The organism is Bradyrhizobium sp. (genome assembly GCF_052389815.1).
Taxonomy (GTDB): domain Bacteria; phylum Pseudomonadota; class Alphaproteobacteria; order Rhizobiales; family Xanthobacteraceae; genus Bradyrhizobium.
Map to the genome: position 1 here is coordinate 1 of NZ_JBQTHN010000160.1, position 45,520 is coordinate 45,520.

The 45,520-nt window shown below is 64.8% G+C and carries 40 protein-coding genes; 23 read left to right on the plus strand and 17 right to left on the minus strand.

Going from position 1 to position 45,520, the window contains the following annotated elements:
* Nucleotides 1-522 precede the first annotated feature (522 nt).
* Both ACT4OC_RS24480 and ACT4OC_RS24485 read right to left on the minus strand, forming a co-directional pair.
* On the minus strand, nucleotides 523-1,692 hold the full coding sequence (locus tag ACT4OC_RS24480) for an IS110 family transposase (RefSeq protein ID WP_444841620.1): 1,170 nt from the start codon (nucleotides 1,690-1,692) through the stop codon (nucleotides 523-525).
* A 143-nt stretch (nucleotides 1,693-1,835) separates the two neighbouring features.
* Nucleotides 1,836-2,870 (minus strand): AraC family transcriptional regulator, encoded by a 1,035-nt coding sequence (locus ACT4OC_RS24485; RefSeq protein WP_444841621.1) that lies wholly within the window; start codon nucleotides 2,868-2,870, stop codon nucleotides 1,836-1,838.
* A gap of 184 nt (nucleotides 2,871-3,054) precedes the next feature.
* On the opposite strand from ACT4OC_RS24485, the gene ACT4OC_RS24490 reads away from it, so the two are divergent.
* Nucleotides 3,055-3,504, plus strand: coding sequence for a cupin domain-containing protein (locus tag ACT4OC_RS24490; RefSeq protein WP_444841622.1), 450 nt, complete (start codon nucleotides 3,055-3,057; stop codon nucleotides 3,502-3,504).
* 86 nt (nucleotides 3,505-3,590) lie between these two features.
* On the plus strand, nucleotides 3,591-5,132 hold the full coding sequence (locus ACT4OC_RS24495; protein WP_444841623.1) for a flavin-containing monooxygenase: 1,542 nt from the start codon (nucleotides 3,591-3,593) through the stop codon (nucleotides 5,130-5,132).
* Between the two features lie 56 nt (nucleotides 5,133-5,188).
* Here the strand turns inward: ACT4OC_RS24495 and ACT4OC_RS24500 are convergent, their stop codons facing one another.
* From ACT4OC_RS24500 to ACT4OC_RS24515, 4 genes are all read right to left on the minus strand, one after another.
* Nucleotides 5,189-6,925, minus strand: coding sequence for a protein kinase domain-containing protein (locus ACT4OC_RS24500; protein WP_444841624.1), 1,737 nt, complete (start codon nucleotides 6,923-6,925; stop codon nucleotides 5,189-5,191).
* 61 nt (nucleotides 6,926-6,986) lie between these two features.
* Nucleotides 6,987-7,838, minus strand: coding sequence for a formate/nitrite transporter family protein (locus ACT4OC_RS24505; protein WP_444841625.1), 852 nt, complete (start codon nucleotides 7,836-7,838; stop codon nucleotides 6,987-6,989).
* Nucleotides 7,839-8,369: 531 nt separating this feature from the next.
* Nucleotides 8,370-8,891 carry a hypothetical protein gene (locus ACT4OC_RS24510; protein ID WP_444841626.1) on the minus strand — a complete coding sequence of 174 codons (522 nt, stop codon included), beginning with the start codon at nucleotides 8,889-8,891 and terminating at the stop codon, nucleotides 8,370-8,372.
* A 16-nt stretch (nucleotides 8,892-8,907) separates the two neighbouring features.
* On the minus strand, nucleotides 8,908-10,080 hold the full coding sequence (locus ACT4OC_RS24515) for an MFS transporter (protein ID WP_444841627.1): 1,173 nt from the start codon (nucleotides 10,078-10,080) through the stop codon (nucleotides 8,908-8,910).
* Between the two features lie 83 nt (nucleotides 10,081-10,163).
* Between ACT4OC_RS24515 and ACT4OC_RS24520 the strand changes: the two genes are divergently transcribed.
* Both ACT4OC_RS24520 and ACT4OC_RS24525 read left to right on the plus strand, forming a co-directional pair.
* Nucleotides 10,164-10,964: an AraC family transcriptional regulator gene (locus ACT4OC_RS24520; protein ID WP_444841628.1), complete on the plus strand. Its 801-nt coding sequence runs from the start codon at nucleotides 10,164-10,166 to the stop codon at nucleotides 10,962-10,964.
* A gap of 290 nt (nucleotides 10,965-11,254) precedes the next feature.
* Nucleotides 11,255-12,604, plus strand: a complete 1,350-nt coding sequence (locus ACT4OC_RS24525; protein ID WP_444841629.1) for a malonyl-CoA decarboxylase — start codon at nucleotides 11,255-11,257, stop codon at nucleotides 12,602-12,604.
* 108 nt (nucleotides 12,605-12,712) lie between these two features.
* Here ACT4OC_RS24525 and ACT4OC_RS24530 read toward each other — a convergent pair whose 3' ends face one another.
* The 5 genes from ACT4OC_RS24530 to ACT4OC_RS24550 all read right to left on the minus strand — a co-directional run bounded on the left by ACT4OC_RS24530 (nucleotide 12,713) and on the right by ACT4OC_RS24550 (nucleotide 16,392).
* Nucleotides 12,713-13,879: a mandelate racemase/muconate lactonizing enzyme family protein gene (locus tag ACT4OC_RS24530; protein ID WP_444841630.1), complete on the minus strand. Its 1,167-nt coding sequence runs from the start codon at nucleotides 13,877-13,879 to the stop codon at nucleotides 12,713-12,715.
* A 3-nt stretch (nucleotides 13,880-13,882) separates the two neighbouring features.
* Nucleotides 13,883-14,146 carry a DUF3297 family protein gene (locus tag ACT4OC_RS24535; protein WP_444841631.1) on the minus strand — a complete coding sequence of 88 codons (264 nt, stop codon included), beginning with the start codon at nucleotides 14,144-14,146 and terminating at the stop codon, nucleotides 13,883-13,885.
* Nucleotides 14,143-14,619 (minus strand): glutathione peroxidase, encoded by a 477-nt coding sequence (locus ACT4OC_RS24540; protein WP_444841632.1) that lies wholly within the window; start codon nucleotides 14,617-14,619, stop codon nucleotides 14,143-14,145. The genes ACT4OC_RS24535 and ACT4OC_RS24540 overlap by 4 nt, the downstream gene beginning before the upstream one ends.
* Nucleotides 14,620-14,628: 9 nt before the next feature.
* Nucleotides 14,629-16,029 (minus strand): amidase family protein, encoded by a 1,401-nt coding sequence (locus ACT4OC_RS24545; RefSeq protein ID WP_444841633.1) that lies wholly within the window; start codon nucleotides 16,027-16,029, stop codon nucleotides 14,629-14,631.
* 105 nt (nucleotides 16,030-16,134) lie between these two features.
* Nucleotides 16,135-16,392 carry a DUF6894 family protein gene (locus ACT4OC_RS24550; protein ID WP_444841656.1) on the minus strand — a complete coding sequence of 86 codons (258 nt, stop codon included), beginning with the start codon at nucleotides 16,390-16,392 and terminating at the stop codon, nucleotides 16,135-16,137.
* 330 nt (nucleotides 16,393-16,722) lie between these two features.
* Between ACT4OC_RS24550 and pqqA the strand changes: the two genes are divergently transcribed.
* From pqqA to ACT4OC_RS24585, 7 genes are all read left to right on the plus strand, one after another.
* Nucleotides 16,723-16,803, plus strand: a complete 81-nt coding sequence (gene pqqA, locus ACT4OC_RS24555) for a pyrroloquinoline quinone precursor peptide PqqA (protein WP_012029362.1) — start codon at nucleotides 16,723-16,725, stop codon at nucleotides 16,801-16,803.
* A gap of 150 nt (nucleotides 16,804-16,953) precedes the next feature.
* Complete coding sequence (gene pqqB, locus ACT4OC_RS24560) at nucleotides 16,954-17,883, plus strand: pyrroloquinoline quinone biosynthesis protein PqqB (RefSeq protein WP_444841634.1); 930 nt, start codon at nucleotides 16,954-16,956, stop codon at nucleotides 17,881-17,883.
* 20 nt (nucleotides 17,884-17,903) lie between these two features.
* Nucleotides 17,904-18,656: a pyrroloquinoline-quinone synthase PqqC gene (gene pqqC, locus ACT4OC_RS24565; protein WP_444841657.1), complete on the plus strand. Its 753-nt coding sequence runs from the start codon at nucleotides 17,904-17,906 to the stop codon at nucleotides 18,654-18,656.
* Between the two features lie 4 nt (nucleotides 18,657-18,660).
* Entirely contained in the window at nucleotides 18,661-18,969 is a 309-nt protein-coding gene (pqqD, locus tag ACT4OC_RS24570; RefSeq protein ID WP_444841635.1) for a pyrroloquinoline quinone biosynthesis peptide chaperone PqqD, read from the plus strand.
* Nucleotides 18,966-20,165, plus strand: coding sequence for a pyrroloquinoline quinone biosynthesis protein PqqE (gene pqqE, locus ACT4OC_RS24575; protein WP_444841636.1), 1,200 nt, complete (start codon nucleotides 18,966-18,968; stop codon nucleotides 20,163-20,165). The genes pqqD and pqqE overlap by 4 nt, the downstream gene beginning before the upstream one ends.
* Nucleotides 20,155-21,132, plus strand: a complete 978-nt coding sequence (gene pip / locus ACT4OC_RS24580) for a prolyl aminopeptidase (RefSeq protein WP_444841637.1) — start codon at nucleotides 20,155-20,157, stop codon at nucleotides 21,130-21,132. Before pqqE ends, pip begins: the two co-directional genes overlap by 11 nt.
* Nucleotides 21,133-21,144: 12 nt before the next feature.
* A complete protein-coding gene (locus ACT4OC_RS24585) occupies nucleotides 21,145-21,810 on the plus strand; it encodes a hypothetical protein (protein WP_444841638.1) in 666 nt (221 codons plus the stop codon).
* A gap of 5 nt (nucleotides 21,811-21,815) precedes the next feature.
* On the opposite strand, the gene ACT4OC_RS24590 is transcribed toward ACT4OC_RS24585, so the two are convergent.
* The gene (locus ACT4OC_RS24590; RefSeq protein ID WP_444841639.1) at nucleotides 21,816-22,529 is read right to left on the minus strand and encodes a nitroreductase; all 714 of its coding nucleotides are present in this window, start codon (nucleotides 22,527-22,529) and stop codon (nucleotides 21,816-21,818) included.
* 97 nt (nucleotides 22,530-22,626) lie between these two features.
* Here ACT4OC_RS24590 and ACT4OC_RS24595 point away from each other — a divergent pair, with 97 nt between their 5' ends.
* From ACT4OC_RS24595 to ACT4OC_RS24610, 4 genes are all read left to right on the plus strand, one after another.
* Nucleotides 22,627-23,526 (plus strand): LysR family transcriptional regulator, encoded by a 900-nt coding sequence (locus ACT4OC_RS24595; RefSeq protein WP_444841640.1) that lies wholly within the window; start codon nucleotides 22,627-22,629, stop codon nucleotides 23,524-23,526.
* A gap of 229 nt (nucleotides 23,527-23,755) precedes the next feature.
* Complete coding sequence (locus ACT4OC_RS24600; protein WP_444841641.1) at nucleotides 23,756-25,555, plus strand: FAD-dependent oxidoreductase; 1,800 nt, start codon at nucleotides 23,756-23,758, stop codon at nucleotides 25,553-25,555.
* Nucleotides 25,525-27,372 carry a 2-oxoacid:acceptor oxidoreductase subunit alpha gene (locus ACT4OC_RS24605; protein ID WP_444841642.1) on the plus strand — a complete coding sequence of 616 codons (1,848 nt, stop codon included), beginning with the start codon at nucleotides 25,525-25,527 and terminating at the stop codon, nucleotides 27,370-27,372. Before ACT4OC_RS24600 ends, ACT4OC_RS24605 begins: the two co-directional genes overlap by 31 nt.
* Entirely contained in the window at nucleotides 27,369-28,424 is a 1,056-nt protein-coding gene (locus ACT4OC_RS24610; RefSeq protein WP_444841643.1) for a 2-oxoacid:ferredoxin oxidoreductase subunit beta, read from the plus strand. Before ACT4OC_RS24605 ends, ACT4OC_RS24610 begins: the two co-directional genes overlap by 4 nt.
* A gap of 48 nt (nucleotides 28,425-28,472) precedes the next feature.
* On the opposite strand, the gene ACT4OC_RS24615 is transcribed toward ACT4OC_RS24610, so the two are convergent.
* Together ACT4OC_RS24615 and ACT4OC_RS24620 are read right to left on the minus strand one after the other, a co-directional pair.
* Complete coding sequence (locus tag ACT4OC_RS24615) at nucleotides 28,473-29,774, minus strand: DUF3754 domain-containing protein (protein ID WP_444841644.1); 1,302 nt, start codon at nucleotides 29,772-29,774, stop codon at nucleotides 28,473-28,475.
* 210 nt (nucleotides 29,775-29,984) lie between these two features.
* The gene (locus ACT4OC_RS24620; protein ID WP_444841645.1) at nucleotides 29,985-30,566 is read right to left on the minus strand and encodes an HdeD family acid-resistance protein; all 582 of its coding nucleotides are present in this window, start codon (nucleotides 30,564-30,566) and stop codon (nucleotides 29,985-29,987) included.
* Nucleotides 30,567-30,772: 206 nt separating this feature from the next.
* Here ACT4OC_RS24620 and ACT4OC_RS24625 point away from each other — a divergent pair, with 206 nt between their 5' ends.
* The 7 genes from ACT4OC_RS24625 (at nucleotide 30,773) to ACT4OC_RS24655 (ending at nucleotide 38,867) form a co-directional block, all read left to right on the plus strand.
* Nucleotides 30,773-31,390, plus strand: coding sequence for a hypothetical protein (locus ACT4OC_RS24625; protein WP_444841646.1), 618 nt, complete (start codon nucleotides 30,773-30,775; stop codon nucleotides 31,388-31,390).
* 31 nt (nucleotides 31,391-31,421) lie between these two features.
* On the plus strand, nucleotides 31,422-31,871 hold the full coding sequence (locus ACT4OC_RS24630; protein WP_444841647.1) for a DsrE family protein: 450 nt from the start codon (nucleotides 31,422-31,424) through the stop codon (nucleotides 31,869-31,871).
* A gap of 291 nt (nucleotides 31,872-32,162) precedes the next feature.
* On the plus strand, nucleotides 32,163-35,009 hold the full coding sequence (locus tag ACT4OC_RS24635; protein ID WP_444841648.1) for a bifunctional transaldolase/phosoglucose isomerase: 2,847 nt from the start codon (nucleotides 32,163-32,165) through the stop codon (nucleotides 35,007-35,009).
* A gap of 11 nt (nucleotides 35,010-35,020) precedes the next feature.
* Nucleotides 35,021-36,013, plus strand: coding sequence for a phosphogluconate dehydrogenase (NAD(+)-dependent, decarboxylating) (gnd, locus tag ACT4OC_RS24640; RefSeq protein ID WP_444841649.1), 993 nt, complete (start codon nucleotides 35,021-35,023; stop codon nucleotides 36,011-36,013).
* 6 nt (nucleotides 36,014-36,019) lie between these two features.
* Nucleotides 36,020-37,531, plus strand: coding sequence for a glucose-6-phosphate dehydrogenase (zwf, locus tag ACT4OC_RS24645; RefSeq protein WP_444841650.1), 1,512 nt, complete (start codon nucleotides 36,020-36,022; stop codon nucleotides 37,529-37,531).
* Entirely contained in the window at nucleotides 37,531-38,055 is a 525-nt protein-coding gene (locus ACT4OC_RS24650) for a gluconokinase (protein ID WP_444841651.1), read from the plus strand. The genes zwf and ACT4OC_RS24650 overlap by 1 nt, the downstream gene beginning before the upstream one ends.
* Complete coding sequence (locus ACT4OC_RS24655; RefSeq protein ID WP_444841652.1) at nucleotides 38,052-38,867, plus strand: Cof-type HAD-IIB family hydrolase; 816 nt, start codon at nucleotides 38,052-38,054, stop codon at nucleotides 38,865-38,867. The genes ACT4OC_RS24650 and ACT4OC_RS24655 overlap by 4 nt, the downstream gene beginning before the upstream one ends.
* A 23-nt stretch (nucleotides 38,868-38,890) precedes the next feature.
* Here the strand turns inward: ACT4OC_RS24655 and ACT4OC_RS24660 are convergent, their stop codons facing one another.
* From ACT4OC_RS24660 to malQ, 3 genes are all read right to left on the minus strand, one after another.
* The gene (locus tag ACT4OC_RS24660; RefSeq protein WP_444841653.1) at nucleotides 38,891-40,294 is read right to left on the minus strand and encodes a methyl-accepting chemotaxis protein; all 1,404 of its coding nucleotides are present in this window, start codon (nucleotides 40,292-40,294) and stop codon (nucleotides 38,891-38,893) included.
* 152 nt (nucleotides 40,295-40,446) lie between these two features.
* Nucleotides 40,447-42,252: a glycoside hydrolase family 15 protein gene (locus ACT4OC_RS24665; protein ID WP_444841654.1), complete on the minus strand. Its 1,806-nt coding sequence runs from the start codon at nucleotides 42,250-42,252 to the stop codon at nucleotides 40,447-40,449.
* 34 nt (nucleotides 42,253-42,286) lie between these two features.
* Complete coding sequence (malQ, locus tag ACT4OC_RS24670; protein WP_444841655.1) at nucleotides 42,287-44,236, minus strand: 4-alpha-glucanotransferase; 1,950 nt, start codon at nucleotides 44,234-44,236, stop codon at nucleotides 42,287-42,289.
* 341 nt (nucleotides 44,237-44,577) lie between these two features.
* Between malQ and ACT4OC_RS24675 the strand changes: the two genes are divergently transcribed.
* A partial coding sequence (locus ACT4OC_RS24675; protein ID WP_444841658.1) for an alpha-amylase family glycosyl hydrolase occupies nucleotides 44,578-45,520 on the plus strand: 943 nt, incomplete at its 3' end.

The following is a 45,520-nucleotide window of genomic DNA, read 5'->3' on the forward strand; positions in this document are numbered from 1 at the left end:
TGGATTGCTCACATGGGGGAGGTTTGTGTCAAGGACGAGGGGCCACCTTTTAGTTCGACTGCAGCCACCTCTTCGTCCCGACCGCGGATTGTGCAGGATGGCGCGCGCAGATCAAGTCAAGGCCGGCCCTTTAGGGCCGCCGCAAAGCGGCTTGGCCTTGAGTTGAGCGAGCACGCCATCATGCTTGATGGGTCGGGTACGACAGGCGTTCCTCGTGTTGGCGGTTCGGTCAGGGCATCTGTCGTCCTCGCATTTGCGATCCAGGGTTCGAGCCGGTTGTGCGATCTGGGTTGCATGCCAGATCAAACTCACATTCGGTCGTCGCGCGAGGCGACTGCACCAATATTCCGCTTGCGGCGGGCAGGCTCGAGAGGACGAGGCCATTCTTCGTTGCGGCGTTTGAAGCCATGCAATCCATCGGTTCGTCCACCCGGATCTTCCAAGGCTGATCGGGCCTTGGCAGATGGGTTATGGTTCTTACGTTGTGCGCGGGCGGTGCTTGCTGCGGAGTCCGGTCCCGGATCAGGCGACCGGCTTCATCACGGCCCCCTCGATGACGACGCCCTGGGTGACATACTTCCACAAGGCCACGAGAAGCTTGCGCGCCAGTGCCACGATCGCGCGCTTGCGGCCTTGCGGACTTTGCTCCTTGAACCAGCGCGTCAGGATCGATTGCGGCTGATGACGTATCCACAGCCAGGCGATCTGGATCATGGTGGTCCGCAGCCTGGGATTGCCGGCCTTCGACACCCCTTGCTCGTGCCGAATGCCCCCGCTTTGCCAGGGCGTTGCCGCAAGGCCCGCATAGGCGGCGACCTGGCGGCGGTTGGCGAAGCTCCGGTAGAACGCCTCCGACCAGAGCACGGCCGCGAAGTTGGCGCCCATTCCCTTCAAGGCCAGCAGCAGCGTTACCGGGTCCGGCGCGGCCTCTTCGCTTGCAGGCTTTCTCGCCGCAGCCAACAGAGCATCCTGCTCGGCTTCCACAGCCTTGATCTGGACCAGAAGCAATTCGATCCGGTCGAGTTCGCGGCCGATCTGCGCCTTCAAATGTGGCGGCAGCGCCCGCCCGTCTCCCGTGCACAATGCCTCGAGCCGCGCCCGCCGGTCGCGCCGCAATGGCCTGTAATCGGATATGCCTTGCGCGAACAAAAGGCCCTTGATCCGGTTCACATGCTCGACCCGCTCGGCAATCAGCGTCCGCCGCTCGCGGCAAAGCCTCCGGCGATCTTCCTCCTCGGGCGAGGGCGCAACCACCATCGCGCAGACCCGCGGCTCACCGCGCTTGTAGGCCAGAAGTGCCCGCAGCAGCGTCTCGCCGTCGAGCCGGTCCGTCTTGGCCCGACGGTGCCGCCGCGACGTCGCGATCGAAGCGGGATCAACCACATGGCTCTCAATGCTTTCCCGTTGCAGAACACGATGCAGCCAGAACCCGTCAAGCCCCGCCTCCTGGATCGTGATGATCGGATAGCGTTGGCCGGTCCTGGCCTCCGCCTTGCGCACGAGCTCCGCAAACAACGCCAAAAGTCCGGCCACATCGCCGGCCGCGACGCTGTGCCTGGACATCTTCTCGCCCTTACCGGGCGACAACGACGTCACCAGCCAACTCGAACGGCTCAGTTCCAGCGAAACAAAAATTGCGGCAATATGCGTGCGGATAGCGGTCGGTCCGTCGGAAGGATGATCGAGCAACATCGTTGTCTCCAGGTTGAGTGGTTTCAGCAACCTCAGTCTGGCTTCAGACTCGGTCGCTATCCACTCCCCCATGGAATCTTCGTCGCTGGCGCTCCTCGCAATGACAGATAGTCCGTTTCCTGCGCACACCAGCAGACCGCCGCTCAATGCAGCCGGCGTAGCGTGGCCGACGGCGGCTCGCCGAACTTGGCGCGATAGGCGCCGGACATCCGGCCGAGATGGGTGAAGCCGAGATCGAAGGCGATCTCGATGATGCGGGCATCCGGCGGCGCCGACCGCAGGCGCGCGTTGAGGTGAGCGAGCCTCATATCCAGCAGCATCTGCGAAATCGTCACGCCGAAATGGCGCTGGAAGCCGAGTTGCAGCGCGCGCACGCCGATGCCGGCGGCTTCCGCGAGTTGCACGAGGTCGAGCGGCTCGGTGGCGCTGGCGTGCAGGCAATCCCGCGCCCGGCGGAGCGCACGCGGCAACGTCTCGATTTGGCCGGAGAAGGTCGCGATGGCCGCGGAGAGGCTGTGGCGTTGCCCGGCAAGCAGTGCATCGAGCAGCGCTTCGCGGTGATCGGCTGCCGCCACGGCAGACAACCGGCGATCCGGTCCGTTGCGCTCGGCCAGATCGACCAGCGTCGCGATCTGCTCCTGCAACGCGCGCGCCGCTGTCGTGGCGAGATCGACGGCGGGCTCGAACTCGACGGCCTGCACGGCGCGGCCCGCGAGCGCCGCCGCGCGCTGCTCGACGAGCTTCCGCTCGACCAGCAGGATGAGCTGGGCACAGCCGTCCTGCCACGTCATCTGCGTCGGGATCGTCGGCGACAAAAGCGAGGCGGCCACGCCGGGCGCGCTTTCGATGTCGCGCGAGGCGGTCCTGATCCTCGCCGCACCGGCGAGCGGAATCTGCAGCAGAAAGAAGCGTTCGAGGCAACCGGGATCGATCGACACCGACCCGCCATAGGAGACGTAATTCACGGAGAAGCCGTCGAAATCGGCGCAGTTGTGCAGGGCGTGAAAGTCCGGCGCGGAAGCCGTCACCGGCGCCAGGCGGTGCGGGCAGAAGATGCGCCCGACCTGCTCGGCCGCCTCCTCGATGTCGCAGGTGGCGACGCGGCGGAACGCCGCCAGCCGTACGGCTTGCGGAATGGCCTGCCCTGGAGCTGTTCGGGGAATGACGGCGTTCGCCATCTCGAGCCTCCGAAATTGTTTTAAGCTTACAATAATTTCGGGAGTTGAAAAGCCCCAAGGCGGCCCGAAGTTTGGGCAGCCGTGCTGCCGCAGCGCAGCGGCCGCATCGGACGGATTCGTTTAGCGGATAGACAACCTTTTCCGCCGGGCGGATGCTCGCGGCCGCTCAACGGGAGGACAAGACATGGCGGCACTCGAAAAAGGCATCACGGCCAACGGCACCGGCTATCGCGGCAAGACCTGGAACATCCTCGGCCAAGTCTACTTCCCGAAGGCCGTGACCGATTCCACCTTCGCCTTCGAGACCAACAGCGATCCCGGCCAGTTCGTGCCGGTGCACGTTCATCCGACCCAGGACGAATTCATCCTGGTGCAGGAAGGCGTGCTCGACCTCAAGCTCGACGGCGTCTGGGTGCAGGCCAAGGCCGGCGATCTCGTGCGCATGCCGCGCGGCATCCCGCACGGCTACTTCAACAAGTCCGACAAGCCGGCCCGCGCGCTGTTCTGGGTCTCGCCGATGCAGAAGCTGGAGGCGTTGTTCGACAAGCTGCACAACCTCACCGATCCCGCCGAGGTCGTGCGCATCTCGGCCCAGCACGAGGTGGATTTTCTGCCGCCCGAGGCGAACGACTAGGACTCCACTGCCGCGTTTTTGACGACGACCCGCCGCCAAAGGCGGCGGGCGAAGGATATCGGCTGTCCTCAATCAGGAGCTTTGCAATGGTCAGACAGAAGCAGGTATGCGTGATCGGCGCCGGCGTGTCCGGCCTTGCCGCGGCAAAGGCGTTTGCCGAGCGCGGCCACAACGTGGCGATCGTCGAGAAGAGCGCCGATCTCGGCGGCGTCTGGGAGCCGGCGCGCTCCTATCCGCAGGTGCAGACGCAGAGCCCGAAGGATCTCTACCGCTACACCGACAAGGCGATGCCCGATTCCTATCCGGAATGGCCGAAGGGCCCGCAGGTCCACGCCTACCTCGCCGACTACGCGCGCGGCCACGGGTTCGACCGCATGATGCGGTTCAACACGTCGGTCGCCTCGATGGACCGCCGGGCCGACGGCAAGCCGGGCTGGACGCTCGAGTTGAAGACATCAGACGGAACCAGCCGCGAGGATTTCGATTTCGTCGCCATCTGCACCGGGCAGTTCAACGAGCCGCAGACGCTGAGCCTGCCGGGCGAGACCGAATTCAAGGCAAGAGGCGGCCGCATCCTGCACTCCTCCGCCTACAACGACGCTTCGATCGCCAAGGGCCGCAAGGTGGTGGTGCTCGGCGGCTCGAAGTCCGCCACCGACATCGCGGTCAATGCCGTCGAGTCCGGCGCCAGCGAAGTGACCATCGTCTACCGCGAGCCGGTATGGCGCATTCCCTACTTCATCGGCGGCCTCGTCAATTTCAAGCGAATCCTCTACATCCGCGCGCAGGAGAGTATGTTCCCCGGCTGGGGCATCGGCCCGCTCTCGCGCCTCGCGCACGCCGTCGCGAGGCCCATGGTGTGGGCAAACTGGCGCGGACTGGAGAGCCTGTTGAAGGCGCAGCTCAAGCTCGCCAAGTGCGACATGGTGCCGAAGGAGCGGATCGAGGACGGCGTCAACTGCTCGGTGCCGATCGCCACTCCCAATTTCTACCCGATGGTGGCGGACGGCCGCATCAAGGCCATCCGCGGCACCTTCGACCGCTGCGAAGGCCACACGATCGTCATGAGCAACGGCGCACGCGTGAATGCCGACGTCGCCGTGCTCGCCATCGGCTACAAGCTCGGGGTGCCGTTCCTGCCGGAAAAATATCGCGCCAGGCTGGTCGACCCGGACGGGCAGTATCGCCTCTATCGCCTGATCGCCAGCCCCGACCTGCCCGAGCTCGGCTTCGTCGGCTTCAACTCCAGCTTCTGCACCGTGCTGTGCGCCGACATGGCCGCGCACTGGCTGGTGCGCTATGCCGACGGAAAGCTCGAACGCCAGCCGACCGAGCAACAGATGCGCGACAACATCGAGACGATGCTGCATTTCAGGCGCGTCGAGCGGCCCGCAGCCGGGGTCTATGGCGGGCTGTGCGTCGCACCCTATCACTTCAGGCACTTCGACGAGCTGCTGGCGGATATCGGCGCCAGGCAGCGCCGCCGCAATCCGCTGGCGGAAACCTTCCAGCCGCCGAATGCCGATGCCTACGCGGGTTACCTCGCATCGGCGCCGCGGTACATGGCAGTCCCGGATTCTGCATCGAGGATGGCGACGCAACCGGTTAAGATCGCCGCGACGAACTAGAACGCACGCGCTTCGGTTCACCTCTCCCCGCCCTTTCGCGGGGAGAGGTGAACTTCCTAACGGTGCACCCCGTGCAGCAGCGCCAGCAGTACGATGACCGCAATCGCCAGCACGATTGTCGTGCTCTTCCAGAACAACAGCGGGTTGCGCTCGATCAGCGGCGATGATGCCGTCTTGATATAATTGGCATTGGGCGTGCGCAGGTCGAACAGGAATTCCGACAGGCTGTTATAGCGCTTGGCCGGATTGGGATGCACGGCGCGTTCCAGCGTGCCGTCGACCCAGACCGGGATCTCGCGGGCGCCATGCGCCGCGGGACGGTAGCGCAGCTTGCCGAACTGCGCGCGGGTGCGCGCCTGGGCCGCCTGCGCGCCGTAGGGCAGCTTTCCCGTCAGCATCTGGTAGGTGATGACGCCGAGCGAGAACAGGTCGGAGCGCGTGGTGGCGCCCTCCCCCAGGAAATATTCCGGCGCGGTGTATTGCAGCGTGCCGAGGATGTCGTCGTTGAGTCCGGACGGCTCGGCCTCCGCCACGCCATTGATCCGGGTCGATCCGAAATCGATGATCTTCACCGTGCCGGTCTTGTCGACCATGATGTTGTCGGGGCGCAGGTCCTGATGCAGCATCTCCTTGCGGTGGAAGGCGAGCAGACCCTTGGCGATCTGCTCGACGATGTCGCGCACGGTCTCGAGGCCGGGCGCGGGGTTGTCGATCATCCACTGCGTCAGCGTCTGGCCGTCGATATATTCGGTCACGAGGTAGAGGAAGTTGCGCCGCCGCGACGGGGCCGAGGGTTTCAGAACGTGCGGGCTGTCGATGCGCCGCGCCACCCATTCCTCCATCAGGAAGCGCTTCAGGTAGACGGGGTCGTCGCGCAGATCGATGGAGGGGATTTTCAGCGTTACCACGGCGTCGGTCTCGATATCGACGGCGAGATAGATGTGGCTGCGGCTGGAGCCGTGCAGCTCGCGAACGATGCGGTAGCCGTCGAACACCATGCGCGCTTCCAGCAGCGGCGGCAGCGGCAATTCGCTTGGTTGCCCGAAAACTTCGCTCGCCGAACTTTCCGGCAGGGCGTCGACACGGACGATCTGGACGGTGAGATTGTCGTCGCTGCCGGCCTCGAAGGCTTCGTCGACGATCGCTTTGGCGGCCGCGTCGAGGTCGCCGGCGCCTTCGTTCACCGCTTTGGCGATGCGGCGGGCGCTGAGATGCTCGTAGATGCCGTCGGTCGAGAGCACGAAGACGTCGCCCTCCTCGAGCCGGACCATCTGGTAATCGATCTCGACTTGCGCATTTACCCCGAGCGCGCGGCCGAGATAGCTCTGCTGCGAGTTGAGGACGATGCGATGGTCGTTGGTGAGCTGCTCCAGCGTGCTGCCGGACAGGCGATAGATGCGGGAATCGCCGACGTGGAAGAGATGGGCGGTGGTCGACTTGATGACCATGGCGCTGAGCGTGCAGACGTAGCCGCGGTCCTTGTCGTAGGCATACTGGCTGCGGGTCTGCGAATGCAGCCAGGAATTGGTCGCCTCCAGCACGCGCTGCGCCGAGGTGCGCACCGACCAGGATTCCGAGGTGCAGTAATAGTCGGTCAGAAACCCCTTCACCGCGGATTCCGCGGCGACGCGGGAAACCTTGCTCGTGCTGATGCCGTCAGCCAGCACGATGGAAATGCCCTTGAGGCTGAGCAGCGGTTCGTCCGGGATCAGGACGCCGTGGAAATCCTGGTTGGTTTCCTTGGCTCCCTTGTCGGAAAATTGCCCGACCGATATTTTCAGCGCGCGCGGCATTCTACCTTTCGCGGCAACGGGCCTCTCCCCTTGCGAAGAGAGACCCGTTCGCATCGCAAGATCAAGCGGCAATGCGCGAGGACCGCGGAGACGACGTCGCGGCCGAGGCTTTGCGCGACGGGCCGGTCTTGACGTGGGTGGCGTACAGCGTCAGGCCGGTGAAGGCCAGACCGCCGACGAGGTTACCGATCACGGTCGGGATCTCGTTCCAGAAGATGTAGTCCCACCAGGTGAACTTGCCGCCGAGCAGCAGGCCGGACGGGAACAGGAACATGTTCACGATGGAGTGCTCGAAGGTCATGAAGAAGAACAGCATGATAGGCATCCACATCGCGATCACCTTGCCGCTAACCTGGGTGGAGATCATCGCGCCGACCACGCCGGCCGAGACCATCCAGTTGCACAGCATGCCGCGGACGAACAGCGTCAGCATGCCTGCGGCGCCGTGGTTGGCATAGCCGACGGTGCGGCTTTCGCCGATGGTGCCGATCACCTGGCCGACCTTGTCCGGCGGCGAGGAGAAGCCGAAGGTGAAGACGATCGCCATCATCACCGCCACCGTGAAGGCGCCGGCGAAATTGCCGACGAAGACGAGGCCCCAGTTGCGCAGCACGCCGCCGAGCGTCACACCCGGCCGCTTGTCGATCAGCGCCAGCGGGCACAGCACGAAGACGCCGGTGAGCAGGTCGAAGCCGAACAGGTAAAGGATGCAGAAGCCGACCGGGAAGAACGAGGCACCGACGATCGGCATGCCGGTCTGCACGTTGATGGTTACCGCCATCGCGGCTGCGAGCGCGAGGATCGCTCCTGCCATGTAGGCGCGGATGACCGTATCGCGCGTCGACATGAAGATCTTGGATTCTCCGGCGTCGACCATCTTGGTCACGAATTCCGAGGGCGCGAGATAGGCCATTCCAGTTCCCCTTTTGAGAGACAGCATTGAAGCGCGCCGGATGCTGCGCAGCCGTGCACCGATGTTTTGAAAAATCTTGCCGTCCTCGCGCGACGAACGCGGGTCACGCCCGATCAGGGACAGGGATGCGCGAGCAAATGCGGGATTAAGTCCAGATGACTGCTCGAAGCGCCTCACGCGAGGCTGCTTGATCCCTGCGCCATGGCCAACTCTGGCCCGGGCAACCCGAAAAGGACGGCAGTCGTCATTGACTGAGAGCAATCCAAGCAATCGATGTGCCAAGCCCGCGCCGCGAAAATCCACCATTATTCCCGTGGCTTAGATATCCGGCCGTTAAACAACGGGAGTTTGTGCGGTGCCCTGAATTTGTGCAGTTGCACAGATGCCGCGCAGGGTAGGTGGCGCGCTCTTTCTTCCCGAACTTGCAACGACGACCGTTGCCCCTTCAACACGGACGGGCAAATCAGTTCTGTTGCCGGAATCGCGTCGAGCCAGGAGCGAGCAACGAATTTGGAACGCAATACTGCGGCCTCACATCCCGCCATCGACGGTGAAGATGCTGCTACGCGGGCAGCGCAGGCCTTCGGGCGCCCTGACGAACCTTGCGCTCTTCTGATCGATCTTCCAGGCGGACAGCACCGGCAACATGTCGCCGCCAGACGCGCCATCCAGCACGCCGATGAAGACATCGGGCAGATCGCGGCCGCCTGCCCGGCAGGTGCCGGAGAAAGCGGGCGACTGCCTGGAATGTGCAGGAAACGCGATCACATCGCGGACGATGTCCTTGCGATCCAGCAGCAGGACGAACTCCGCCCCGCAGATGAGGTAGTTGATGGACGAAAGGGAAGCGGAAATTTCATCCGCGCCGAGATGCTTCAGGCCCAAGGCGCGATATTTCGCCTCGATCTTGACGACCTTGTCGGTGGACGAACGCTGCCCGACCATCGCCTTCGGAATGTCGGAGCCACATTTCACGTTCCTGAATTCGTCCGCGACCGCGGCCGGTCCGCACGCGAACCAGACCGCCGCCGGCAGCCACGCCATCGTCTTCATGTCGCTCCCGCCTGCCTCACACAGCCGGCTTTGGCGCCATCTCCCGCGGCAGGATGATGGCCGCCGCGATCACGAACAGGCAAAGTCCGGCAAAGGCCTGCAGCATAGTGACGAAGCCGCCGCGTTCATAGAGCCACGCGACGAGGCCGACGGAGGCGCCGGCCGCCGTGAAGCCGACGAAATAGCGCACGGCGTAGGCGCGCGAGCGCCATTCTTCCGGCGTGTACTTGCCGACGAGGGCGTCGTTTACCGTCACCTGGCCGAAGGCGCCCATGATGATGCCGATGGTGGCAACGATCAGCGGCAGGTTCGAAAGCGTCGCGGCGAGGTACATCAATGGTGCCAGCAGGAACGACAGCGGCAGCATCACGGTCTTCAGCGAATGCTTATCGAGCAGCTTGCCGACGGTGTATTGCGTCATCGCGCCGAACACGTAGACGCCGGCCGCGATCACGCCCAGCAGCGCCGGGCTTTTGGTCAGACCGGCGAGCCGTTCGGCGAACAGCTTCGGCAGCGCCACGGTGACCGCATTGAAGGTGGTGGAGATCGCGACCACCACGATCATGAGCGCCAGGATCAAGCGCCAGACGTCCGCCTTGGCGATGCGGGCCTGGGCCGCCGCCTGCCTGGTGCCCTTTCGGTCCTCATGCACCACCATCGACGCGAAGGCGATGCCGATCAGTACGGTGACCGCGCCAGGAATGAAGAAGGCGTAGCGCCAGCCGAGATATTGACCGATCACGCCGGTGACCAGCGCCGAGGACGCGACGCCGAGATTGCCCCACACGCCGTTGATGCCCATCTCGCGGCCGAGCTTGTCGGCATAGGACACGATCATCGCGGTGCCGACGGGATGATAGATCGAGGCGAAGATGCCGATCGCGAGCAGCGCCGCACCGAGTTGCAGCGGCGTTTGCACCAGGCCCACCGAGATCATCGACAGCCCGATGCCGACGAAGAAGATCACCATCATGTGGCGCCTCGACCAGCGGTCGCCGAGCCAGCCCGTGAGCAGCGAGCCCGCACCGAACGCCACGAAGCCCGGCGTCGCATAGGGCAAGAGCTCCGAATAGGCCATGCCGAGCGCCGGCCCCATGATGATCACGGCGGCGGCGAAGATCAGCATCGCGTAGTGGTCGATGAAATGGGCGGCGTTGACGAAGTTGATGACCCGGCTCGGACTGTTCATTTACGATTCCTGGAGGATTCCCGGGCGATTCCTGCATTCCCGGAAAATAGGTTATATGTTCTTGCGCTGACGGGATGCGGCCAATGAATATCTTGGAAAAGCCAATCGCTGCCATCGAGGGTATCCATCGCACCACCGGCGACGGGGTGCACATGGTGGCGCGCCACGCGGCCAAGGGCACCCGTCTCGCCCCGCACATGCACCGCGAATCGCAGCTGGTCTATGCCGCGACCGGCACCATGCAGGTGACGACCCCCAAGGGCCGCTGGCTGGTGCCGCCGGACCGCGCGGTCTGGGTCCCTGCCCGGCTCGGCCACGCCATCGACGTGCTCGCGGATATCGAAATGCGCACGCTGTATTTCGATCTCGCCTGGCTCAAGCGCGAAGGCCACGGCAGGAAGCTCGCGAGCGAATTCGTCGTGCGCGTATCGCCGCTGCTGCACCAGACCATCCTGGCGCTGTTCGACGACCGCAACGAGCCTGCGCGCACCGCGCTGCTGGTTCGCCTGGCGATGCTGGAGCTGGAGCGCGCCGAGGACTCCGCGACCTTCATCCCCGTGCCGCAGGAGCCGCGCTGCCGCCGCGCCGCCGACATCGTGCTCGGCGATCCCACCGCCGACCACGAAATCGAGACCCTGGCGCGCGCGGTCGGCACCTCGGCGCGGACGCTGTCGCGGCTGTTTGCCGCGGAGACGCAGCTTTCCTTCAAGAGCTGGTGCCAGCGTGCCCGGATTGCGGCGGCGATCCAGCGGATGTCGGTCGACGCCAGCCTGTCGGTGAAGCAGCTTGCCTCCGATCTCGGCTATGCCAGCGTGCCGGCGTTCTCCCATGCCTTCCGGCAGGTCACCGGCAAGACGCCGACGGAGTTTGCCGGCAAGGAGTAGAAATGAACTCGTCAGGCGCGGGCTTGCCGCCTTCGCTAAAGCTACTGCGGCCGAGCGCGCTCGTGGCCCGGCGAAGCCTCGGCGGAGACGGGACCCGCGCATCCATCGCTCTTCAAGAAAGCATCCTTGGCGAAAGGAGATGGATGGCCGGGTCTAGCCAGGTCTAGCCCGACCATGACAAGCAAGTCATACCTTCGCGGGGCATGACATATTTCCGTACCGGGAATACGCTTGATTCCGGTCTGTACCGTCCTAAATCCTTAACTACGATTCGGCATCGCTGGGGGCCCATGGCCAACGCCTTCTTCTCCGATCTTCTCTCCACGATTTCCGAGCGCAGCCGCACGCTGCTGCGGCGGGGCGAGCCGGCGGACGGCAAGCATGATGCCTCCGATCTGCTGAAGCTCTGCGAGGCGCTGCTGTCGGGCCGAGGCGAGGCGTCGGGCACCGCCATGGCCCGCGAGGTGCTGAACGGCTATCACGACCTCGACGCCAATGGCCGGCTCGCCTTCTTTCAGGAGCTGTCGCGCCATTTCGGTCCGGACCATGAACGGCTGAAGCAGGCCATCGAATCCTGGCGCGATGAGCCGTCGGACGCGGACGCCAGCGATCTGCATTTCGCATCCGAGCCGCGGCGGCAGGAATTGTTTCGCCGTCTCAACCGCGCGCCGGGCGGCACCGGCGAGCTGGTGCAGATGCGCGCCGACCTGCTCGACCTCATCAAAGGCCGCGGTGAGCTCGGCGCACTCGACCGCGACGTCGTGCATCTGCTCTCTTCATGGTTCAACAGGGGATTTCTCGTGCTGCGCAGGATTGACTGGGGAACGCCAGCGAACATTCTGGAACAGATCATCCGCTACGAGGCGGTGCACGAGATCCGCGACTGGAACGACCTGCGCCGTCGCATCGATCCAGCCGACCGCCGCTGCTACGCCTTCTTCCACCCGGCGATGCCGGATGCGCCGCTGATCTTCGTCGAGGTGGCGCTGACCGAAACGACCCCGGGCGCGATCGCGCCCCTGCTGGCCGAGGAGCGCCAGCCGGTCGCGATCGCGCGTGCCCGCACCGCGGTGTTCTACTCGATCTCCAACACCCAGCGCGGCCTTGGCGGCATTTCCTTCGGCAGCTTCCTGATCAAGCAGGTGGTGGAGGAGCTGCAGCGCGAGCTGCCCAAGCTCGACACCTTCGTGACGCTGTCGCCGGTGCCGGGCTTCATGCAATGGGTGAACGAGGGCATGGACGTTCCGCTTTCCGATGACGAGCGCAAGCTTCTGGAAAATCTCGACAAGCCGGACTGGTTCGAGAATGCCGAGCTGACCGCGCAGCTCCGCGCCGTGCTGGAGCCGCTCGCCGCGCACTATTTCCTCAAAGCCCGCACGCCAAAGGGCCGGCTGATCGATTCCGTCGCCCGCTTCCACCTCGGCAACGGCGCGCGGCTGGAGCGCATCAACTGGCTCGGCGACCTCTCAGCGAAAGGGATGCGCGAATCCGCCGGCGTCATGGTCAACTATCTCTACCGCCTCGACGACATCGAGAAGAACCACGAGGCCTATGCGAATCAGGGCGAGGTGATCGCATCGAGCGCGGTGAAGAAGCTGCTCAAGGGCGAGCGGCGGTTGCTGGACATGAGGTTGTCGTAACTAACTACCACCACCGTCATTGCGAGCGAAGCGAAGCAATCCATCTGTCCGCTTGCCGCGCCATGGATTGCTTCGTCGCTTTGCTCCTCGCAATGACGGGATAGGCCGTCATTCCGCCAGCGCCTTCATCTCCTTGTAGAGATCGCTCTTCCCCTCAAACCCGATGCCTGGCAAATCAGGCATGACGATGTGTCCGCTCTCGACCCGAACGCCGTCGGGGAAACCGCCATACGGCTGGAACAGATCCGGATAGCTTTCATTACCGCCCAGCCCCAGCCCCGCCGCGATGTTCAGCGACATCTGGTGCCCGCCATGCGGAATGCAGCGGCCCGGCGACCAGCCGTGGGTGTGCAGCACCGCCAGCGTGCGCTGGTATTCGCAAAGCCCGTAGGACAGCGCGCAGTCGAATTGCAGCCAGTCGCGGTCCGGTCGCATGCCGCTATAGCGGATCAGGTTCTGCGCATCCTGATGGCTGAACAGATTTTCCCCGGTCGCCATCGGCGCGGGATAGAACTCGGCGAGCGCCGCCTGCAGCGCATAGTCGAGCGGATCGCCGGCCTCCTCGTACCAGAACAGTGGATAGTCCCGCAGCATCCTGGCGTAGGCGATCGCAGTCTCCAGATCGAAGCGGCCGTTGGCGTCGACCGCGAGCTGCGCGTCATTGCCGATCTCCTTTAACACCGCCTCGATGCGCTCGCGGTCCTCGGCGATCGGCGCGCCGCCGATCTTCATCTTCACGACGTTGTAGCCGCGGTCGAGATAGCCGCGCATCTCGCCGCGCAGCATCGAAAGATCCTTGCCGGGATAGTAGTAGCCGCCGGCCGCATAGACGAAGACGCGCGGGTTGGCCGTACGCCCGTGGCGTTGGGCCAACAGGCGGAACAGCGGCTTGCCCGCGACCTTCGCCACCGCATCCCACACGGCCATATCGATGGTGCCGACCGCGACCGAGCGCTCGCCGTGCCCGCCCGGCTTCTCGTTCGCCATCATCGCGGACCACACCTTGTCCGGATCGAGATTGTCACCGGAGGCATCCAGCAGCGATTTCGAGTCGGCCTCGAGCAGCCGCGGCGCGAAGCGCTCGCGGATCAGCCCACCCTGCCCATAGCGTCCGTTGGAATTGAAGCCGTAGCCGACCACGCGCCTGCCGTCGCGCATGGCGTCGGTGACGACGGCGACGAGGCTCGTCGTCATCTTCGTGAAGTCGATATAGGCGTTGCGGATCGGGGAGGAGATCGGCTTGGTGATCTCGCGGACATCGGTGATGCGGACCATGGCTTACGCCTTGTCGCGGAAGTACGGCTCGACCGGTCCGTGCACCTTGATGGTCAGCGGATTGCCGTGGCGGTCTTTGGCGTTGCCGGCCGTGACCCGCACCCAGCCCTCGCTGACGCAATACTCCTCGACATTGGTCTTCTCGACGCCCTTGAAGCGGATGCCGACCTCGCGCGACAGCACCTCCGCATTGTAATAGGGACTGCGCGGATCGACCGAGAGGCGGTCGGGCAGCTGGTCGTTTTCTGGCTTTTCGTTCTCACTCACAATAATGCCTCTATCTCTTTCGTCAGGTTTTCCGGCCGCACCGTCGGCGCGTACCGCCCCACCACCTTGCCCGCGCGGTCGACCAGGAACTTGGTGAAGTTCCATTTGATCGAGGAGCCGAGCAGGCCCGATTTCTCCCGCTTCAGATACTCGTACAACGGATGCGCATGGCTGCCGTTGACGTCGATCTTGGCGAACATCGGAAAGGTGACGGCATACTTGCCCTTGCAGAATTCATCAATCTGTCCGGCGTCGCCGGGTTCCTGCCCGCCGAACTGGTTGCAGGGAAAGCCCAGCACTGCAAGGCCGCGCGGCGACAGCCTTTGATGCAGCTCCTGCAATCCCTTGTATTGCGGCGTGAACCCGCAGGCGCTCGCCGTGTTGACGATCAACAGCACCTGCCCCTCGAACCGCCGCAAGGGCACGGGCTCGCCTGCGAGCGAAACGGCGGTGAAATCGTAGATCGCGGACATCGCGTAGCGTCAGTTCGCCGGGTCGACCGGCGAAGCCGGCACGCCGCCGGCCTCGATCGCTTCGCCCGCGGCAAAACAGAGATCCTCGCGGTAGCGTCCGGATACGACCTGCACGCCGACCGGCACGCGGCCGACCAGCCCGGTGGTCACGGTCAAGCCCGGCAGGCCCATGAAGGGAATCGCGATCTGCGGCAGTTGCGCCTTCCACACCCGCGCAAAGGATGCGCCGTCCTTGCGGTCGAGATGATCGGGGAACGGCAGTTCGCCGGACACCGGCATCACCACCACCGTATATTTCTCGAGGAACAGCAGCCATTCGCGCGCCAGCGTCGCGCGCCGGACCAGCGCCTTGGAGAATGCCGCCGCATCGAACGGAAACACCTTCGCCTTGTTGCCGCGCAGGCACGCGAGCGCGCCGGGATCGCCCTCGCGTTCGGCCGCGGCCAGCTGCGCCTCATAGTTGTCGCCGAGCCAGAGCTTGGTCTGCCAGTCAGCGGCCTCGCGCAGCGGCGGGATCGTAGTCAGCTCCTCGACCGTCCAGCCGGCGCGCGCCAGCCGCTTGCCGGCATCGGCAACCGCAGCCTTCACTTCCGGCACGGCGTCGAGCCCGTCGGGATCGAGGCAAATTGCGGCGCGCTTTTCCCGCCTCACGCCTTCCAGCGGCGCCGGCACCCACCAGGGATCGCGGGGGTCGAAGCCCGACATCGCGGCGAGCGAGATTCTGAGATCGGCGATGGTGCGTGCCAGCGGACCGGAGACCGCGCTGATCTGCGCTGCGATGGTGCGTTCCGGCAGCGCGGCGTTGAACGCGGCGATGCGCCCCACCGTCGGCCGCAGGCCGTGCACGCCATTGGCGTAGGCGGGATAGCGGATGGAACCTGCGATATCGGTGCCGTGCGCGATATGGCCGATGCCGGCCGCCACCGCCGAGCCTGCGCCGCCGGACGAGCCGCCCGGGGTGATGCCGGGATCGCGCGGATTTTTGGTGTCGCCATGCACGAGGTTGGTGGTGAACCAGCGATAGGAGAAGGCCGGGCAATTGGTGCGGCCGAGGATGACGGCGCCCGCCTTGCGAAGGTTGTCGATGACGGGGCTATTATCCTTCGCGATCGCATCCTTCTGGATCTTGAGCCCATTGGTGGTGGCAAAGCCTGCCTGATCGATATTGACCTTCACCGTCACAGGCACGCCGGCCAGCACGCCGGGATCTGCGCCCTGCGCGATCCCAGCATCGACGGCCGCCGCTTCCGCCAGCACTTCGGCCGGCCTGTGGTCGATCACCGCATTGAGCTTCGGGTTGACCGCGTCGAGCCGCGCCAATGCGGCCGTCGCCGCTTCCTTGGCCGACACCTTCTTCGACTTGATCAGGGCAGCCAAATCCGTGGCCGACAGACGCCAGAGGTCCTGCATTACCAGCTCCGTTTGTTTTGGAACTTGTACAGCCGGATCAATGGCAAGGCCAGCCGGCCCAAACGGCGCCGGCAACAGGGCAGCAGCCGGTGGGAAGGCTCGCTTCTAGTGCTTTGTCGCGCTGGCAGCGCCGCCGTCGAGCAGCGCCTCCGCAAAGGGAAATTCCAGCACGATCTCGCCGTCGTCGTCGGTCACCTCGACGGTGGCGTTCAGCAGGCGCTCGTCGGCGCCCTCGCTGCGCAACAGTTCGAGGATCATGGCGCGCGCCATCTCCCAGGCGCGATCGGGGTTGCGCAGCTCTTCACCTTCGGGGTCGGCGATCAGCTCGTCGCCGATCCGGGTGTGGAAGTAATATCGGGGCATGAACTGAAGCAGGACCTTCGGCTGGATGACGTGCGCGGCGGGCGCGGATTCACGGGTTGTGCAAACGGACGGGTTGTGCGAACGGAAGGTGGGCACCACCCCACCTACGCTCTCTCCGACTTCACCATTCTTTCTCCTTCCGGCAACCGCGAAAGACTTGAACTCACGCCATTTTGAGCCCGAAGACGCGCAGTTTGCCCACAAATCCTTTCGCGCCGCAACACGAATGCCGCCACGGTCCATGTCACAAAGATTCCGCTGGCGAAGTTTCGTTTCCGCGATAGTTTATCGGTCAGGGCGCACGTCGTCCGGTTCAACAAGGAGAGCCTAATGGCCTGGAAAGCACCCAAGATCGTCGAAGTGCCGGTCGGCATGGAAATCAACATGTATGCGTGCGCCGCCCGCAAGTAAGCGGAAGCGCTTCCCTCACGTTTTGACGCAGGTGGATCTCCGGGCATGACGCGTTCCCGAGTGCGGGGGCGGCTCAGGCCGGGTGTCCACCTCGAAACGTTTTTGCGCCGAGTTCGTTGATAGCGCCGAGTTCGAGCCAGGAGACGGATCATGCTTCGCATCGTCGTCCTGGGCGCGGCCGCGGGCGGCGGCGTTCCGCAGTGGAATTGCGGATGCCCGGTTTGCGTGAAGGCGAGAAGCGAACGGCCCGAACTCACAAGCACGCAAGCCTCGATCGCATTCAGCCGCGACGGCGCGCACTGGTACCTCGTCAACGCATCTCCCGATTTGCGCCAGCAAATGATTGCGACACCGCAACTTCATCCTACCAAGGGACTGTTGCGCCATAGCCCGATTGCCGGCGTGATCCTCACCAACAGCGAGGTCGATGCGGTTGCAGGGCTACTGTCGATGCGCGAGGGCTCGCCGTTTTCAATCTATGCCCACAGCCGCGTGCTGGCGATCCTGAAGGACAACAGCATCTTCAACGTGCTGGGAGAAAAGACCGTGGCGCGCCAGCCGATCGAGGTGAATCAGCCGTTCGAGCCGGCCCTACCCGGCGGCGGGCCCTCCGGCATCGAAGTGCTGCCGTTCGAGGTTCCCGGCAAGGGCGCATGGTACCTTGAGGGCAAGGCGCATCCTGCGGGCATCGACGGCGTCGGTGACACGCTCGGGCTTCGCATTGCGGACAAGGCAACGGGGCAATACTTCTACTTCCTCGCCGCCTGTGCCCATGTGACCGACGAGTTGAAGGCCCGTATCAAGGGCGCCCCGCTGGTCTTCTTCGACGGCACGGTGTGGCGCGACGACGAGATGATCGCGGCCGGGCTCGGTCACAAGACAGGCCAATCGATGGGACATATTTCGATGTCGGGCGATCATGGCGCGATCGAGAGCTTTGCCGCTCTGGACATTGCGCGGAAGGTGTTCTTGCATATCAACAACTCCAACCCGGCGTGGCTGAAGGGTTCCGACGAGCGCAAGGCGCTCGAGCGCGCCGGCTGGCAGATTCCCACCGACGGAACGGAGATCACGCTGTGAACGTGGTGCCAACCAGTGGAATGACGGCGCTTTCGATCGGCAAGGGCATCCAGCTCAATTCTGCCGAGGATCTGGAGGCGACGCTGCGCCAGATCGGCGCCACGCGCTATCACAGCCTGCACCCGTTCCACCGGCTGCTGCACGGTGGCAAGCTCACCAAGGGCCAGGTGCAGGCCTGGGCGCTGAACCGCTACTATTACCAGAGCACGATCCCGATCAAGGATGCGGTGGTGATCTCGCGCTTCCGCGACCGCGCCATCCGGCTGGAATGGCGCCATCGCATCGAGGATCACGACGGCGCGGTCGACAGCGAGGGTGGTATCGAGCGCTGGCTGAAGCTGACCGAAGGCCTTGGCCTGGACACGGCATACGTGGAATCGACCGAGGGCATCCTGCCGGCGACGCGTTTTGCGGTGGAGGCCTACGTGCATTTCTGCCGCGAGCGGACGCCGCTGGAAGCGATCGCCTCCTCGCTGACGGAGCTGTTCGCACCGAGCATCCATGAGGAACGCATCGCCGGGATGCTGCAGCACTACGATTTCGTCAATCCCGACACCATGAGCTATTTCAAGCGGCGGCTGACCCAGGCGCCACGCGATGCCAATTTCGCCCTCGACTACGTCAGGAAGAACGCCAAATCGCCGGCCGAACGCGAGGCCGTATGCAATGCGCTGATCTTCAAGACCAACGTGCTGTGGGTGCAGCTCGACGCGCTCTATCACGCCTATGTCGATGGCCACGTTCCACCGGGCGCGTTCGTGCCGAAAGGCTAGATCGATGGCGAGCCGCAACATCAGCGTCAGCGAAGCCAGCCGTCCGGTGCTGCCGCGCCACGCCAGGCTGAAGTTCGACGAGACGCGGAAAGTGTGGGTGATCCTCGCACCCGAGCGCGTGCTGGCGCCGGACGAGACCGCGGTCGAGGTATTGCAGCTCTGCGACGGCAAACGCAGCATCGGCGACCTGGTCGACCTGCTCGTCGCCAAATATGCCGCACCGCGCGAGGCGATCTCGGCAGACGTTATCGCCATGCTGCAGGACCTTGCCGACAAGGGATTTTTGACCGAAGCCCGCGAGAAGACGCCATGACCACGGCGACGACCGACATCAGGGCGACAGGCGCCGACGGGTTGGCGGCGCTGGAGGCGCGCGGTTCCGTGGCGGAAACCTTCGGCATTCCGCTCGCGGTGCTTGCCGAGCTGACGCATCGCTGCCCGTTGCAGTGTCCCTATTGCTCCAACCCGGTCGAACTTGATCGCGCCGGCAGCGAGCTTTCGACCGAGGAATGGAAGAAGGTTCTTTCGGAACTCGCCGATATCGGCGTGCTGCAGATCCATTTTTCGGGCGGCGAGCCGACCGCGCGGAAGGATCTGGTTGAGCTGGTACAGCATGCGACCGACGTCGGGCTCTACACCAATCTCATCACGTCAGCGGTGTTGTTGACGAAGGAAAAGCTCGCCGCGCTCGCCGATGCCGGGCTCTGCCACGTGCAGATCAGTTTTCAGGGCAATGAGCCTGTCATCGCCGACCGTGTCGCCGGCTTGAAGCATTCGCACGAGAAGAAGATCGAGGCCGCGAAGTGGACGCGTCAGCTCGACCTGCCGCTGACGGTGAACGCCGTCATGCACCGGCAAAACCTGCACCAGCTCGCCGACGTCATCCAGATGGCGGTCGATCTCGACGCCGACCGGCTGGAAGTCGCCAATGTGCAGTATTACGGCTGGGCGCTGAAGAACCGCGCCGCGCTGATGCCGACGCTGGCGCAGATCGAGGAGACCAGCCGCATGGTCGAGGAGGCGCAGGTTCGTCTCAAGGGCGTGCTGACCATCGACTATGTCGTGCCCGACTACTACGCGCTGCGGCCGAAGAAGTGCATGGGCGGCTGGGGCCGTCAGTTCTTCAACATCTCGCCGGCCGGAAAAGTCCTGCCCTGCCATGCCGCCGAGAGCATCACCGGCCTCGAATTCGAGTCGGTACGGTCAAATCATTCGATCGCCTGGATCTGGCAGAACTCCGAGGCCTTCAATCGCTATCGCGGCACGGGGTGGATGCCGGAGCCCTGCAAGAGCTGCGAGTTCCGCGAGGTCGATTTCGGCGGCTGCCGCTGCCAGGCCTTTGCGCTGACGGGCAATGCCGGCAACACCGATCCGGCCTGCTCGTTCTCGCCGCTGCACGAAAAGATCTTCCATCAGGCCGAGCTTGACGCGGCTTCCGGCCAGCACCTGTTCCTCTATCGCAATTTCGCCGGCGGCACGCCCGAGACGGAAGGCGGCCATGGCGCCTGACGTCGACGCCAGACGATCGCGCAGCGATCCCTTTGCGCCGCTGACCTCCGAACATCTTGCCGTTGGCGACGGCCACGAGGTCTATGTCGAGAGTGCCGGCCGCATCGGCGGGATTCCCGCGGCCTATCTGCATGGCGGACCCGGCAGCGGCTGCCAGCCGGATCATCGCCGCCTGTTCGATCCCGAGCGCTTCCACGCGGTGCTGTTCGACCAGCGCGGCGCCGGCCGCAGCCGGCCCAGGGGCGAGCGCGAGCACAACACGCTGGCGCATCTGATCGCGGACATCGAAACGATCCGCAAGAAGTTCGCTTTCGAGCGCTGGCTGGTGGTCGGCGGCTCCTGGGGCGCGACGCTGGCGCTGGCCTATGCACAGGCCCATCCCGATCGCGTCAGCGGCATCGTGCTGCGCGCGACGTTTCTCGGCACGGTCGCAGAAATCGAAGATGGATTCTTGAGCTCGCTGCCGCGACTCTATCCCGGCCTCTCCGAGGATTTTCTGGGCCTGCTGACGCCGGAAGAGCGCGCGCAGCCGATCCAATCCTATTTCCGCCGCATCCTCGATGCCGATCCCGCCGTCCACGCGCCCGCCGCGCGCGCCTGGGGTGAAACCGAGCGCATCCTTTCGGAACTGACGCCAGGCCGCACGCGGCTTGATCCGGGATCGCTGCAATCGTCACGCTCGCTCCCCGCAACGCCTTTCATGGAGGCGCATTACTTCTCCAACAACTCCTTCATGAAGCCTAACCAGTTGATGGCGGAAGCCGCAAGGCTCGCGGGCATTCCCGGCATCATCGTGCAGGGCCGCTACGATCATCTGTGCCCGCCCAGCATCTCGCATGCGCTTGCGGCGGCATGGCGCGACGCCGAGATTCGCGTCGTCGAAGGCGCCGGGCATTCGCTCTACGATCCCGGCGTTCGGAACGCGGTGATGCGGGCGATTGCGGATATGGCGTCCAGGATCAAATAGCAGGAGCGACAAATGCCGATGGCTGGAAAGGGCATGCTGCTGACGTCGATGGACATCGATGCCGCGCATGAAGCCGAGTTCAACCGTTGGTACGATCGCGAACATCTCGAAGAACGCGTTGCCATCGACGGCTTTCTCGAAGCCCGGCGCTATGTTGCCCATGTCGGCAAGCCGAAATATCTCAGCCTCTATTCCACCGAGACTTTCGAGGTGCTCGACAGCCCCGCCTATCGCACGGCGCTGGCGGGCCAAACCAAATGGTCGAAGGCCAATATCAACAGGTTCAAGAACATGATCCGCGCGGTGGCGCGCATCACCATCAGCCGTGGTGTCGGCCGCGGCGCGGCGCTCGGCATCATCCGCCTGCGCCCCGGCGGGGCTAAGGACAAGCTGCGCGCCGCGCTCGAGGCCCCGCTCGATCCAACCGACCTCGACGGAATCATTTCCATGCACCTCATCGAGAGCGATCCCGCATTGTCGAAGCCGCTGACGAAGGATGCCGCGGCGGCAGACCCGGGCGCCGGCGACTGGTTCGTGCTGATCGATGCCACCAGCGTGCACGCAGTTCCTAGTGCCGCTGCACGTATCGTCGACAACGCCGCGCTCAAGCCGCTGGTGGTGACCAGCGGCGTCTACCGGCTGCTGTTCGATCTGGCGAAGAGCGATTTGCCGCGCTAACGCGCTCACGCCGTCAGGGTAGCTTCCGTCGCGCTTGCTTCCTCGGCAAATCCGCGCAGCTCCGCGATCTCCTCCGGCGCTGCGCGCTCGGTGACGAGGCCGTTGATCGGCTGGGCGGGATCGGCGTAGCCGAGCGAGATGCCGCAGAACACGATGAATTCCTCCGGCAGGGCAAGATGCGCGCGCACGGTCTTGTGCATCGCCGCCCACGCCGCCTGCGGACAGGCTGCAAGGCCGCGCTCGTGCGCGAGCAGCAGGATCGATTGCAGGAACATGCCGACGTCGGCCCACTGCCCCTGCTCCATCGAGCGGTCGATCGACAGGATCATGCCGACCGGAGCGCCGTAGAAATCGAAGTTGCGCGCAAACTGCAGCAGCCGAGCCATCTTGTTCTCGCGGGCAATGCCGATGGTGCCGTAGAGATCCTCGGCGCATTTGATGCGGCGGCGATTGTAGGGGTCCTTCAGATTGGGCGCGTAGATCTTGTACTCGGAGCCTTCCGCGGCGGGATTTGCCGCAAGACCCTGGCGCACCGCACCGCGCAGCCGGTCGAGGTCGGCACCGGCCATCACCGCGAGCCGCCACGGCTGCATGTTGCTGCTCGAGGCGGTGCGGCGGGCGACGCCGATGATTTCGCGGATCAAGCCGGCGGGAACCGGGCGGTTCAGGAAGGCGCGCGCCGAGCGGCGCTCCAGAATGGCCTGGGTGACTGAAGTCATGGGATGCAGCCTCGAACGATGAGCGACTGCACTCCGGTATTATGTCTTTTGCCGGATGAATATGGTATGAGTTCGATATCATTAATCCGGATAGCGCATGAATAGAGCGAGCTTTTCGGAGGCCGAGACCTTTCTCGCTGTGGTCGACCGCGGCGGCTTCGGCGCGGCGGCACGCGAGCTCGGCGTCACGCAATCCACTATCAGCCGCAGGATCTCCGCGCTGGAAATGCGCCTCGGCAAACGCCTGGTCGAACGCACCACCCGCCGCATCACCCTGACCGAGGCCGGGCTGGCCTTCGCGAGCGACCTGCGCGATGTGTTGACCCGGCTTGCCGATGCCGAAGGCCGCGTGCAGTCCGAAGGGGGCGAGCCACAGGGCCTGCTGCGCGTCACCATGCCGACCGCCTATGGCCGCACCATGGTGCTGCCGCGGCTGTCGGCCCTGGCCAAGCGATATCCCCGCCTGCGCTTCGAGCTCGACCTGTCCGACCGCTATGCCGATATCCTCGAGGAAGGCTTCGACCTCGCCATCCGCAATGCGGAGCCGACCCAGACGGGCCTGATGTCGCAGCGGATCGACCGCTACACGCTGCATGTCTGCGCCGCGCCGGAATATCTGGCGAAGCACAAGCCGATCGAGCGGCCCCAGGATCTCGTCGATCACGCCGGCATTGTGCTGCGCACCTATGCGCCGCGCAGCAGGTGGCGTTTCGAATGGTCCGGCGATCTGATCGAGATCGAGATATCGCCGCGTATCGTCGCCAGCGACATGACGGCGGTGAGGCGGCTGACGCTGGAAGGCGCCGGCGTCGCCATCCTGCCGTCCTTTCTGGCGCGCGAGGACATCGCTTCCGGCAAGCTCACCGAGTTGCTGACGGAGGCCGGATTGCCCGCCATCAACGTATTTGCCTCCTTTCCGCATCACCGCGCCAACCTCTCCAAGATCAAGGTGCTGATCGCGGAACTGCAGCGCGGATCGAGCAAGCCATCGGCATAAGCTGCACTGCACATGCTGCACTGCCGCAAGATTGGTGCGACACACAAACGTTTGAGCAGCACAGCCATGAAAACTGGCAATGAGACAAAATTGCCCTTTGTGCAGCCTCTGGAATGGCTCTAATAAGGTAAGCCTATGATCCAATTCAGGAACGAGAAGGACGCGACTTAAGCGTTCGAAAGCCAAGACAAGGCCGCGCAGTCCTTGAAACGGCGCGGGCAAGGGAAGAATGAAACCGACCGACATCTCGGCTCCCGACTACTTTCACAAAGTGGTCGACTGCCAATGGGCCTGTCCCGCGCACACCCCCGTTCCCGAATACATCCGCTTGATCGCCGAGGGCCGCTACAGCGACGCCTACATGATCAATTGGAGGTCGAACGTGTTCCCCGGAATTCTGGGGCGCACCTGCGACCGGCCCTGCGAGCCCGCCTGCCGCCGCGGCCGCGTCGAAGAAAACCCCGTCGCGATCTGCCGCCTGAAGCGCGTCGCGGCCGACTTCAAGGACGACGTCAGGCATCGCATGCCCCGCCCGGGTCCGAAGAACGGCAAGCGCATTGCGCTGGTCGGCGGCGGCCCTGCCTCGCTGACGGTGGCGCGCGATCTTGCACCGCTCGGCTATCACTGCACCGTGTTCGATTCCGATCCCAAGGCGGGCGGCATGATGCGCAGCCAAATTCCGAAGTTCCGCCTTCCCGACTCGGTGATCGACGAGGAGACCGATTACATCCTCAACCTCGGCGTCGAGTTCAAGGGCGGCACACGCGTCGACAGCCTGAAGAAGCTGTTGGCTGAAAACTATGATGCGATCTTCGTCGGCTCCGGAGCGCCGCGCGGGCGCGAGCTCGACATTCCCGGCCGCAAGGAAGCGGCCAAAAATATCAACATCGGCATCGAATGGCTCGCCAACGTCTCGTTCGGCCATATCGACAAGATCGGCCGCCGCGTCATCGTGCTCGGCGGCGGCAATACCGCGATGGATTGCTGCCGTACCGCCCGCCGCCTCGGCGGCGACGACGTCAAGGTCATCGTGCGCTCCGGCTTCGAGGAGATGAAGGCTTCTCCCTGGGAAAAGGAAGACGCCATGCATGAGGACATCCCGATCCTCAATTTCATGGTGCCGCTCGCCTTCATCCACGACAACGGCAAGCTCACCGGCGTCACCTTCCAGAAGGTGAAGGCCGAGTACGACGCCAAAGGCCGCCGCAACCTCGTTCCATCGGGCGAGCCGGACGAGACCATCGAATGCGACGACGTGCTGGTCGCCGTCGGCCAGGAGAACGCGTTCCCCTGGATCGAGCGCGACTGCGGCATCGAGTTCGACAAGTGGAACATGCCGAAGGTCGATCCCAAGACCTTCGCCTCGACCAATCCGAAGGTGTTCTTCGGCGGCGACGCCGCTTTCGGCCCGAAGAACATCATCTGGGCGGTGGCGCACGGCCACGATGCGGCGCTGTCGATCCACAAGCTGATCTCCGGCGAGGACATCGACGACCGGCCGCTGCCGGAGGTACATGTCACCTCGCAGAAGATGGGCATCCACGAGTGGAGCTACGACAACGACATCTCCGCCGACCATCGCTTCAAGGTGCCGCACCGCGACAAGGTGATCGCGCTGAAGGACATCCGCGCCGAGGTCGAGCTCGGCTATGACGTCAAGCTCGCACTCGGCGAGGCGCAGCGTTGCCTGAACTGCGACGTGCAGACGGTCTTTTCTGCGCCGCTCTGCATCGAGTGCGACGCCTGCGTCGACATCTGCCCGATGGACTGCATCACCTTCACCGAGAACGGCGAAGAGGACGATCTGCGCCGCCGGCTCAACGCGCCCTCGCCGCATCATGACCAGGCCCTGTACGTCCAGGACGGCCTGAAGACCGGCCGCATCATGGCCAAGGACGAGGACGTCTGCCTGCATTGCGGCCTGTGCGCCGAGCGCTGCCCGACCGGCGCCTGGGACATGCAGAAATACCTCATCGACATGACTCACGCGGGATCCACATGCCACAGCAAAGCCCGATCAGCAGCGTAAACGACTTCGTCGTTCGCTTCGCCAACGTCAAAGGCTCGGGCTCGGCCAGCGCCAACGAGCTGTTCGCGCGCTCGATCCTGCGCCATGGCGTGCCGGTGTCCCCGCGCAACATCTTCCCCTCCAACATCCAGGGCCTGCCGACCTGGTACGAGGTGCGCGTCACCGAGGCCGGCCATCTCGGCGCCCGCGGCGGCGTCGACCTGATGGTGGCGATGAACCCGCAGACCTGGGACAAGGACGTCGCCTCGATCGAGCCCGGCGGCTATTTGTTCTACGATTCGACGAAGCCGATCCCGTCGTCGAAGTTCCGATCCGACATCAACGTCATCGGCGTGCCGCTGACCGCGATCACCAACTCGACCTACTCCGATCCGCGCCAGCGCCAGCTGTTCAAGAACATCATCTATCTCGGCGCGCTGTCCGCCTTGCTCGAGATGGACCCGAAGGTGATCGAGCAGCTGATCGGCGAGCAGTACAAGGGCAAGGAGAAGCTGCTCTCCTCCAACGTCCATGCGCTGCATCTCGGCCGCGACTGGGCGCTGCAGAACCTGAAGTGCCCGATCGGGCTGCGCGTGAAGAAGGCCGACAAGGTCGGCGACCGCATCTTCATGGAAGGCAACAGCGCGGCGGCGCTCGGCGCGGTCTATGGCGGCGCCACCGTCTGCGCCTGGTACCCGATCACGCCGTCGTCGTCGGTGGCGGAAGCCTTCACCAGCCACTGCAAGAAACTGCGGCACGATCCCGAGACCGGCAAGGCGAAATATGCCATCGTGCAGGGCGAGGACGAGCTGGCTTCGATCGGCATCGTGATCGGCGCCTCCTGGAACGGCGCGCGCGCCTTCACCGCGACGTCCGGCCCCGGCATTTCGCTGATGACGGAATTCATCGGCCTGTCCTATTTTGCCGAAATTCCCGCCGTGATCATGAACATCCAGCGCGCCGGCCCCTCCACCGGCATGCCGACGCGCACCCAGCAGTGCGACATCATCGCCTGCGGTTATGCCTCGCACGGCGACACCAAGCACGTGATGCTGTTCCCCGAGGATCCGGCGGAAGCGTTCGAGTTCGCGGCGCACTCCTTCGACCTCGCCGAGCGGCTGCAGACCACGATCTTCCTGATGCTCGACCTCGACATCGGCATGAACCACCGCCTGTGCCGTCCGCTGAAGTGGGACGACGCCCGGCAATACGACCGCGGCAAGGTGATGACCGCGGAGATGCTGGACGAAGGCCGCGACTTCGGCCGCTATCTCGACGTCGACGGCGACGGCATTCCCTACCGCACCTATCCCGGCACGCATCCGACCAAGGGCAGCTATTTCACCCGGGGCACCTCGCGCGACCGCTATGCGCGCTATTCGGAAGAAGGCGCCGTCTACGTCGACAACATGCAGCGGCTGGTGCGCAAGTTCGAGACCGCGCAGGACCTGGTGCCGCGGCCGCTGCAGGCCAATGCGCAGAAGCCGACCAAATACGGCGTGATCTATTTCGGCTCGACCTCGCCGGCGATGGACGAGGCGATCGGGCTCCTGGAAGCCAAGGGCCATCATCTCGACCGCCTGCGCATCCGCGCCTTTCCGTTCCACTCCAGCGTCGCCAGCTTCATCGCCGACCACGATTTCGTTTACGTCGTCGAGCAGAACCGCGATGCCCAGCTGCGGCAGCTGATCGTCAACGAGAACGGCATCGATCCGGTGCGGCTGGTGCCGATCCTGCATTACGACGGCACCCCGATCACCGCGCGCTTCATCGCGAGTGCGATCGGCGACCACCAGGATCATTTGAAGGTGACCCCCCTCCGCAAGGCCGTGTCATGACCTATATCGCCAAGCCTAAATTCCATCACCCTGGCCTGCCGAAGAACTCGCTGGGCTATACGCACCGCGACTATGAGGGGAAGATCTCGACGCTGTGCGCCGGCTGCGGCCACGACTCCATCACCGCCTCGATCATCGAAGCCTGCTACGAGCTGTCGATCGAGCCGCACCGGGTGGCGAAGATTTCCGGCATCGGCTGCTCCTCGAAGACGCCGGACTACTTCCTCGGCAATTCGCACGGCTTCAACTCGGTGCACGGGCGCATGCCCTCGGTCTTGACCGGGGCCAACCTCGCCAACCGCGACCTGATTTATCTGGGCGTTTCCGGCGACGGCGACTCCGCCTCGATCGGCTTCGGCCAGTTCGCGCATTCGATCCGGCGCGGCGTCAACATGACCTACATCGTCGAGAACAACGGCGTGTACGGCCTGACCAAGGGCCAGTTCTCCGCCACCGCCGATTTCGGCTCGAAGTCGAAGAAAGGCGTGATGAACACCGACAACGCCATCGACCTCGTGGCGATCGCGCTGCAGCTCGGCGCCACCTTCGTCGCCCGCAGCTTCTCCGGCGACAAGACGCAGCTGGTGCCGCTGATCGCGGCGGCCATCCGCCACAACGGCGCCTCCTTCATCGACGTCGTCAGCCCCTGCATCGCCTTCAACAATCACGCCGGCTCCACCAAGAGCTTCGACTATGTGCGCGAGCACAATGACGCCGTGAATCGCCTCGACGTGCTGGTCGGCCGCGATCCGATCAGCGTGGAGTACGCGCCGGGCACGGTGCAGGTGGTCGAGCAGCACGACGGCACGAGGCTGGCGCTGCGCAAGCTCGACGCCGACTACGATCCGCATGATCGGCTGGGTGCGCAGAACTTCCTGCAGAAGCACGCCGCCAAGGGCCAGATCGTCACCGGGCTGCTCTATGTCGATCCCGAGGCGGAAGACCTGCACGCCCATCTCAACACGGTCGAGGCGCCGCTGAACACCATGGATGAGAAGGCGCTCTGCCCGGGCTCGGCGGCACTGGAGAAGATCAACGCCAGCCTGCGCTGAGCGAGGCCGTTAGTCCGTTAGACGTCCGCGGGCTGACGCCAGGGACCGTCAGGTTGCGGACGTTTCCAAAAGACCCTTCCACTCCCGGTCGAGCCGCGCCAGCGCGTCGGAAAGCGGTGCTGCCACGAAGCCGCCGCCGGTTTCGACAACGATATCATACCCACGCAGCCGCGACAGAGCGTGGTCGATGTCGAAATCGGCCGACACACCGATCGCGCGAACCAGGAACTCCTCGACACGCGCATCGAGCACCTCGCGTGTGATCGGCCCTGCTTCCGTCAGCAGGCCGTAATAGGCAAGCAGCGTTTCTTTCCAGTCCTGATCCTCGGCCTCGCCGATCAGATAGGTGAAGATGCCGGAGTTGTTGTTGACGTTGCGGTAGTAGACGTTGTCGGTAAGCGCCTTCTGATGGATCAGCGACTGGCGGTGGAAATTTCCCCATTGCCGCAGCATGAAGGCGCCCAGCGCCAGCAAACCGCTGAGCGCAGCCAGCGCCTGTTCCATGTCCTTGTCATGGATCGTGCCGGAAAGGCCGAGATAGAAGCCGGCGACCAGAAACAACACCGTCATGGTCGATGCCAGCTTGATCAGGATCGGCACGCCGCCGAGAATCGCCGGCACGCCCAGCATGAGATGGTCGATCAGACTCCTCACGACACGGACATTGGGAAACAGCGCCTTGAGGTCGGCGCGCGCAATGTGCCGGAAATACTTCAGCAGCACCGCGCCGCTGCGGACCTTTTGGCCACCACGCCTGGCACTCAGCAGCGCCAGGCGGTTGTCGGCCGCATCCATGCCGCCCGGCTTGGTCGCGACCATCAGCACGACGTCGTCGTAGACCTTGATCTCCAGCGGCCGACGGCGCAGGCCGAACCAAGTCGGCACCTTGATGGTCTCCAGGTGAGAGCCGCGGCGGAACATGCGGACGTCGCGATAGTCTTCGATCGGGGCCTTGATCTTCACCCGTACCCGGGCTCCCTCGGCAAAGGCCTTGGTGATCTCCTCATGCGAGACCTCGATGAAGTTCGCGTCCCTCAACACGCGGACGAATTCATCGCTCAATTCCCGATAGGCCGCATTCAGATCCTTTGCCGAGCCGAACTCGTGCGGATCGATCTCGGGATCGAAGTAAAAGTAGGTTTCGCGCAACCGGTCGAGCTCGTCGAGATATTCGTAGTGCAGGATGGCACCGAGCATGCGGGCTAGCTGCCTGAATCTTGCCTGGTCGGCTTCGTCAAGACGGCCCTCCGCAAGGAGCCCGTCGATGACATCCGACTTCCGCAACGGAATGACGCGGTCGCGCGGCTCACGCGCGGCGATGCCGCGCTCGGCTTCGGCTGGCGTGCCCATCAGGAACCGCTCGCCAGCATCATGACAACCATCGGGAGCGCTGTTCCTGCAACATTGAATCCGGAAACGAACAAGGCCAGAGAGTAGCGCGGAACATAACCTGATTGCGACCGCGTCGTCACCAGCCGATCGATTCGGCGAACACCGCCTCGCAAGCCGGAACCATCAGCCCGCGGTTCGGCCGCCTGGCGTACGGCTCTTGCGCCCGCGCTACGCCGGCGCGTGGCGGTGGGTCTTCAGCCGGAACGCCAGCGCGACGAAGCTGATGCCGAACACGATGGAGTAGGCCGCGATCGCCCACACCAGGCCGAGCGCTCCCGCGCCCGGCGCGATCAGCACGATCAGGCCGAACAGCACCGAAATCACGCCGGAGAGGATCAGCATCCACTCGTTATCGATTTCCTTGCGCAGCTGGATGGCGCCGATGATCTCGAAAATGCCGTGCACCAGCGCCCAGGCGCCGATGAACAGGATCAGCAGGATCGCGGTAATCCCCGGCATCACGAAGGTGGCGATGCCCGCGCCGAGGCCGAGGATGCCGACCACGACCAGCCACCAGGTCGGCGCCGGCTTGGCCCCGCCGGTGAAGGCGGCAACCAGCGCGATGACGCCGTCGACGAGGGCAAAGGCGCCGTAGAACAGCACGAGCGTCACCAGCGTCAGGCCGGGCCAGACGAAGGCGAGCAGGCCGAACACGATGGAGGCGATGCCGCGGAGCAGCAGCAGCCACCAGTTTTTGGCGAGCGCATGCAGCATGGGCCGAGGGGGAAGCGTCGCTGAGGATGTGGACATGGCGATCACCTCATGAAGCGAGCGCCGGAATGGGCGGGTACTGGCGCTCTGGGTCGCAACCGCAAGTGGCTCCAGGGCAGGATAGCGAAGCGGGCCCAACCCGTCGATGCCGGATTGGCTGCAAAACCGGCCCCGGAGAGGATTGAACGCGGCCGCGGCAAGGCGCGACTAATCGTAAAATCCTACCTGTTTTCCGGGGATCGACGATGCGGACGCCCCTGCAGCTTGCCCTCGCGGTGCTGGCTATCCTCGCCGGTCCCAGCGCTGCGCCTGCCCAGGACGAGATCGACAAAACCAGGGCGGATGCCTTCGACAAGCGGCTGTTTGCCCGGCCGCTGGCTGCGAAGATGACCTTCGCCTGCTTCGTGCGCGCCTACGACGCCGAGCATCTCGCCAAGCATCCCCAGCAGAAGGTCGCGGCGATGAAGCTGCTGGTCACGGCCGAGAACGTGCCGGATGACAAGACCGTCAACTATGCCTTCCGTCTCGGCTTCAAATATCGCCACCGCTCGGGCAACTTCGACTCGTCCGGCTCTTGCAACCACTTCACCCCGGAAGACGCCGGCGACGAGATCCGCCTCGGCTGCGGCGTCGATTGCGACGGCGGCGGCCTCAACGTGGCTGTTTCGGGGGATGCCAAATCGGCTATCATCCGGCTGACGCGCATCCGCATCTGGCAGAACGCCAAGCCGGACGACGATGCCGAGCACTCGCTGGTGGCGGGCGCCGACGACGGGATTTTCCGGCTGGAGCGCGCCGACAACAAAGCGTGCGCCGCGCTGGTCACCGACAGCAAGGAACTCGCCGCGCTGCGGCGCAAGTAATCGCGCTGCGGCGCAAGTAGTGGAGGACGCCATGCATCGACGCAACCTGTTGTGGGGAGTGCTTTCCGCGGTCGGCGGCGCACTGGCAGCCTCGCGCGCGCAAGCCGCGGCCGAAAAGCCGGCGGCGGGCAAGCTGAAGGTGGTCTATCACCTCAACGACCTCGACAAGGTCAATTTCGTGCTCGGCAACATCCAGAACCATTTTGACGGCGTCGGCGGTCCCGAAAACGTCACCATTGCGTTGGTGGTGCACGGCCAGGCGCTGAAGGCCTTCCATGCGGCCTCCGCCAATCCCGATGTCACCAAGAGGATGGGGCAGTTCTCCAGGGCGGGCCTCGAAATGGCGGCCTGCGGCAACACCATGAAGGCGCAGCACGTCACCGTGACCGAGCTTCTGCCGGGCTTCGTGGCCGCCGAGCAGGGCGGCGTGGTGCGGATCGCGGAATTGCAGTCGCAGGGCTACCTGTACCTGCGGCCGTGAACGGAAAAGTGTCTCGGTTTTCGTCATGGCCGGGCTCGTCCCGGCCATCCACGTCTTGGCAGCAAGAAGGACGTGGATGCCCAACGGTGGAAAGAAGCTGCGGTCACAAAAAAGCGCTGGAACAGCTGGTACTTGTCGCGGATCGGAACCGGTCCTGCCGACGTTATCCCCTCAACATTCCCTGATTCCCCAAACCCGCCGCCGGGGCTGGTTGACATTCCCCTTCCCCGCCCGAAAGCTGGCCCGCAACAGGGGCCGGGCGGCCCGAATTCCCAAGCAGAAACAGGCATCATGAATCCCGTCAAAGCACTCGAAACCCATGGCCAGGCGGTCTGGCTCGACTTCCTCGCGCGCGGCTTCGTCGCCAGGGGCGACTTGAAGAAGCTGATCGATAGCGACGGCGTGAAGGGCGTCACCTCCAACCCCGCGATCTTCGAGAAGGCGATCGGCAGCTCCGACGAATATGACGGCGATATTGCCAAGGCGCTCAGGCAGGGCGACCGATCGGTGGCCGATCTGTTCGAGGCGGTGGCGATCGAGGACATCCAGAATGCCGCCGACGTGCTGCGGCCGGTCTATGACGCAACCGGTGGCGGCGACGGCTATGTCAGCCTCGAAGTGTCGCCCTATCTCGCCAACGACACCAAGGCGACGATCGCGGAAGCGCGCAAGCTCTGGAAGGACGTCCGGCGCGACAACCTGATGGTGAAGGTGCCGGCGACGGAGGAAGGACTGCCCGCGATCGAGGCGCTGATCGGCGAAGGCATCTCCATCAACATCACACTGCTGTTCTCGCAAAAGGTCTATCGCGAGGTGGCCGAGGCCTATATCGCGGGGCTGGAGAAACATGTCGCCGGCGGCGGCGACCCCTCGCATGTCGCAAGCGTTGCCAGCTTCTTCGTCAGCCGCATCGACAGCTCCGTCGACAAGCAGCTCGACGACAAGATCGCGAAAGCCAACGATCCCAGTGGGAAGGAACGCCTCGCCGCGCTGAAGGGCAAGGTCGCGATCGCCAACGCCAAGATGGCGTATCAGGACTACAAGACCCTGTTCGCAGGTCCGCGCTGGGAGAAGCTGGCGGCAAAGGGCGCCAGGCCGCAGCGGCTGCTGTGGGCCTCCACCGGCACCAAGAACAAGGACTATTCCGACGTCCTCTATGTCGAGGAGCTGATCGGTCCCAACACCATCAATACCGTGCCGCCGGCGACGCTCGACGCGTTCCGCGACCACGGCAAGTTGCGCGACAGCCTCGAGGAAAATGTCGAGGATGCCGCCCGCGTGCTGGAAGAGCTGGAACGCTCCGGCATTTCGCTGGATGCGATCACGGCGGAGCTCGTGGTCGACGGCGTCAAGCTGTTCGCGGACGCTGCCGACAAGCTCTATGGCGCCGTCGCGTTCAAGCGCGCAACCGTGCTGTCCGGCGGCATCGATGCGCAGAAGCTGGCGCTGGGCGATGGGCTCGGCAAGGCCGTCGCCAAGAGCACGGAAGAATGGCGCGCCTCGGCGAAAATCCGCCGGCTGTGGGGCAAGGACAAGTCGGTGTGGACCGGCGATGACGAGAACAAATGGCTGGGCTGGCTCGATAGTCCTGCGAAGGCCGACATCGCCGATTACGAGGACTTTGCGCGGCGCGTGAAAGGGCAGAAGTTCACCGACGCCGTCGTGCTCGGCATGGGCGGATCGAGCCTGGGCCCGGAAGTGCTGGCCGAGACCTTCCCGCAGAAGGCGGGCTTTCCGAAACTGCATGTGCTGGATTCCACCGATCCGTCGCAGGTGCGCTCGATGGAGAAGACGGTCGACATCGCCAAGACGCTGTTCATCGTCTCCAGCAAATCCGGCGGTACCACCGAGCCGAATGCGATGAAGGACTATTTCTACGATCGCGTGGCCAAGGCGATCGGCAAGGACAAGGCCGGCCACCGCTTCATCGCAGTGACCGATCCCGGCTCGTCGCTGGAGAAGCTCGCGGCCAAGCAGGGTTTTGCGCGGGTGTTCTTCGGCGAGCCGACCATCGGCGGGCGTTATTCCGTGCTCTCGCCGTTCGGCCTGGTGCCGGCGGCGGCGGCGGGCATCGACGTACGCGCGCTGGTGACGAATGCGCTTTCGATGGTGCGTTCCTGCGGCGCCGACGTGCCGCCGCATGAGAACCCGGGCGTGCAGCTTGGCCTTGCCATGGGTCTTGCCGGCCTCGAGGGCCGCGACAAGGTCACGATCTTCTCGTCGCGCAAGGTCGCCGATTTCGGCGCCTGGGCCGAGCAGCTGATTGCGGAATCCACCGGCAAGGACGGCAAGGGCCTGATTCCGATCGACGGCGAGACGCCTGCCGATGCCTCCGCTTACGGCGACGACCGCTTCTTCATCGACCTGCGCACCGCGGGCGAGGACGACGCCGATCATGATGCGAAGCTTGCCGCGCTGGAGAAAGCCGGCCATCCCGTGGTGCGAATCGTGATGCAATCGATCGACCATCTCGGCCAGGAGTTCTTCCGCTTCGAGCTCGCGACCGCGGTGGCGGGCTCGATCCTCGGCATCAATCCGTTCAACCAGCCCGATGTGGAATCCGCAAAGATCAAGACGCGGGAATTGACCTCGGCGTTCGAGAAGACCGGCGAGCTGCCGGCGGAAACGCCCGTCGTTTCCTCGGCTGAGGCCGATCTCTACACCGACGAGCAGAACGCGGCCGAGCTGCGCAAGGCCGGCGCCAATGGCGATCTCAATTCCTGGATCAGGGCGCATCTGTCGCGTTCGGAGAGCGGCGACTACGTCGCCCTGCTCGCCTATATCGAGCGCGACGGCGAGCACATCGAGGCGCTGCAGAGAATGCGGCTCGCGGTGCGCGACGCCAGGCATCTCGCCACCTGCGCCGAATTCGGTCCGCGTTTCCTGCACTCGACCGGACAGGCCTACAAGGGCGGGCCCGACAACGGCGTGTTCCTGCAGATCACCGCGGACGAGAAGAAGGACCTGAAGGTACCGGGCCAGAAGGCGAGCTTCGGCGTCATCAAGGCGGCGCAGGCGCGCGGCGATTTCGACGTGCTGACCGAGCGCGGCCGCCGCGCGTTGCGGGTGCACCTGAAGGGCGATCTCGATGCGGGGCTGAAAGCGCTGGATGCCGCGATCTCAGCCGCGCTGAACTAGGACTTTTCCAGATGCAGCTTGGAATGATCGGCCTCGGGCGGATGGGCGGCAACATCGTCCGCCGCCTGATGCAGCGCGGGCACTCGACCGTGGTCTACGATAAAGACCGGAAGGCGGTGGCAGCGCTTGCGGCCGATGGCGCTGCCGGCGCCGCGACGCTGGAAGAGTTCGTGCGGAAGCTCGAGCCGCCGCGCGCGGCCTGGGTGATGCTGCCGGCGGGCGTGATCACCGAAGCCACTGTCGAGACCCTCGCCTCGCTGATGCAGAAAGACGACGCCATCATCGACGGCGGCAATTCGTTCTGGCAGGACGACGTCCGCCGCGGCAAGGCGTTACGCGCAAAAGGGCTACACTATCTCGACGTCGGCACCTCGGGCGGCGTCTGGGGCCTGGAGCGCGGCTATTGCATGATGATCGGCGGCGACAAGCAGGTCGTCGACCGGCTCGATCCGATCTTTGCGGCGCTCGCGCCGGGGATCGGCGACATCCCGCGCACGCCGCATCGAGAGGGCCGCGACGCCAGAGTCGAACAGGGTTACATCCACGCCGGCCCTGTTGGAGCCGGGCACTTCGTCAAGATGATCCACAACGGCATCGAATACGGCCTGATGCAGGCCTATGCCGAAGGCTTCGACATCCTGAAGAACGCCAACATCGACGCGCTGCCGACAGAGCATCGCTTCGATTTCGACATCGCCGACATTGCCGAGGTGTGGCGGCGCGGCAGCGTGATCCCGTCCTGGCTGCTCGACCTCACATCTTCCGCGCTCGCGGAAAACCAGTCGCTCGACAACTACTCCGGTCATGTCGAGGATTCCGGCGAGGGTCGCTGGACCGTGAATGCCGCGATCGACGAAGCCGTGCCGGCGGAAGTGCTGACATCAGCGCTGTTCGCCCGCTTCCGTTCGCGCAAGGAACATACCTTTGCGGAGAAAATTCTCTCGGCAATGCGTGCCGGCTTCGGCGGCCACCGCGAGCCGAACAAGCCCGATCCGAAGGCGTAAGGCGCCATGGCGAAGGGACAAGCCAAGCGGAAGAGGCCAGATCCCTGCTCGTTCGTCATCTTCGGCGTGAACGGCGATCTGACCCATCGGCTGATCACCCCTGCCCTCTACAATCTCGCCGCCGCCGACCTTCTCCCGGAGAAGTTCTGCGTCGTCGGCATCGCGCGCAAAGGCTCGACCAGCGAGGCGCTACGCGAGGACCTGATGCAAGGCCTGCGCAGATTTGCGACGCGGCCGGTAGATGACGCGATTGCCAGGCGGCTGCTCTCTTGCGTCACCGCCATCGAAGCCGATCCGAAGCAGCCCGCCTCGTTCGACGCCATGCGCGAGCGGCTCGATGCGCTGGAGCAGGCGCGTGAGACCGGCGGCAATCGCCTGTTCTATCTGGCGACGCCGCCCGGCGCCTTCCTGCCGATCGCCCGCGAGCTCGGCCGCACCGGCATGCTGCGGGAAAACGGCATGTGGCGGCGCCTGGTGGTGGAAAAGCCGTTCGGCACCGACCTTGCGTCAGCGCGGGCGCTGAACGGCGAACTATTGAATCTGCTCACCGAGCACCAGATCTACCGGATCGATCATTATCTCGGCAAGGAAACGGTGCAGAACATCCTGGTGCTGCGCTTTGCCAACGGCATGTTCGAGCCGATCTGGAACCGCAACCACATCGACCACGTGCAGATCACCGTGGACGAGAAGCTCGGCGTCGGCCATCGCGGCAGCTTCTATGACGCCACCGGCGCATTGCGCGACATGGTGCCGAACCATCTGTTCCAGCTCCTCTCCCTGGTTGCCATGGAGCCACCGGTGAAATTCGACGCCCACTCCGTACGCTCGGAAAAGGCGGAGGTGCTTTCGGCGATCCAGACCCAGAGCCAGGAAGAGGCGCTGCAGAATTCGGTGCGCGGACAATATGTGGCGGGAAAGATCGGCGATGCCGCGATCGGCGATTACCAGGCGATCGCCGAGGTCCGGCCGAACTCCACGACCGAGACCTATGCCGCGCTGAAGCTCACCATCGACAACTGGCGCTGGGCCGGCGTGCCGTTCTACCTGCGCACCGGCAAGGCGCTGTGCACCAAGCGCACCGAGATCGCCATCAAGTTCAAGCAGGCGCCGTTCGCCATGTTCCGCGACACGCCGGTGAATCGCCTCTCGCAGAACTTCATGATCATCTCGACAGAGCCGACCGAGGGCATCGAGCTGCAGTTCAACACCAAGGTGCCGGGACCTGCCATCGACATCGACGGCGTCGAAATGAAGTTCCGCTACAAGGACTATTTCCAGGCCGAGCCTTCGACGGGCTACGAGACCCTGATCTACGACTGCATGATCGGCGACAACATCCTGTTTCAGCGCGCCGATAGCGTCGAGGCCGGCTGGCGGGCGGTGCAACCCTTCCTCGACGCCTGGAAGAAGGTCGGCGCGGCCGGGCTTCAAACCTACCGGGCCGGCAGCGAGGGGCCGGCGCTCGCCGACGAGTTGCTGGCGCGCGACGGCCGCAGCTGGCGAAGGCTCGGCTGATGGAGAAGGCGAACGTCCCCTGCGCGCTGATCGTGATGGGTGTCTCCGGCGCCGGCAAGAGCACGGTTGCCGAAGCGCTGTCGGCGCGGCTCGGCTGGCGCTGCGCGGACGCCGACAGGTTTCACCCCGCGAGCAACGTCGCCAAGATGAGCACGGGCCAGCCGCTCACCGACGACGACCGCTGGCCCTGGCTGAAGGCCATCGCCGACGAGATCGACCGACTGTGCGGCGAGCGGCAACGCGCCGTCGTCGCCTGCTCGGCGCTGCGCCGGGCCTATCGCGACGTGCTGGTGCACGGCCGTAGCGACGTCCGCATCGTCTTCCTCGACGGCAGCAGGGAGCTGATTGCCGCGCGCCTTGCCGCGCGCAAGGGCCACTTCATGCCGCCGGGCCTGCTCGACAGCCAGTTCAGGACGCTGGAGCGCCCAACCGCCGATGAAGGCGCCGTGACGGTGTCGATCGACGCCGCAGTCGATGCCATCGTCGACGATATCGTCCGCCAATTGAAGCTCGTTCCGGCATGACATCGATCAAGCTTGTGGTGTCCGACGTCGACGGCACATTGCTCACACCCGACAAGCGGATCACCGATGCGACGAAAGCTGCGGTCGCACGGCTGCAGGCCGCCGGCATCGGCTTCACCCTGGTCTCCAGCCGGCCCACGGTCGGCATGGAATTCCTGGTCGAGCCGCTGCGGCTGGCGCTGCCGTTCGGCTCCTTCAACGGCAGCTCGATCGTCGATCCCGCGATGCGGCCGATCGAGCAACACCTCGTTCCGGCCGCCGTCGTGGCGCGCAGTCTTGCCGTGCTGGAACAATTCGGCACCGATATCTGGCTGTTCAGCCATGACCGGTGGCTGATCCGCGACGCGTGCGGCGAATATGTCGGGCCCGAGCAGCGCGCCATCCGCCATGCGCCGACCGTCGTTGCGGATTTTGCGCCCTATCTTGGGAGTGTCAGCAAGATTGTCGGCGCCAGCTCGGACCCGGCCCTGCTGCAGGCTTGCGAAGACGCGATGCACGAGGCGGTCGGCAGCGAAGCCACCGCGGTGCGCTCGCAGACCTTCTATCTCGACATCACCCCGCCCGGCCACGACAAGGGCACCTTCGTCGAGACGATGGCGAGGCGGATTGGAATCCCGACCGCAGCGGTCGCGACAATCGGCGACATGGAGAATGACCTCCCGATGTTCGCCAGGAGCGGTCTGTCGTTCGCAATGGGCGATGCGGCGGAGGAGATCAAGCGGCATGCGAGCCACGTCACGGCGTCGAACGAGGACGAGGGATTTGCCAAGGCCGTGGACGCGATCCTCGAGCGTAGATCGGCCTGGACTTAGGGGACTAGCCCTGGACCCGCACGTCAGCGCGACAGCTCGTTGAGCAGGGCAACGACGTCCTTCGACGCCGCATCGACCTTCTCGATCTCGGCAAGAGCTCCCGGCAGGTCGCCCGCCTCGAACAGGGCGGCGGCCCGCTTGCCATGCCGGTGCACGAGCTCATGCGGCTTCTCGAGCTGACGGAAGGCTGCGCGGTCGCGCAACCCGGTCGACCCCTCGCCATAGTACCACTTGCCCAGACGGCAGGAGTGATGGTCCGCCAGCTCGTCGGCCTTCAGCGTCACGCGGCCGACCGCCATGTCGGCCAGCCGCTTCTTCCAGATGACGTGATCGGCCTTCGCCAGCCGAACGATCTTGCCCTCGAACGACAGCTCGGAAAGCTCCTGAAGCTCGCGCCCCACATGGGCCTGGGCGAGATCGAGCTGGCCGGAGATGCCGACGACCTGACCGACGCCTTGTTTGGTCCTTGCCGCTATCCCGGTAATGCCCTCGGCGATCTCGTGCACCGCCTCCGCCTGCTGGTTGAGGATACCGGAGATCTCATCCATGCCGGCTGCCACCCCGGCGACGTGCGTTTCGACCCCGGCCATCGCATCGCCGAGCACGGCGACGACGCCCTCGCTGTCGACCGCCGCCTTCGTACACTCGGCCATCGCCGCGACGATGGCATCGATTTCAGCCCGCAGCTTGCCGATCAGGGCCGCGATGTCTTCGGTCGCCTTGCTGGTCTGGTGCGACAGGCTCTTTACCTCGGTCGCTACAACGGCAAAGCCTCGGCCTGCGTCGCCCGCGCGCGCCGCCTCGATGGTCGCGTTGAGCGCCAGAAGGTTGGTTTGTTTGGCGATCGCATCCACCGAGCTCACCATGGACCCGATGGCTTCCGATGCCTGGCTGAGCGCCGAAATCCGTTCGGACGCCTGATGAGCGGTCTGGCCGACGCGCTTCATGGTGGTGACGGCAGAATCGACGGTGGCCCGACCGTGGACGGCGCTGTGCCGCATCTCGGCGGCATTGGATGCGGCACCCGATGCGGTTGCGCGAATCTGGCCGATCGATGCAGCCAACTCCTCGCTCGCCGACGCGAGCGCCTGGGTCGAAGAATCGATCTCGCGGGAGGCCGACAGCAGCCGCGCCGCCGATATCGCCGTCTCGTTGCCCTGGATGCTGAGATCGACGGTCCGGTCCAGCCGTGCCGACGTATTCTCCTTCATCCGCGAAGCCAGCGCCACGCAGGCTTGCGACAGCGCATCGTCTCCGTCAGGGAGAGCACACAGGAGATCGCCCTGTGCCAGCGCGTGCATGAATGCGATCAGTTGCTCGTCGCGGCGGTGCAGAGCGGCGAGCTCGGCGGTCAGAGCCGCGTTGGCATCTCGATGGGCGGAGGAAGGCTGGCGCAGGGCCTGGCTGACGGAGGACAGGAGGGACATATACCTAATCGCAGGTGCTGGAAAACTGGCGTTGAACCTCCTTGATTACGCTTAACGATTGCTGAAGACATGTTGCCGACGGCGGAATCTGCGCGCGCATTGCCGAATTCCGATAACCAATCCCCGCCATCGCCGCGCCTCGGGCCCGTTCGTCACTTCGACCGCTGCACCGCAGGCTTCTCCCCGGCGCGCTTGGCGTAGCTGAGATTTTGCGCGGTGTTGACCAGCGCGATGTGGGTCAGCGCCTGCGGGAAATTGCCGGTCTGCCGCCGCGCCTGCGTGTCGTATTCCTCCGCCAGCAGGCCGACGTCGTTGGCGATGCCCGCCACGCGGTCGAACAGCGCTTGCGCCGTGGCCGTATCGCCGGCGAGCACATAAGCGTCCGCCAGCCACAGCGTGCAGGCGAGAAATGCGCCTTCGATCGGCTGCTCCTCGTCGATGACTTCACGGGGATCGTGGCGCAGCACGAAGCCGTCGCGCACGAGATGGCGCTCGATCGCGGCGACGGTGTCGCGGATGCGCGGGTCTTCCGGCGGCAGGAAGCCCACCGCCGGCAGCAGCAGAAGGCTCGCATCGAGCATTTTCGAGCCGTAGGATTCCACGAAGCTGTGGAGCTCGCGGTCAAAGCCCTTGTCGCAGACGTCCTCGTGGATCATGTCGCGCAAGGTCCGCCACTTCTCCAGCGGCGCCTTGAAGCCGAACGTTTCCGCGCTTTTGATGCCGCGGTCGAAGGCGACCCAGCACATCACTTTCGAGAACACATAGTCCTTGCCCTCGCCGCGGCGCTCCCAGATGCCGTGATCGGGCCGGTCCCAGATACCCGCGAGATGCTCGATCACGGCGCATTCCATCGACCAGCTCACCTCGTTGAGCTCGAGCTTCTCCATGCGCGCCTGGTGCAGGGCATCGATCAGTTCGCCATAGACGTCCAGCTGCAGCTGCGCATGCGCGGCGTTGCCGACGCGGACGGGTTTGGCGCCTTCATAGCCGTCGAGCCAGCCCGCCTGCCATTCCAGCAGGCGGCGCTGGCCCCAGATGCCGTACATGATCTGCATCAGCGACGGCGAGCCCGCCACCGCGCGCAAGAGCCAGTCGTGCCAGGCCAGCGCTTCCTCGGTATAGCCGGAGTTCATCAGCGCCAGCAGCGTGAAGGTGGCATCGCGCAACCAGCAGAAGCGATAGTCCCAGTTCCTGCGGCCGCCGAGCTTTTCCGGCAGCGATGTGGTCGGCGCTGCGACGATGCCGCCGGTCGGCGCGAAGGTCTGCGCCTTCAGCGTGATCAGCGAGCGCAGCACGAGGTCGCGATGATCGCCTTCGTAGGTGCATCGGCGCGACCATTCGGTCCAGAAGGCTTCGGTGTCCTGCAGCGCCTGCAAGGGATCGATCGGTCCGGGCGCCGCCAGGTGCGACGGACCGTAGGTGAGCACGAAGGGTACGGCCTCTCCCTCGCTCACCCAAAAATCGGCGACCGTGGTCAGGTTCTCGCCGTGGGTCTTGACCGGCGTGCGCAGCACCGTCATGTCCTGGCCGCAGATCGCGAGCAGCGCGGCGCCATCCTCGCTTTTGGTGACCCAGGGGACGTCGCTGCCGAAACCGAAGCGGAGAACGAGCTCCATCCGCATCTTCACGCGACCGCTGACGCCGCGCACCAGCCTCACGATGTCCGAGGCCTTGCCACGCAGCGGCATGAAGTCGATCAGCGCGACGGCGCCTTCAGCGGTCTCGAAGCGCGTCTCGAGGACCAGCGAGCCGTCCCGATAGCGCCGCGTCGTGCGCGCGATCTCGCTGCAAGGAGCGATCAGCCAGCGGCCGTTCTTCGGCGATCCGAGCAGCGCGGCAAAGCAGGCGTCGGAATCGAAAGCCGGCCAGCACAGCCAGTCGATCGAGCCGTCGCGGCCGACGAGGGCGGCCGTCTCACAATCGCCGATCAGGCCGTAATCTTCGATCCTGCAGGGCAAACCACCTCACCGTCAAAAGCCCCTTGCGCTCCAGTCATTTGCCACGTCTTGCGCGCGTGGCCGCCTTCAGCCCGGCCTCGTCGACACTGCCTGCCATCTCGTCGATGCACAGCGGCATGCGACGCCGCCAGTTCGGATGCTCGTCGATGGTGCCGGGGATGTTGGGCTGTTCCTGCAACTCCAGCACGTCCTCCAGCGCGATCGCCATCAGGCGCGACTTCGTGCGTGCCAGGAATTCGGCGATGGCGTTGAAGTCGTTGTCGTGGATGCCGTGCGCGCCCAGCACCTGGTCGAGCATGTTCAGCGCGCGCCAGCGGTCGTCATCGGTTTCGCCGGGGTCGAAGCCGAGGGAGCGCTTCTGCTTCAAATCGTTGAAATGCCGCCAGCCCGCATAGGTGGCAAGGTCGTGGGTGTTGAAGGTGACGAGCGCGTTCGACTGGTAGTAGTCGATGCCGTGGAAGGCGCCGCGCCCGTCGCGCTCGAACATCATCACGAGATAGGACCAGATGCCCCAGTCCCGGGTGCGGTCCCGGAATCCTTCGGGCACGGTCCCGAGGTCCTCGCCGATGACGACGCAGCGGTTGGCATCGCTTTCCAGCGCCGTGAGCGCAAGCATCGCCTCGAACGGCATCGGCACATAGACGCCGTCGCGCGGCCCGAAGCCGCGTGGCACGAGGTAGAGCCGCTTCAGCCCCATCACATGGTCGAGCCTTATCGCGCCGGCATGGCGCATCGAGGCCTGCAGCATCTGGCGGAACGGCTCGAAGCAGCGCTGCTCGAGGCCGATGGCGTTGTAGCCGGCGAGTCCCCAGTCCTGTCCTGCGGGGGCGAGCGGATCCGGCGGCGCGCCGACGCCGAGCAGATGCGAGATCGCGCCCTGCTCGTTCCAGGCATCGAAGCCGTTCGACTGCACGCCAACGGCGACGTCGAGATAGAGTCCGACCTTCATGCCGAGCTCGTCTGCGCGCGCCTTGCAGGCGGCGAGCTGGCGGTCGGCATTCCACTGCACGAACTCGACGAACTCGATCTCCTCCGCATCGGGCCCCTCGCGCAGCTTCGCGCAGGCAGCTTCATCGGGCTCGCGCCATTCCGCCGGCCAATCCCACCATGGCGTGCCGAGCTTGTGCCGCAGCACCTCGAAACAGGCGAAATGCGACAACAACCGGCCGCGCTCGACGCGGAATTTCTCGAAATCGGTCCGTCGCTCCGGCGTTGCGCCGGCCCTGAACGCCTTGAAGGCGGCGCGTAGCGCCGGCCATTTCAATGCGGCGACCGCGACATAGTCCACGGTCTCGCTCTGGCGCAAGCGCGGGGTCGTATCCGCGACCGCCGGGACCGCGCCTTCGGAAAATTCCGGGATCGCGTCGACGTCGACATAAAGGGCGTTGAGGAATAATCGGCTGTTCGGCGAATAGGGGCTGCAATCGCCGGGCCGGTCATCGAACAGCGCGTGCAGCGGGTTGAGGCCGATACCGTCGGCGCCAAACCGATGCGCCAGCTCGATCAGCTCGGCCAGATCGGTGAAATCGCCCATACCCCAGTTGCGCGTGGAGCGGATGCCGTAAAGCTGCACCGCCAGGAGCCAGCCGCGGTCGAAATCGCCGCCAAATGCCCCGGCCGGCGCCGATACCAGCGGCACCTCCTCCACTGCCCCGCCCGCGTCCGAGAGTCGCAGGCGGTACACGCCCAGGGGCAAATTGCCCGGCCACTCGATCGCCCCGTTGGGGGTCTCGCCCACGACCATGCTGGCATCGCCGTCGATTTCCCAGCGGACCGGAAGGCGCGCGCCCGGCAGCAGCTTGCCGTCCGCCCGATGTCCCCGGCGGATCACGACCGGCCCGTCGATCAGTCCGCGCGCGGCCTGCGACGGCAGAGCCTCGAAAACCACCTTCAGGGCGTCGGCAGCCGTGACATGGGGGCGACCGTGACCGTCGATGAACTCGGTCTGGATGCCAAGATCGCGGGCTTTAGCAAAAAGGTTCATTCGGCACGTTGTTTGCACGCGACTGTGAGACAGAGGTCGCGAAATTGTCCAATATCGGAAGGAGATAAGGGGTGACTAACGCCGGCGGCCGGGATCGGTTCCGATGGAACCAATGCCGCCCCGAAGGCTTTTTATTGGGGTGCAGTGCGTCTCCTCTTCAACGGGCGAAACGGGGGGCGCCTTTCCATGGCAGCGGCATCACCGTGAACAAAAAAGCCGAACACGTCGAGGCCTCACAGGCCGATGTCACCCTTCGTGCCGAGGGGATCCATCCGCGCGCCGAGGTTGGCCACATTGCCGTCCGGCCGACGACGATCCCTGCACGGGAGAATGCAAGGCAGATGCCGGCGGCGGACGCCGCCGCGGACGAGCTCTGGTACAAGGATGCCATCATCTACCAGCTTCATGTCAAAGCGTTCTTCGACAGCAACCACGACGGGATCGGCGACTTCGCGGGGCTGACGGAGAAGCTCGACTATCTGCAGGATCTCGGCGTCACCACGCTGTGGCTCTTGCCGTTCTACCCCTCGCCCGGCCGCGACGACGGCTATGACATCGCCGACTATGGCGACATCAATCCCGACTTCGGGACGATGAAGGAATTCCGGCGCTTCATCCAGGAAGCCAAGAAGCGCGGCCTGCGCGTCATCACCGAGCTCGTCATCAACCACACCTCCGACCAGCACGACTGGTTCAAGCGCGCGCGCCGCAGCGATCCCAAGTCGAGCGCACGCAACTGGTATGTCTGGAGCGACAGCGACCAGAAATATCCGGAAACGCGGATCATCTTCACGGATACCGAGAAGTCGAACTGGACCTGGGACACCGAGGCCGGGCAGTTCTACTGGCACCGCTTCTTCTCGCACCAGCCGGATCTCAATTTCGACAATCCGCGCGTGGTCAGCGCGCTGATCCAGGTGATGAAGCGCTGGCTCGACACCGGCGTCGACGGCTTCCGGCTCGACGCCATCCCCTATCTCTGCGAGCGCGACGGCACCAACAACGAGAACCTGCCGGAGACGCACGCCGTCATCAGGCAATTTCGCGCCGAGCTCGACGCCTACGCCAAGGGCAAGGTGCTGCTGGCCGAAGCCAATCAGTGGCCGGAGGACGTGCAGGAATATTTCGGCCGCAGCGACGAATGCCAGATGGCCTATCACTTCCCGCTGATGCCGCGCATCTACATGGCGATCGCGCAGGAAGACCGCTTTCCCATCGCCGACATCATGCGGCAGACGCCGGACATTCCGCCGGACTGCCAGTGGGCGCTGTTCCTGCGCAACC

Bases quoted from the DNA above. Each gene is read 5' to 3' on its own strand.
- ACT4OC_RS24480 (WP_444841620.1), bottom strand. From the start codon at position 1,692: ATGTTGCTCGATCATCCTTCCGACGGACCGACCGCTATCCGCACGCAT.
- ACT4OC_RS24485 (WP_444841621.1), bottom strand. From the start codon at position 2,870: ATGGCGAACGCCGTCATTCCCCGAACAGCTCCAGGGCAGGCCATTCCG.
- ACT4OC_RS24490 (WP_444841622.1), top strand. From the start codon at position 3,055: ATGGCGGCACTCGAAAAAGGCATCACGGCCAACGGCACCGGCTATCGC.
- ACT4OC_RS24495 (WP_444841623.1), top strand. From the start codon at position 3,591: ATGGTCAGACAGAAGCAGGTATGCGTGATCGGCGCCGGCGTGTCCGGC.
- ACT4OC_RS24500 (WP_444841624.1), bottom strand. From the start codon at position 6,925: ATGCCGCGCGCGCTGAAAATATCGGTCGGGCAATTTTCCGACAAGGGA.
- ACT4OC_RS24505 (WP_444841625.1), bottom strand. From the start codon at position 7,838: ATGGCCTATCTCGCGCCCTCGGAATTCGTGACCAAGATGGTCGACGCC.
- ACT4OC_RS24510 (WP_444841626.1), bottom strand. From the start codon at position 8,891: ATGAAGACGATGGCGTGGCTGCCGGCGGCGGTCTGGTTCGCGTGCGGA.
- ACT4OC_RS24515 (WP_444841627.1), bottom strand. From the start codon at position 10,080: ATGAACAGTCCGAGCCGGGTCATCAACTTCGTCAACGCCGCCCATTTC.
- ACT4OC_RS24520 (WP_444841628.1), top strand. From the start codon at position 10,164: ATGAATATCTTGGAAAAGCCAATCGCTGCCATCGAGGGTATCCATCGC.
- ACT4OC_RS24525 (WP_444841629.1), top strand. From the start codon at position 11,255: ATGGCCAACGCCTTCTTCTCCGATCTTCTCTCCACGATTTCCGAGCGC.
- ACT4OC_RS24530 (WP_444841630.1), bottom strand. From the start codon at position 13,879: ATGGTCCGCATCACCGATGTCCGCGAGATCACCAAGCCGATCTCCTCC.
- ACT4OC_RS24540 (WP_444841632.1), bottom strand. From the start codon at position 14,619: ATGTCCGCGATCTACGATTTCACCGCCGTTTCGCTCGCAGGCGAGCCC.
- ACT4OC_RS24545 (WP_444841633.1), bottom strand. From the start codon at position 16,029: ATGCAGGACCTCTGGCGTCTGTCGGCCACGGATTTGGCTGCCCTGATC.
- ACT4OC_RS24550 (WP_444841656.1), bottom strand. From the start codon at position 16,392: ATGCCCCGATATTACTTCCACACCCGGATCGGCGACGAGCTGATCGCC.
- pqqA (WP_012029362.1), top strand. From the start codon at position 16,723: ATGGCCTGGAAAGCACCCAAGATCGTCGAAGTGCCGGTCGGCATGGAA.
- pqqB (WP_444841634.1), top strand. From the start codon at position 16,954: ATGCTTCGCATCGTCGTCCTGGGCGCGGCCGCGGGCGGCGGCGTTCCG.
- pqqC (WP_444841657.1), top strand. From the start codon at position 17,904: ATGACGGCGCTTTCGATCGGCAAGGGCATCCAGCTCAATTCTGCCGAG.
- pqqD (WP_444841635.1), top strand. From the start codon at position 18,661: ATGGCGAGCCGCAACATCAGCGTCAGCGAAGCCAGCCGTCCGGTGCTG.
- pqqE (WP_444841636.1), top strand. From the start codon at position 18,966: ATGACCACGGCGACGACCGACATCAGGGCGACAGGCGCCGACGGGTTG.
- pip (WP_444841637.1), top strand. From the start codon at position 20,155: ATGGCGCCTGACGTCGACGCCAGACGATCGCGCAGCGATCCCTTTGCG.
- ACT4OC_RS24585 (WP_444841638.1), top strand. From the start codon at position 21,145: ATGCCGATGGCTGGAAAGGGCATGCTGCTGACGTCGATGGACATCGAT.
- ACT4OC_RS24590 (WP_444841639.1), bottom strand. From the start codon at position 22,529: ATGACTTCAGTCACCCAGGCCATTCTGGAGCGCCGCTCGGCGCGCGCC.
- ACT4OC_RS24595 (WP_444841640.1), top strand. From the start codon at position 22,627: ATGAATAGAGCGAGCTTTTCGGAGGCCGAGACCTTTCTCGCTGTGGTC.
- ACT4OC_RS24600 (WP_444841641.1), top strand. From the start codon at position 23,756: ATGAAACCGACCGACATCTCGGCTCCCGACTACTTTCACAAAGTGGTC.
- ACT4OC_RS24605 (WP_444841642.1), top strand. From the start codon at position 25,525: ATGCCACAGCAAAGCCCGATCAGCAGCGTAAACGACTTCGTCGTTCGC.
- ACT4OC_RS24610 (WP_444841643.1), top strand. From the start codon at position 27,369: ATGACCTATATCGCCAAGCCTAAATTCCATCACCCTGGCCTGCCGAAG.
- ACT4OC_RS24615 (WP_444841644.1), bottom strand. From the start codon at position 29,774: ATGGGCACGCCAGCCGAAGCCGAGCGCGGCATCGCCGCGCGTGAGCCG.
- ACT4OC_RS24620 (WP_444841645.1), bottom strand. From the start codon at position 30,566: ATGTCCACATCCTCAGCGACGCTTCCCCCTCGGCCCATGCTGCATGCG.
- ACT4OC_RS24625 (WP_444841646.1), top strand. From the start codon at position 30,773: ATGCGGACGCCCCTGCAGCTTGCCCTCGCGGTGCTGGCTATCCTCGCC.
- ACT4OC_RS24630 (WP_444841647.1), top strand. From the start codon at position 31,422: ATGCATCGACGCAACCTGTTGTGGGGAGTGCTTTCCGCGGTCGGCGGC.
- ACT4OC_RS24635 (WP_444841648.1), top strand. From the start codon at position 32,163: ATGAATCCCGTCAAAGCACTCGAAACCCATGGCCAGGCGGTCTGGCTC.
- gnd (WP_444841649.1), top strand. From the start codon at position 35,021: ATGCAGCTTGGAATGATCGGCCTCGGGCGGATGGGCGGCAACATCGTC.
- zwf (WP_444841650.1), top strand. From the start codon at position 36,020: ATGGCGAAGGGACAAGCCAAGCGGAAGAGGCCAGATCCCTGCTCGTTC.
- ACT4OC_RS24650 (WP_444841651.1), top strand. From the start codon at position 37,531: ATGGAGAAGGCGAACGTCCCCTGCGCGCTGATCGTGATGGGTGTCTCC.
- ACT4OC_RS24655 (WP_444841652.1), top strand. From the start codon at position 38,052: ATGACATCGATCAAGCTTGTGGTGTCCGACGTCGACGGCACATTGCTC.
- ACT4OC_RS24660 (WP_444841653.1), bottom strand. From the start codon at position 40,294: ATGTCCCTCCTGTCCTCCGTCAGCCAGGCCCTGCGCCAGCCTTCCTCC.
- malQ (WP_444841655.1), bottom strand. From the start codon at position 44,236: ATGAACCTTTTTGCTAAAGCCCGCGATCTTGGCATCCAGACCGAGTTC.